The organism is Actinomyces bouchesdurhonensis (assembly GCF_900128465.1).
Taxonomy (GTDB): Bacteria; Actinomycetota; Actinomycetes; order Actinomycetales; family Actinomycetaceae; genus Pauljensenia; species Pauljensenia bouchesdurhonensis.
Map to the genome: position 1 here is coordinate 170,329 of NZ_LT635862.1, position 49,946 is coordinate 220,274.

General features: G+C 61.7%; 38 protein-coding genes, 1 tRNA gene, 1 rRNA gene and 7 pseudogenes (1 of these 47 running past the window's edge). 35 read left to right on the forward strand and 12 right to left on the reverse strand.

Annotation, left to right across the window (positions count from 1 at the left end):
• From mfd to BQ7477_RS00825, 9 genes are all read left to right on the forward strand, one after another.
• On the forward strand, positions 1-2,674 hold a 2,674-nt coding region (gene mfd, locus BQ7477_RS00785; RefSeq protein ID WP_073982445.1), incomplete at its 5' end, for a transcription-repair coupling factor.
• Positions 2,675-2,734: 60 nt separating this feature from the next.
• Positions 2,735-3,343 (forward strand): hypothetical protein, encoded by a 609-nt coding sequence (locus BQ7477_RS00790; RefSeq protein ID WP_073982446.1) that lies wholly within the window; start codon positions 2,735-2,737, stop codon positions 3,341-3,343.
• Positions 3,344-3,522: 179 nt separating this feature from the next.
• The gene (eno, locus tag BQ7477_RS00795; RefSeq protein WP_200783437.1) at positions 3,523-4,803 is read left to right on the forward strand and encodes a phosphopyruvate hydratase; all 1,281 of its coding nucleotides are present in this window, start codon (positions 3,523-3,525) and stop codon (positions 4,801-4,803) included.
• A 109-nt stretch (positions 4,804-4,912) separates the two neighbouring features.
• On the forward strand, positions 4,913-5,647 hold the full coding sequence (locus BQ7477_RS00800) for an FtsB family cell division protein (protein ID WP_073982448.1): 735 nt from the start codon (positions 4,913-4,915) through the stop codon (positions 5,645-5,647).
• Positions 5,644-6,153, forward strand: a complete 510-nt coding sequence (locus tag BQ7477_RS00805) for a DUF501 domain-containing protein (protein WP_073982449.1) — start codon at positions 5,644-5,646, stop codon at positions 6,151-6,153. The genes BQ7477_RS00800 and BQ7477_RS00805 overlap by 4 nt, the downstream gene beginning before the upstream one ends.
• A gap of 61 nt (positions 6,154-6,214) precedes the next feature.
• Positions 6,215-7,192, forward strand: coding sequence for a Ppx/GppA phosphatase family protein (locus tag BQ7477_RS00810; protein ID WP_073982450.1), 978 nt, complete (start codon positions 6,215-6,217; stop codon positions 7,190-7,192).
• A gap of 38 nt (positions 7,193-7,230) precedes the next feature.
• A tRNA-Leu gene (locus BQ7477_RS00815) sits at positions 7,231-7,304 on the forward strand.
• A 153-nt stretch (positions 7,305-7,457) separates the two neighbouring features.
• Positions 7,458-8,435, forward strand: coding sequence for a Bax inhibitor-1/YccA family protein (locus BQ7477_RS00820; RefSeq protein ID WP_073982451.1), 978 nt, complete (start codon positions 7,458-7,460; stop codon positions 8,433-8,435).
• A gap of 33 nt (positions 8,436-8,468) precedes the next feature.
• Entirely contained in the window at positions 8,469-8,867 is a 399-nt protein-coding gene (locus tag BQ7477_RS00825; protein ID WP_073982452.1) for an FKBP-type peptidyl-prolyl cis-trans isomerase, read from the forward strand.
• Between the two features lie 64 nt (positions 8,868-8,931).
• Here BQ7477_RS00825 and msrA read toward each other — a convergent pair whose 3' ends face one another.
• Entirely contained in the window at positions 8,932-9,558 is a 627-nt protein-coding gene (msrA, locus tag BQ7477_RS00830) for a peptide-methionine (S)-S-oxide reductase MsrA (protein WP_073982453.1), read from the reverse strand.
• Positions 9,559-9,708: 150 nt separating this feature from the next.
• Between msrA and BQ7477_RS00835 the strand changes: the two genes are divergently transcribed.
• Positions 9,709-11,163, forward strand: a complete 1,455-nt coding sequence (locus tag BQ7477_RS00835; protein WP_390883799.1) for an AI-2E family transporter — start codon at positions 9,709-9,711, stop codon at positions 11,161-11,163.
• Positions 11,164-11,232: 69 nt separating this feature from the next.
• On the opposite strand, the gene greA is transcribed toward BQ7477_RS00835, so the two are convergent.
• On the reverse strand, positions 11,233-11,712 hold the full coding sequence (gene greA / locus BQ7477_RS00840; protein ID WP_073982454.1) for a transcription elongation factor GreA: 480 nt from the start codon (positions 11,710-11,712) through the stop codon (positions 11,233-11,235).
• A gap of 110 nt (positions 11,713-11,822) precedes the next feature.
• Positions 11,823-12,506, reverse strand: a complete 684-nt coding sequence (gene trhA, locus BQ7477_RS00845; protein ID WP_073982455.1) for a PAQR family membrane homeostasis protein TrhA — start codon at positions 12,504-12,506, stop codon at positions 11,823-11,825.
• Positions 12,507-12,679: 173 nt separating this feature from the next.
• Between trhA and BQ7477_RS00850 the strand changes: the two genes are divergently transcribed.
• The gene (locus tag BQ7477_RS00850) at positions 12,680-13,441 is read left to right on the forward strand and encodes an isoprenyl transferase (protein ID WP_073982456.1); all 762 of its coding nucleotides are present in this window, start codon (positions 12,680-12,682) and stop codon (positions 13,439-13,441) included.
• 81 nt (positions 13,442-13,522) lie between these two features.
• Here BQ7477_RS00850 and BQ7477_RS00855 read toward each other — a convergent pair whose 3' ends face one another.
• The 3 genes from BQ7477_RS00855 to xseA are packed head-to-tail and all read right to left on the reverse strand — an operon-like array spanning position 13,523 to position 16,096.
• Positions 13,523-14,458, reverse strand: a complete 936-nt coding sequence (locus tag BQ7477_RS00855) for a carbohydrate kinase family protein (protein ID WP_073982457.1) — start codon at positions 14,456-14,458, stop codon at positions 13,523-13,525.
• A 42-nt stretch (positions 14,459-14,500) separates the two neighbouring features.
• Entirely contained in the window at positions 14,501-14,731 is a 231-nt protein-coding gene (locus BQ7477_RS00860; protein ID WP_073982458.1) for an exodeoxyribonuclease VII small subunit, read from the reverse strand.
• 57 nt (positions 14,732-14,788) lie between these two features.
• Positions 14,789-16,096, reverse strand: a complete 1,308-nt coding sequence (gene xseA, locus BQ7477_RS00865) for an exodeoxyribonuclease VII large subunit (RefSeq protein ID WP_073982488.1) — start codon at positions 16,094-16,096, stop codon at positions 14,789-14,791.
• Positions 16,097-16,256: 160 nt separating this feature from the next.
• Between xseA and BQ7477_RS00870 the strand changes: the two are divergent.
• From BQ7477_RS00870 to BQ7477_RS11950, 10 genes and pseudogenes are all read left to right on the forward strand, one after another.
• Positions 16,257-17,159 (forward strand): annotated as a pseudogene (locus tag BQ7477_RS00870) (4-hydroxy-3-methylbut-2-enyl diphosphate reductase); the annotation flags it as partial.
• Positions 17,160-17,232: 73 nt separating this feature from the next.
• The gene (gene ychF / locus BQ7477_RS00875) at positions 17,233-18,315 is read left to right on the forward strand and encodes a redox-regulated ATPase YchF (protein ID WP_073982459.1); all 1,083 of its coding nucleotides are present in this window, start codon (positions 17,233-17,235) and stop codon (positions 18,313-18,315) included.
• Positions 18,316-18,451: 136 nt separating this feature from the next.
• Positions 18,452-19,267: a type II restriction endonuclease gene (locus BQ7477_RS00880; RefSeq protein WP_200783438.1), complete on the forward strand. Its 816-nt coding sequence runs from the start codon at positions 18,452-18,454 to the stop codon at positions 19,265-19,267.
• Positions 19,236-20,096 carry a Dam family site-specific DNA-(adenine-N6)-methyltransferase gene (locus tag BQ7477_RS00885; protein ID WP_200783439.1) on the forward strand — a complete coding sequence of 287 codons (861 nt, stop codon included), beginning with the start codon at positions 19,236-19,238 and terminating at the stop codon, positions 20,094-20,096. Before BQ7477_RS00880 ends, BQ7477_RS00885 begins: the two co-directional genes overlap by 32 nt.
• Before the next feature lie 239 nt (positions 20,097-20,335).
• A complete protein-coding gene (locus BQ7477_RS00890) occupies positions 20,336-21,349 on the forward strand; it encodes an IS30 family transposase (RefSeq protein ID WP_073982462.1) in 1,014 nt (337 codons plus the stop codon).
• 226 nt (positions 21,350-21,575) lie between these two features.
• Positions 21,576-23,051: a hypothetical protein gene (locus BQ7477_RS00895; protein WP_073982463.1), complete on the forward strand. Its 1,476-nt coding sequence runs from the start codon at positions 21,576-21,578 to the stop codon at positions 23,049-23,051.
• A 193-nt stretch (positions 23,052-23,244) separates the two neighbouring features.
• Complete coding sequence (locus tag BQ7477_RS00900; RefSeq protein WP_073982464.1) at positions 23,245-23,439, forward strand: type II toxin-antitoxin system VapB family antitoxin; 195 nt, start codon at positions 23,245-23,247, stop codon at positions 23,437-23,439.
• On the forward strand, positions 23,436-23,807 hold the full coding sequence (locus BQ7477_RS00905) for a type II toxin-antitoxin system VapC family toxin (protein ID WP_073982465.1): 372 nt from the start codon (positions 23,436-23,438) through the stop codon (positions 23,805-23,807). Before BQ7477_RS00900 ends, BQ7477_RS00905 begins: the two co-directional genes overlap by 4 nt.
• A 673-nt stretch (positions 23,808-24,480) precedes the next feature.
• Positions 24,481-24,702: pseudogene (locus BQ7477_RS12900) on the forward strand (IS3 family transposase); the annotation flags it as partial.
• Positions 24,671-24,943, forward strand: coding sequence for an IS3 family transposase (locus BQ7477_RS11950; protein WP_234968603.1), 273 nt, complete (start codon positions 24,671-24,673; stop codon positions 24,941-24,943). The pseudogene BQ7477_RS12900 and the gene BQ7477_RS11950, both read left to right, overlap by 32 nt.
• 327 nt (positions 24,944-25,270) lie before the next feature.
• On the opposite strand, the pseudogene metK reads toward BQ7477_RS11950, so the two are convergent.
• Positions 25,271-26,374 (reverse strand): annotated as a pseudogene (gene metK / locus BQ7477_RS00920) (methionine adenosyltransferase); the annotation flags it as partial.
• Between the two features lie 84 nt (positions 26,375-26,458).
• Positions 26,459-27,033, reverse strand: a pseudogene (locus BQ7477_RS00925) (P27 family phage terminase small subunit).
• 61 nt (positions 27,034-27,094) lie between these two features.
• Between BQ7477_RS00925 and BQ7477_RS00930 the strand changes: the two are divergent.
• Complete coding sequence (locus BQ7477_RS00930) at positions 27,095-27,907, forward strand: hypothetical protein (RefSeq protein ID WP_073982467.1); 813 nt, start codon at positions 27,095-27,097, stop codon at positions 27,905-27,907.
• 1,383 nt (positions 27,908-29,290) lie between these two features.
• Here BQ7477_RS00930 and BQ7477_RS12165 read toward each other — a convergent pair.
• A pseudogene (locus BQ7477_RS12165) lies at positions 29,291-29,392 on the reverse strand (terminase); the annotation flags it as partial.
• A 61-nt stretch (positions 29,393-29,453) separates the two neighbouring features.
• Between BQ7477_RS12165 and BQ7477_RS00945 the strand changes: the two are divergent.
• Together BQ7477_RS00945 and BQ7477_RS12905 are read left to right on the forward strand one after the other, a co-directional pair.
• Positions 29,454-30,266: a hypothetical protein gene (locus BQ7477_RS00945; RefSeq protein ID WP_073982467.1), complete on the forward strand. Its 813-nt coding sequence runs from the start codon at positions 29,454-29,456 to the stop codon at positions 30,264-30,266.
• A 179-nt stretch (positions 30,267-30,445) separates the two neighbouring features.
• Positions 30,446-31,005: pseudogene (locus BQ7477_RS12905) on the forward strand (transposase family protein); the annotation flags it as partial.
• Positions 31,006-31,064: 59 nt separating this feature from the next.
• Here BQ7477_RS12905 and BQ7477_RS00955 read toward each other — a convergent pair.
• A pseudogene (locus BQ7477_RS00955) lies at positions 31,065-31,982 on the reverse strand (IS1249 family transposase); the annotation flags it as partial.
• A 687-nt stretch (positions 31,983-32,669) separates the two neighbouring features.
• Here BQ7477_RS00955 and BQ7477_RS00960 point away from each other — a divergent pair.
• The 10 genes from BQ7477_RS00960 to BQ7477_RS01005 all read left to right on the forward strand — a co-directional run bounded on the left by BQ7477_RS00960 (position 32,670) and on the right by BQ7477_RS01005 (position 48,677).
• A complete protein-coding gene (locus BQ7477_RS00960) occupies positions 32,670-33,008 on the forward strand; it encodes a HigA family addiction module antitoxin (protein WP_420884424.1) in 339 nt (112 codons plus the stop codon).
• Between the two features lie 428 nt (positions 33,009-33,436).
• Positions 33,437-33,631, forward strand: coding sequence for a type II toxin-antitoxin system VapB family antitoxin (locus BQ7477_RS00965; protein ID WP_073982468.1), 195 nt, complete (start codon positions 33,437-33,439; stop codon positions 33,629-33,631).
• Positions 33,628-33,999 carry a type II toxin-antitoxin system VapC family toxin gene (locus BQ7477_RS00970; RefSeq protein WP_073982469.1) on the forward strand — a complete coding sequence of 124 codons (372 nt, stop codon included), beginning with the start codon at positions 33,628-33,630 and terminating at the stop codon, positions 33,997-33,999. Before BQ7477_RS00965 ends, BQ7477_RS00970 begins: the two co-directional genes overlap by 4 nt.
• Positions 34,000-34,164: 165 nt before the next feature.
• Positions 34,165-35,550 carry an AAA family ATPase gene (locus BQ7477_RS00975; protein WP_073982470.1) on the forward strand — a complete coding sequence of 462 codons (1,386 nt, stop codon included), beginning with the start codon at positions 34,165-34,167 and terminating at the stop codon, positions 35,548-35,550.
• Positions 35,547-36,602: a 5-methylcytosine-specific restriction endonuclease system specificity protein McrC gene (gene mcrC / locus BQ7477_RS00980; RefSeq protein ID WP_073982471.1), complete on the forward strand. Its 1,056-nt coding sequence runs from the start codon at positions 35,547-35,549 to the stop codon at positions 36,600-36,602. The genes BQ7477_RS00975 and mcrC overlap by 4 nt, the downstream gene beginning before the upstream one ends.
• A gap of 104 nt (positions 36,603-36,706) precedes the next feature.
• Positions 36,707-38,632, forward strand: a complete 1,926-nt coding sequence (locus BQ7477_RS00985) for a type I restriction-modification system subunit M (RefSeq protein ID WP_073982472.1) — start codon at positions 36,707-36,709, stop codon at positions 38,630-38,632.
• Positions 38,632-39,777 carry a restriction endonuclease subunit S gene (locus BQ7477_RS12170; RefSeq protein ID WP_073982473.1) on the forward strand — a complete coding sequence of 382 codons (1,146 nt, stop codon included), beginning with the start codon at positions 38,632-38,634 and terminating at the stop codon, positions 39,775-39,777. Before BQ7477_RS00985 ends, BQ7477_RS12170 begins: the two co-directional genes overlap by 1 nt.
• Complete coding sequence (locus tag BQ7477_RS00995; RefSeq protein ID WP_073982474.1) at positions 39,774-42,875, forward strand: type I restriction endonuclease subunit R; 3,102 nt, start codon at positions 39,774-39,776, stop codon at positions 42,873-42,875. Before BQ7477_RS12170 ends, BQ7477_RS00995 begins: the two co-directional genes overlap by 4 nt.
• A gap of 503 nt (positions 42,876-43,378) precedes the next feature.
• Entirely contained in the window at positions 43,379-46,675 is a 3,297-nt protein-coding gene (locus BQ7477_RS12660) for a DUF11 domain-containing protein (RefSeq protein ID WP_129582450.1), read from the forward strand.
• A 208-nt stretch (positions 46,676-46,883) separates the two neighbouring features.
• A complete protein-coding gene (locus tag BQ7477_RS01005; protein WP_129582451.1) occupies positions 46,884-48,677 on the forward strand; it encodes an Eco57I restriction-modification methylase domain-containing protein in 1,794 nt (597 codons plus the stop codon).
• Positions 48,678-48,738: 61 nt separating this feature from the next.
• Here the strand turns inward: BQ7477_RS01005 and BQ7477_RS01010 are convergent, their stop codons facing one another.
• Together BQ7477_RS01010 and rmuC are read right to left on the reverse strand one after the other, a co-directional pair.
• Entirely contained in the window at positions 48,739-49,470 is a 732-nt protein-coding gene (locus BQ7477_RS01010; RefSeq protein ID WP_073982477.1) for a hypothetical protein, read from the reverse strand.
• Between the two features lie 185 nt (positions 49,471-49,655).
• Positions 49,656-49,904, reverse strand: coding sequence for a DNA recombination protein RmuC (rmuC, locus tag BQ7477_RS01015; protein ID WP_234968605.1), 249 nt, complete (start codon positions 49,902-49,904; stop codon positions 49,656-49,658).
• On the opposite strand from rmuC, the gene BQ7477_RS01020 reads away from it, so the two are divergent.
• A 16S ribosomal RNA gene (locus BQ7477_RS01020) occupies positions 49,896-49,946 on the forward strand; it runs 1,179 nt beyond the window's last position. The genes rmuC and BQ7477_RS01020 overlap by 9 nt on opposite strands.

The following is a 49,946-nucleotide window of genomic DNA, read 5'->3' on the forward strand; positions in this document are numbered from 1 at the left end:
CGCCCGCGCCGCCGACCTGGTCGCCACCACCGAGGAGTTTCTCGCCGCCGCGTGGAGCGCCGCCGCCGGGGGAGCCGACACTCCCCTCGAGGCCTCCAAGGCCTCGTTCCTCGACCTGAGCGAGCTGTGGGGGAGCGGGAATCACCCCTGGTGGGAACTCACCGACCTGCCGCCCGCCGACCTCGCCTCCGCCATCGACGAGGCCGGGGCTAGGTCCGCGGGTCAGGGCGACCCAGCGCCCGTCGTCGTCTCGCCCACCCTCATGCGCGTGGGAGCACGCGACGTGCACCCCTACCGCGGGGACTTCACCCGCGCAGCCGCCGACCTCACCGACCTGGCGCGTGACGGCTGGAGCATCGTCGTCACCACCGAAGGCCCCGGCCCCGGAAGGCGCATCCGCTCCATCCTCACCGACGCCTCGTGCCCGACCGCGCTCGCGGACAGCGTGGAAGCGCGCCCCAACCCCGGCCTCGTCACCATCACGACCGCGCAGGCCGGCGTCGGATTCGTGGCGCCTCACCTGAAACTCGCGATCCTCACCGAAGGCGACCTCACCGGGCGCGTCGGCGCCACGACACGCGACATGCGGCGCATGCCCTCACGCAGACGCAAGGGCGTCGACCCGCTGACCCTGCACCCGGGGGACTACGTGGTCCACGACCAGCATGGCATTGGCCGCTTCGTCGAACTGGTCTCACGCACCATCGGGCGCGGCGAGGCTGTTTCCACCCGCGACTACCTCGTCATCGAATACGCTCCCTCCAAACGCGGCCAACCCGCCGACCGGCTCTTCGTGCCCACCGACGCACTCGACCAGATCTCGAAGTACACGGGGTCCGACGAACCCTCCCTGACGAAGATGGGCGGCGCCGACTGGGCCAAAACCAAGGCACGCGCGAAGAAGGCCGTGAACGAGGTCGCTAAGGAACTTATCCGCCTGTACGCCGTGCGCCAGCAAACCAAGGGGCACGCCTTCGGGCCAGACACGCCATGGCAGCGCGAACTCGAGGACGCCTTCCCCTACGTGGAGACCCCCGACCAACTCGTCACCATCGACGAAGTCAAGGCCGACATGGAAAAGCCCATTCCCATGGACCGCCTGCTCACCGGCGACGTCGGATACGGCAAGACCGAAATCGCTGTGCGCGCCGCTTTCAAGGCCATCCAGGACGGCTACCAGGTCGCTGTCCTCGTACCCACGACGCTTCTGGTCACCCAGCATGCCGAGACCTTCGCAGAACGATACGCCGGTTTCCCCGTGCGTATCGGTACGCTTTCACGCTTTTCGACCACGAAGGAGACCGAGGAGGTCAAGGCGGGGTTGGCCTCAGGCGAGGTCGACCTGGTCATCGGCACGCATTCCCTACTCACCGGCACCGTCTCCTTCAAGAAGCTCGGCCTCGTCATCATCGACGAGGAACAACGCTTCGGCGTCGAACACAAGGAAACCCTGAAGGCGCTGCGCACCGACGTCGACGTCTTGTCGATGTCGGCCACCCCCATTCCGCGCACCCTCGAAATGGCGATCTCCGGCATCCGCGAGATGTCGATCCTCCAGACCCCGCCCGAGGAACGCCAGCCCGTCCTCACCTTCGTCGGCGCCTACACGGACGCCCAGGTCAGCGCAGCGATCCGCCGCGAACTCTTGCGCGACGGCCAGGTGTTCTACGTGCACAACCGCGTCGATTCGATCTCGTCGGTCGCGGCTCATATCAGCGAGCTGGTTCCCGAGGCCCGCGTGCGCATCGCCCACGGCAAGATGAACGAGCATCAGCTTGAAGCCGTCATCCAGGACTTCTGGAACCACGAGTTCGATGTCCTGGTATGCACGACCATCGTCGAAACCGGCCTGGACATTTCCAACGCGAACACGCTGATCGTCGACCGCGCCGACACTTTCGGTCTCTCCCAGCTCCACCAGCTGCGCGGACGCGTCGGGCGAGGCCGTGAACGCGCCTACGCGTACTTCTTCTACCCGGGCGACAAGGCCCTAACCGAGACCGCTCACGAGCGCCTGAAGACAATCGCCTCAAACACGGAGCTGGGTGCGGGCCTGGCTGTCGCCCAACGTGACCTCGAGATCCGAGGCGCTGGCAACCTCCTAGGAGGGGCACAGTCCGGCCATGTCGAAGGCGTCGGATTTGACCTGTATGTGCGAATGGTGTCCGACGCGGTTGCCGCCTACAGGGGCGAGACGCCCACCGAGAAGACCGACGTGCGCATGGACCTACAGGTAGACGCTCACATTCCAGAGGGGTACGTGCGCGGCGAACGCCTGCGCCTCGAGGTATACGCGAAGATTGCGGCCACGACCACCCCCGAGCAGGAGAAGGACGTGCGCGATGAGCTGGTCGACCGCTACGGTCCGATTCCGCCTCAGGTTGACCTGCTCTTCGCGGTTGCCCGCCTGCGTGAGATAGTGCGCCGCGCCGGGATCGCCGAGGTCGCTACCCAGGGCAAGTACTTGCGCGTCTCGCCCGTCGAACTGCGCGATTCGCAGGTCATGCGCCTGAAGCGCCTGCATCCGGGGACCGTCATTAAGGCGGCCGTCCGCCAGGTTCTTGTGCCCCTGCCGCTCACCTTGCGCATCGGTGGCGCCCCGTTGACCGATGGCCCCCTCCTGGAGTGGGTGGAAACACTGGTGACCAAGATTCTTGTCCCTTTTGGCGAGTAGTGCCTGTGGTGGAATACACTGGTCTTATTGCGTCGCAACACATCTGAGGAAGGAACGCTTGTGCGCTACACACGCCAGCTGGCCGCCGCCGCCTTGATCGTTGCTGCAGGACTGGGAATGGGGGCCTGCTCCGCCCATCCCGGTGCCGCCGTGGTCACCTCGTCGGGCGTTACGTATTCGAACGCGGAAGTTGAGGAAGCTGCCCAGCAGCTCTTTGACATGAAGGCGTCGAAGAGTACGGATATTGGCTACGCGATCCGCAAGGACCTTGCGAATCATGACCTGCTCGTGGCTGCTGGTTCAACTGCGGGCGTGAGCGTGACGGACACGCAGGTTGACACCTTCGTGCAGCAGGTGGTGCAGCGTAGTGGCGGCGTTGTGCCCGCCCAGATGGGGCGTGTCACTCGTGTCCTTCTGGAAAACACCGTGCTCACGCAGCTGATCAACATGAAGCTTCAACAGGATCCGACGCTGGAGGGTCCGGTGGACGCTGTTGTGGCCCAATACCAGGAAGCGTCCTCCGTCACTATCAACCCGCGCTTCCCGCAGCCTTCCGTCGGTGGGATGGAGGAACCTCAGACGCCTCTGTTTGGTGATGCGGTCGCCGCTCAGAAGCAGCCCGACGCGGCCTCTATGCTGGGAGGCGCGACGGGAACCAACACGCAGTGACGCACATGTGAGCATTCGCTCACAGTGGGTGGGGACTAATGTCGCTTGTCTGGCGTCACACACAGGAGCGTTCCGCTCCGAACCATAAGACGTCGCCTCATCGGGGGTGACCACACAAGGCGGTCCGTATTACCGTTGTACTGACCGCTTCCACGCAACAACATCGATTGGAGAATGACGTGGCAGTTATTGAAGGCATTGGTGCACGCGAGATCCTCGACTCGCGCGGTAACCCGACCGTTGAGGTCGAGGTCGTCCTCGAGGACGGCACCGCTGCGCGCGCGTCCGTTCCCTCAGGCGCGTCCACCGGCGCGTTCGAGGCCGTCGAGCGTCGCGATGGCGACAAGGGCCGCTACCTTGGCAAGGGCGTCCAGGATGCCGTTGACGCCGTCGTCGAGCAGATCGCCCCCGAACTGATCGGCGAAGAAGCTGACGATCAGCGCTACATCGACCAGGCCATGATCGACCTGGACGGCACCCCCAACAAGGGAAAGCTCGGCGCGAACGCTATCCTCGGCGTCTCTCTCGCCGTGGCAAAGGCCGCCGCGAAGTACGCGGACCTGCCCCTGTACAAGTACCTGGGCGGCCCCAACGCGCACGTCCTGCCCGTCCCCATGATGAACATCCTCAACGGTGGCTCCCACGCGGACTCCAACGTTGACATTCAGGAGTTCATGATCGCCCCCCTCGGCGCTCCCTCCTTCCGCGAGGCGCTGCGCTGGGGCGCCGAGGTCTACCACACCCTTAAGGGTGTCGTGAAGGACCGTGGCCTTTCTACGGGTCTGGGCGACGAGGGCGGTTTCGCTCCCAACCTGGACTCCAACGCTGAGGCTCTTGACCTGATCGTCTCCGCGATCGAGAAGGCCGGCTTCAAGCCCGGCGAGGACGTCGCCCTGGCTCTCGACGTCGCCTCCTCTGAGTTCTTCAAGGATGGCCTCTACCAGTTCGAGGGCGAAGGCCGCTCGACCGACTACATGGTGGAGTACTACGAGAAGCTCATCTCGAACTACCCGCTGGTTTCCATTGAGGATCCGCTGGATGAGGACGAGTGGGATGCCTGGAAGGCCCTGACCGCTGAGATCGGTGGCCGCGTGCAGCTGGTCGGCGACGACCTGTTCGTCACCAACCCCGCTCGCCTGAAGAAGGGTATTGAGCTGGGTGCCGCGAACGCGCTGCTCGTCAAGGTGAACCAGATCGGTTCGCTGACTGAGACGCTCGACGCTGTTGAGGAAGCACACCGCAATGGCTACCGTACGATGACCTCGCACCGCTCCGGCGAGACCGAGGACACCACGATCGCTGACCTGGCTGTCGCCACGAACTCCGGCCAGATCAAGACCGGTGCCCCCGCTCGCTCCGAGCGCGTCGCCAAGTACAACCAGCTGCTGCGCATCGAAGAGCAGCTGGGTGAGGCCGCCGTCTACGCCGGTCGTTCGTCTTTCCCTCGCTTCAACAAGTGAGCCTAGGCAACTAGCCGCATAGCTCCGCGCGGACCCGTCAGGGTCCGCGCGGAGTGTTATGTCGGCGTGGAGCCGCGCCAACTGCGCGCTCATAGGGCACGATAGAAGAATGGCTAGTCGTCGTCCTTCCTCCCGCCCAACTCCTCGTCGTCGTTCCTCCGGTGCGGAGGGGGCGCGTACGACGCGCGAAATTAACGCGGAGAAGTCTCGTCAGCGCCGAGCGGCGAAAGCTGCGAAGAAGGACGAGGCCACGGTGCGGGGAGTGCACACATCGCGTTCCGCGGATCGTGTGAAGGCCACCGCTTCTTCGGCGACGGGCCACGGCCACGCGCGGGTCCGCGAAGCGGCGAACAAGAGACGAGAGAACGGCACGGCGCTGTCGATCGGAGGCCTGGACATCTCGACACGTCTGGTCGTGGTCTTGACGGTCGCGGCGATCCTCGCGGTCATGTTGGTGCCCAACGTTTACCAGTGGTGGCAGCAAGAGCGTGAACTCGCCCAGATCAAAGCGCAGGTGGCTGAGCAGCAGCGCAAGAACGCGGATATGCAGCGTCAACTGGACCTGTGGAACGACCCGGACTATATCTCGACTCAGGCCCGTGAACGCCTGGGGTATGTGCGCCCGGGTGAGACCCAATACACGGTCGTTGATCCGGGGCCGCAATATCAGGACTCCGCCATGGCGGCCGCCGCGACGCCGAGTGGACCCGCGCGGCCCTGGGTGCAGCAGCTCGCTATCCTAGTGGGTAAGGCGGATCAGCCGCCCCATGCGACGCCTATCCCGTCGGCTGAGACCAGCCAGTCGGACCAGGACAGTAGCACCGGCCAAGAAAGCGGAGAATGAGCCTCGTTAAGACCACAGACGCCACCGAAGAGGACCTCGTTGTCCTGCGCGACCAGCTGGGGCGCGTGCCCCGAGGCGTGGTTGGTATTGCCGCGCGCTGCGTGTGTGGGCGCCCCACGGTCGTCGTCACTGCGCCGCGCCTGCCCGATGGGACTCCTTTTCCCACTACTTTCTACCTGACGCATCCAGCGGCGGTGAAGGGCGCCTCCACGCTGGAGGCCGAACACGTCATGGATACCATGAACGCGCAGCTCGCCGCGGACGAGGAGCTGCGCGCCGCCTACGTGCGCGCTCACCAGGCCTACATCGATGCGCGCCTGGCCCTTGGTGATGTGCCCGAGATCGCGGGGGTGAGCGCGGGCGGCATGCCATTGCGTGTCAAGTGCCTGCACGCCCTCGTCGGCCACTCCCTGGCTGCGGGTCCGGGCGTGAATCCCATTGGAGATCGCGCGCTTGCGATGCTTGCGGAGCGCGGCCTGTTTTCGACCGCCCGCTGCTCGTGCTGAGCCTCTCCCGCCCGTGCCCGCCCCGACCTCGTCCGGGATTTTACTCACCAGAAACGAAGCGATGACCCGCGTAGCTGCTATTGACTGTGGAACCAATTCGATCCGACTGCTTGTCGCCGACGTAAGTGTCGGCGAGGACGGCAGGCCCCGCCTCGCCGATCTGACGCGCCAGATGCGCATCGTGCGCCTGGGCCAGGGCGTGGATGCACGCGGCTACCTGGACCGGGGCGCGATCGCGCGGACCGTGGAAGCCACCGTTGAATATCAGCGGATGATCGACAAGCTCGGCGCGACGCGCACGCGCTTTGTCGCAACTTCGGCGACGCGCGATGCGTCTAACAGTGCGGAGTTTATTCGTCAGATTAAGGCCGTGATCGGCGTCGAACCCGAGGTCGTCGTCGGCACGCAGGAGGCGTCCCTGTCCTTTACTGGAGCGGTCGGTGGCCTGGGAGAGTCCGTGCGCTCCCCACTGCTGGTCGTGGACATCGGCGGCGGTTCGACCGAGCTGGTGCTGGGTTCGACGGTCGTCAAGCAGGCGATCTCGATTGACATGGGTGCGGTGCGCGTGACGGAGAAGTTTTTCTCACACCTGGACCCCGCGCAGGGCGTTCCGCAGGCGGAGCAGGGGCGAGCGATCGCGTGGATTGACGAGCAGTTGGACGGCGCGGAGAAGGCGGTGGATCTGGCGCGGGTGCGCTCCCTCGTGGGCGTCGCCGGCACGGTGACGACGCTGACCGCCAAGGCCCTGGGCCTCAGTTCCTATCAGCCTGAACGCATCCACGGGGCGCGCCTGAGCGCCGCTCAGATCGAGGAGGCCGTGCGCTTCATGGTTGACCAGCCGATCCCCGTCAAGGCTTCCCTGGGGTTCATGCCCGAGGGGCGCGAGGACGTCATCGCCGCCGGGGCGCTCATCTGGAGCCGCATCGTGACGCGCGTCCTCGATCGTGCGCGGCGCGCCGGGCACCCCATCGAGGAGGTCCTCACGTCCGAGCATGACATCCTCGACGGCATCGCGATGGCGATGGTCGACCGGGCTTGAAGCGGGCGCCGGCCTCCCGTAGGCTGGACTTGCGCCTCGCCCCCGTGGCCCAATTGGCAGAGGCAACCGACTTAAAATCGGTGTGTTGTGGGTTCGAGTCCCACCGGGGGTACTGTCCGCGCGGCGCGTTCGAGGCCGTGGCCGGGATCGCCCGAGTGTTTCCCGGGTGGATCCTTAATTTCGTTGCGCGCATAACGGTACGTTTCCCTTGAAGGGGTACCTCGTGCGACACTAGAGGCAACGCATCACTGACCAAGGAGGAATTATGGCCAACCCGGTGATGAATTCGATCGTTAAAGACTGGTCGACCCAGCAGACGACACCCGCCGGATACCCCGCGATGCCCGGCTATCAGCCTGCGTCTCAGCAGGCACCCAACCCCTACGGGGGTCAGTCGAATCCCTACGCGACCCAGCAGGGCCAGGCGTATGGCGAGCAGGGCGCCTACGGTATGCCCCAGCAGGGCCAGGCGTATGGCCAGCAGGGCGCCTACGGGGATCAGATGGCCTCCTATGAGGCGATGATGAACGCCCCGGCCGCCGACGCGGTGGACCGTGGCACAATGACCTTCGATGATGTCGTGGTCAAGTCCATCATGTGCTTCGGCCTGCTTCTTGTGGGTGCGACGGTCGGGTGGATGACGGGCATCGTTGCGATGGGTGTCGCGTTGGTGCTGTTCTTCGCCTCGTGCGCCGTGACGCTGGGCCTGGCGCTCTTCATCCAGTTCTCAAAGAAGATTCGCCCGGGAGCAATCGTCACCTACTCCCTTATTGAAGGCTTCAGCCTCGGCGTGATCTCCTGTACCTTTGAGTCCTTCTTCCCGGGTATCGTGATCAGCGCGGTTGTCGCGACGCTCGTCGTCATCGGCACGACCTTGGCTGCCTTCAAGATAGGTTTCGTGCGTAACTCGTCGACGCTGACCCGCGTCGCGGGGATCGGTTCCGTTGCCTTCTTCTTCTACTACCTCGTCACCTTTGTGCTGTCAGTCACCGGCATGGTTGACATGCGGGCCGTGAACGACACCCCTGTCTTCGGTATCCCGCTGGGCGTCATCATTGGCCTGCTCGCCGTCTTCATCGGCGTCCTGTGCCTCGTGCGCGACTTCGATGCGGTCAAGGTGGGTGTCGCGAGCAACGTTCCTGTGAAGTACGCGTGGCTGTGCACTTTCGCGATCATGACCGACGTCATCTGGATCTACCTCGAGATCCTCAAGATCCTGTCGTACTTCATGCGCCGCGACTGACGTGCCGCTCCACCGACCCTAAGGAAAGACACCGTGGAAAACATTTCTGTTGTCGGCGACTTTGGCCGCAAACCCGCCCTCTCCTTCGACGGCACCCCCTCTGACGAGCTCGTCGTCGAGGTCCTGCGCGCTGGCGACGGCCAGGAGGTCGAGGCCGGCGACACGATCACCTGCCACTACTACGGCGCGGTCTTCGGCTCGGCGACCGACTTCGATAACTCCTTCGACCGTGGCGGCGCCCTGTCCTTCCAGATTGGCGTCGGCATGGTCATCCCCGGTTGGGATGAGGGCCTCGTGGGTAAGCGCGTGGGCGACCGCGTGCTCCTGTCCATCCCACCCGAGCTGGGCTACGGCGCGCGTGGCGTCCCCCAGGCCGGTATCCCAGGCGGCGCAACCCTCGTGTTCGTCACGGACATCCTGGGCGTGAACTGATCGCAGTTGACAAACGGGGCGGGCCAGCACGTGTGTGTTGGCCCGCCCCGCGCGTCTTGGTCGTCTACTTATCGCGCAGCGTAGGGCAAGCAATGCCCGTGCGCGCGTGACACTCGTAGCCGCCCGGATTCTTGAACAGGTACCGCTGGTGGTACTCCTCTGCTAACCAGAAACGGGCGTCAGAGTTGGGGGCGGGAGCGGGCGCTATCCGCGTCTGGATAGGCCCGAAACCGCGGTCGGTCAGCACCTTCTGGTAAGCGTCTCGCAGCGCAAGCGCGTCCTCGAACTGGGCAGGCGTCGTCGTCCAGATGACGGAGCGGTACTGGTCGCCGATGTCGTTGCCTTGGCCGCCTACCTGAGTGGGGTCATGGACTTCAAAAAATAAGCGAATCAGGTCGACCGCATTCGTCCGTGCGGTGTCGAAGAGGACCCGCACGGTTTCGGCGTGGCCGCTCGCGTGCGCGCAGACCTGCTCATACGTCGGATCGGGGGTGTGTCCACCCATGTACCCAACGGTCGTCGAGACGACGCCGGGAGCGTTCCACATGGCTTTTTCGACGCCCCAGAAGCATCCACCCGCCAGGAAGATAACCTCCTGGCCGACCCCGGCCTCGTCCATGCGTGAAGACCCTTCCGACGCGCGCATCGAGGAACGAACGTCCGATGGCGCAACCGAAAACAATGATGTCATGAACCTCATTTCATCACTGCCGCTCCACCTGCGCGCGCTAAGCGCGTGAAGGACGGAAAACACCGCGTTCACGGGTACTCTTATGGCGTGAGAAAAGGAGGACCCGTGGCCGACGCATCCCAAAAAACCCGCTGGAAGCTATCCGACCTGATGGGACGACTCAGCGCCGTTCTGCCCGTAAGGGATACTAACCCGGGTGAGGGGGGACCCGCCCCCGCGCCCGTTCTTTTGTCGGTGCGAGAAGATAACACGGATGAGAGCGACGCCGCCGCGATGGTGCCGCGCACCTTGCGCGTCGCCGCCGCCTTCTCGTGGCGTACGCTGGTCGTTGTCGGGCTGGTTGCGGTCCTCCTCTGGGGGGCTTCCAAGCTCACCATCGTCATCATGCCTGTTGCGATCGCGCTTACGATCACGGTGCTCCTTGAACCCCTCGTGTCGTGGATGCGCCGCACACTGCGCTTCCCCTCCTCCCTGGCGGCCACCGTCGGCCTGCTCGTCTTCTTCGCTGTCGTCGCTGGTGCGCTCAGCCAGGCGGCCGCCGAGCTCATTCAGCAAGTCCCGCAGCTGGCCACTCAGGCTGCCGACGGTTTCCGCGCCCTGCTCGATGCGATCACGCACAACGAGTACCTGAAGAACGGTCCCCTCAAGCTTGACACGACCGTCCTGAGTCAGGCCGCCGAGCAGCTGCGCAGCGAGCTGGTGACGTGGCTGAACACGAACAAGGAAACGCTGGCGACCGGTGCCCTGAACATCACCTCCTCGGTGGGGACGCTGGCGACCTCCGGCTTGACGATGCTGTTCTGTCTTTTCTTCTTCTTGAAGGAGGGCCGATCTATCTGGCTGTGGTGTGTGCGCCTGCTTCCGGCCCCCGCTCGCGTTCCCGTCCACGAGAGCGCGATTCGCGGGTGGTCAACCTTCGGGTCTTACGTGCGCACGCAGATCCAGGTCGCAGCAATCGACGCTGTGGGTATCGCGTTGGGCGCGTTCTTCCTCGGAGTGCCTTTGGCTATCCCGATTGGCGTCATTACGTTCTTCGCGGCGTTTGTGCCGATTCTGGGCGCTATGACGTCGGGTGTCATCGCCGTTTTGGTTGCGGCGGTCAACGGTGGCCTGACGAAGGCGCTCATCATGTTGCTCATCATTTTGGTGGTTCAGCAGGTCGAGTCCAACATTTTGCAGCCTTTCATGATGTCCAATGCGGTGTCGTTGCACCCGGTGGCTGTCATGCTGGTAATCACTGCCGGATCCGCGATTGCGGGTATCGCCGGCGCTGTTTTCTCTGTGCCGATCGCGGCGTTCATTAACGCCACAGTCATGTATCTGCACGGTTACGATCCGATGCCGGAGCTGGCCACTGATCAGGATCGTCCGGGTGGCCCTCCGGGAGTGTTGGAGGAGCAGATCGCCGCGACCTACGTGGGTAAGCCGGATACTCGCACGTCTTCGGTGCGCGCGGCCACGATGGGGGACGAGGCCGAGGCTTCCTCTGAGGCGACGGGCGAGGGTCTTACCGTGGCTGAGGCGGTTGCCCCCTCGGGAGTGGGTGTCCCGGGTGAGGGGAAGCAGATGAAGGAGGGTGCGACTACTCACGCGGAGGAGGTGTGAGCGGGCGCTGTCGACGAAGTGCGGGCGGGTCCCACCTGTTGTGGTGGGACCCGCCCGCGTGTGTGTCGCTCAGCCTTTGAAGGGCTTGGCGTCGATGATTTCGACGTCGATCATGCGGCCGGTGGGTGCCTCGAAGGAGAGGGTGTCGCCGGCTTTGTGACCGATGACGGCGGCACCGAGGGGTGCCTGTGCGGAGAACACTTGGATACCCAGGTCGCCGCCTGCGTCGCGCGAGCCGAGTAGGAAGGTTTGTTCGCGTCCGGCGACGCGGGCGGTGACGACCATGCCGGGTTCGACGATGCCGTCGTCGGCGGGTGTCTCACCGACCTCGGCGTGTTCGAGCATCTCCTGGAGGGCTTGGATGCGGGTCTCGTTCATGGACTGTTCGTTGCGTGCGGCGTGGTAGCCGCCGTTCTCGCGCAGGTCGCCTTCCTGGCGGGCGGCGTCGATGAGTCGGGCGATTTCTACGCGCTTGACCTCGACGCGTTCCTTCAGTTCGTTTGCGAGCAGGTCGTACTGGGCCTGCGTGAGCCACTGAGTGTCGGCCATGGTTCCTCCGTTGACGTGTGTCAGTACATTGAGCGCCGACACTGTGGTGTCGGCGCGCATGGTGTCGAGTGTAGCAAGATTGGGGGCGCTGTGATCGCGCCGGTGGCGCGTCAGCCTCCCAGGACCGCCAGGTAGACGGCGACGCAGTGGCAGGCCCATGCGGCGACGGTGAAGGCGTGGAAGATTTCGTGGAAGCCGAACCAAGTGGGGGAGGGGTCCGGTTTCTTCATGCCGTAGACGACGGCTCCGAGTGTGTAGAGGATACCGCCGGCGACGATGAGCCAGACGATGGCGGGTCCTCCTCCGACCCACAGTTGGGGTAGGTACCAGACGGCGACCCAGCCCAGGGCGACGTAGACGAGGGTGGTGAGCCAGCGTGGCGCGGTGGGCCAGAAGAGGTTGAGGAGGATGCCGACGAGGGCGCCTCCCCAGACGACGGACAGGAGGATTGTGGCGTCGGTGCGGCTCAGGAGTGCGATGGTCAGAGGCGTGTAGGTGCCGGCAATGAGGAGGAAGATGTTGGAGTGATCCAGGCGTTTCCACATGGTCTCCCAGCGGGGGGCCCAGTAGAAACGATGGTATGTGGCGGAGACGCCGAAGAGGATGAGTGAGCAGGCCAGGTAGACGGCTGAGCCGAGTTTGGTTGCGGTTGTTGGGGCCAGGCATACGAGGACGATGGATGCGGCCAGGGAGAGGGGGGTCGCTGCTAGGTGCAGCCACCCTCGTAGTTTGGGCTTGATGCTGACGAGTTGCCCCGAGACCCATTCCCGGGGTTTAAGCGATGCAATCGGCATGTGTTCCCCTCCATTCTTCTTACGCCACCGTAGGTTACTACGCCGTAGGTTTATTGGAGCGGCATGTTCTCGTACTGCGAGAGCATTTCTGTTTCCCTGTGACCAACAGCGCGATACTCTTAACCTCATAAGAGTACGCTGCGTTATCGGGCCGAGCACCGAGGAGGGACGACATGGGCCAGTGGAACATGCTTTACGACATGTATGAGCGTCGCCTCAAAGCTGAACTGTCCAACGCGGCAGTGCCCAAGCACATCGGCGTCATCTTGGACGGGAACCGTCGTTGGGCGAAGTCGCTGGGGGCTACCGCCTCACAGGGGCATCGGGCGGGCGCAGGCAAGATTTCAGAATTCCTCCAGTGGTCAGATGACGCGGGTGTTTCAATCGTCACCCTGTGGTTGTTGTCAACCGACAATCTCTCGCGAGACGCAGACGAACTGGGTGAACTCCTGCGTATCATCTGCGAGGCCGTGTCGCTCCTGGCCGACCAGAGGCGCTGGAAACTGGCGATCGTCGGCGACCTGTCGCTGCTACCCGAGAAGGTAGCCGATGACCTGCGTTCCTCTGTCGCGCGCACGGCGGGCGTGGAGGGCATGACCGTGAATATCGCGGTCGGCTACGGCGGACGGCACGAGATCACCGAGGCCGTCCGCGCCATGATGCGCGAAGCGTCAGCCCAGGGAAAGACCCTCGACGAGCTGGCTGACTCCTTTACCGACGCGGATATTACCGCCCACGTGTACACGAAGGACCAACCCGACCCCGACCTCGTCATCCGCACCTCGGGGGAGCAGCGCCTCTCCGGGTTCATGCTGTGGCAGTCCGTGCACTCCGAGTACTATTTCTGCGAGGTCTACTGGCCCGACTTCCGTCGCGTGGACTTCCTGCGTGCCCTACGCTCCTACGCCCAGCGCGAGCGCCGCATGGGCAAGTAGTCACCCCCGGTATCCAACACTGAACGAAGCCGTCGCCCCTTCGCTGGACCCGGCCTCGTTCGCGCATCTGACTAAGCCAGCTCAGGCGAGCTCATGCGCCCAGGGCGGGTTCGCGCCCTTGCGTGAGACAGTCACATCGGACACGGCGCTCGCACGATCGATGACGGCGCGGACCTGCTCCTCCGGCAGGGCACGCAGCGCTTCGCGAGCGCCAGCGCCCCGCAGTCCCATGCCCCACAAGGCGTCGATCATGCCACCCATGAAGGAGTCACCCGCGCCGACCGTGTCGACGACGGCAACATCGCCGGGCGTCTTCGTGAAGCGCACGCCCGATGAAGTGGCGACGAGGGAACCGTGCTTGCCGCAGGTAACCACAATGAGCGAGGGCCCCAGGCGCAGCCAACGCTCCACGACATCGTCGACGGGGGCGCCGCCCGTCAGCCACTCGATGTCCTCGTCCGAAACTTTGACGACGTCGGACAAAGCGATGAAGCGTTCGATTGAGACCAGAGTCGCCTCAGGATCGCCCATGATCGAGGGACGGGCGTTAGGGTCGAAGCACACGAGCGCGTGTTCACGCCCGCGAGTCAGCGCGTCAAGCACCGCCGACGCGCCCGGTTCGATGATCGCCGAGATGGAACCCGCCTCGATGATCTGCGCGGTGTCAGGGACATCGATGGGGCCGGTGGGCGCCCACTCCAAGTCGAAGATGTAGGAGGCAGCACCGTGCTCGTCCAGGCGAGCCAACGCGGTCGACGTGTGCGTAGCGCCGCGTGATGCATCCGTGATGTGCACGCCTGAGTCCGAGAGATGAAAATCAATAAGGCGACCACGTTCGTCCCGACCGATCCACGTCGCCAGTTCGACCGGGCGACCCAGGCGCCCGAGCGTCAGTGCGACGTTCGCGGGAGAACCACCGGGGATTTCAATGGGGGAGTCCGGCTGGTCGTGTGTGATCACAACGTCGATGAGTGCCTCGCCAATAGCAAGCACGTGGGGGTGGGACATCTGCGTCATGATTACTCCTTGCCGATCCAAGCCAGTGGGACTGACATCACCCTAGCGCTCGTCCGGTGACTGCGTCTGGGTACGCCCTGTGAGACGAGACTGTGCTCCATCGAGGATCTGTGAGCAGCGCTCCGCCAGTGCCTCCCCGCGTTCCCAGAGTGTCAGAGTGGCCTCCAATGGGGCCTGACCTCCCTCAAGGGACTGGACGATGCGCACGAGTTCGTCGCGCGCTTCCTCGTATCCCAGGGACTGAGGGTCGGGCAGCTGATCATTCACAGTCATTGTGTACTTCCTTACGTTGGTTCTCGAATGGGGCGATAGTGGGGCAGAGGTCCCGGGTCACGAGTCGGTCGGCGGGGCGGGGCTGGTAGCGCCCACGACCTGGGCAACCATACGTCCCGAGGCAAGGACGCCCTCGATCAGGTCACCCTTCTTGATCTGCGTCGAAGAGGTGATGAGCGTCCCCGAGGGAGTCTTCAGCAAGGCGTAGCCGCGGTCCAGTGTTGCCTGCGGCGACAGGGCCGTGAGCGTCGCACGCGCACGGGTCAGGATCTGGCGTTCGGAGGACAGGCGCCGCTCAACCGCCGCACGCAACCCAGTGACATGCCGTTCGAGGGCGGCGCGATGCCCGTCAACAATGGCACCAGGGTCCTGCAGTACCGGGCGCGACGTGATGAGAGTCAGGTGTGAACGTTCCGCCATGAGGCGCCCGGCCACAGCCCCGTGCATGCGGGTACGGGCCTGGGTGAGTCCTTCGCGCTCGCGGGCGCGATCAGGGACGATGCGTCGCGCCGCGTCCGTGGGGGTCGATGCCCGGTAGTCCGCGACGAGGTCCAACAGCGGAGAATCCCCTTCGTGGCCGATCGCGGAGACAACGGGCGTGCGTGCAGCTGCGACGGCGCGCACGAGGCGCTCATCCGAGAAAGGCAGGAGGTCTTCGACAGCGCCGCCGCCGCGCGCGATGACGATAACGTCCACGCCCCGCAACGCGTCGAGTTCGAGGAGTGCGCGGCCCACCTCGGGCACGCAGTGGTCTCCTTGGACCGCGACCTCACGGATCTCAAAGCGGGCGGTCGGCCAGCGCTCTGAGGCATTGACAACCACGTCGTCTTTCGCTTTCGCGCCCCGACCGCAGATCAGGCCGATCGTGCGCGGCAGGAACGGCAGGGGCTTCTTTCGGGAATCTGCAAACAGGCCTTCGGCTGCCAGGCGGGCGCGTAGCGCTTCGATCTGGGCCAGCAGGTCGCCCACGCCCTGCAGGTGAATCTCCGCGGCCTGTAGGTTCAGGCGGCCCGATCGCTCCCAGAACACCGGCTTGACGCGTGTGACGACGTGCGCGCTCTCGCTGAGGGCGGAACCGTCCATGACGGAAGCCCACGCCGTCACCGTCATCGACGTGTCCGTCTGAAGGTCACGTAGCGTCAAAAAGTGCATTGTCGCGCCGGGACGCACCTTGTATTCGACGACCTGACCTTCCACCCACAGGGGACTCATTTTGTCCACGTAGCGCTTGATGTTCTCCGTCAGCCTGCGCAGCGGCCAGGGGTTGTCACGCGTCGTGTCGGCGGCCTTCGCGGCCTGCGGGCGCGCTGGTGTGCCCCCGGAGGGGGCATCGGTGGAAGAAGAGAAAGCAGAGGGCGAGGTCACCCACACAGGATGCCACAGGCCGCCCGCATGTGTGGTCTCGTCTCCGAGCGCGTGGGGAGCTGGCAGCGAGGCCACGCGCAGGCCTCGTCCATGAAATGCGTCCCGTGTGATTCCCACGCCCCCGCGCACGCCCGAGCGTCCCGGACGATAGGGTTGATGCATGAACGAAAACGTCGACCTGCGAGCCAGCGCCGAATCTCCCCTGCCCGAAGCACACAGTGGCGGCAGTGGGCGCATCCTCCTGGCAGCCCCCCGCGGATACTGCGCCGGTGTGGACCGCGCCGTCGACGTCGTCGAAAAAGCCCTGGATCTCTACGGCGCGCCCGTCTACGTGCGCAAGGAAATCGTCCATAACAAGTTCGTCGTCGAATCGCTGACCAAACGCGGCGCAATCTTCGTGCAGGACACCGACGAGGTCCCCGAAGGGGCTCGCGTCGTCTTTTCCGCGCACGGCGTCTCACCTGCGGTTCATGAGGCCGCAGCAACCCGCCAGCTCGCCACGATCGACGCGACGTGCCCGCTCGTGACCAAGGTGCACCGCGAGGCCGTGCGATTCGCGAAGGAGGACTACGACATTATTCTCGTGGGGCATCAGGGCCACGAGGAGGTCGAGGGAACCTTCGGTGAGGCTCCCGACCACATCCAGGTCGTGGGCAGCCCCGACGAGGTCGAGGGAGTCGTCGTGCGCGACCCCTCGCGTGTCGTGTGGATCTCCCAGACCACCCTGTCCGTCGATGAGACTCGTGAGACCGTGGACCGTCTGCGTCAGCGCTTCCCGCAGCTCATTGACCCGCCCTCGGATGACATCTGCTACGCCACCCAGAACCGTCAGGGCGCCGTGAAAAGCATCGCCGGACAGGTGGACGTCATGATCGTTGTCGGTTCCGCGAACTCTTCCAATTCGGTGCGCCTCGTTGAGGTGGCGCTCGAGGCCGGGGCGGGCAGCGCGCACCGCGTGGACAAGGCCGCAGAACTCGACGAGTCCTGGTTCGAGGGCGCCCGCACCGTCGGACTCACTTCGGGGGCGTCCGTGCCCGAGATCCTCGTGCGTGACGTCATCGAATNGCGCCCCGCGCGTCGGCGTGACGTGGCGCGTGGGGTCCGCGTCGCCGGGTCTGCTCGGATAGGATGGGGGCGTGTCTCTTACTATCGGTATCGCTGGACTGCCCAACGTCGGCAAGTCCACCCTGTTCAACGCCCTGACCCGCGCGACCGTGCTCGCCGCGAACTATCCCTTCGCGACAATCGAACCCAACGTCGGCGTCGTGCCCCTGCCCGACCCGCGCCTGAACAAGCTCGCGGAAATCTTCGGCTCCCAGCGCATCATTCCCGCCACCGTGTCCTTCGTGGACATCGCCGGCATCGTGCGCGGCGCGTCCGAGGGCGAGGGCCTGGGCAATCAGTTCCTCGCCAACATTCGCGAGGCCGATGCGATCTGCCAGGTCACGCGCGCCTTCTCGGACCCCGACGTCGTGCACGTCGACGGCAAGGTGGACCCGGCCTCCGACATCGAGACCATTAAAACCGAGCTGATCCTCGCCGACATGCAGACGATCGAGAAGCAGATTCCGCGCCTCGAGAAGGAGGTGCGCGGCAAGAAGACCGAGCCGATCGTCCTCGAGACCGCGCGAGCGGCGTTGGAGCTGCTGGAACGCGGCGAGCTGCTGTCCGGCCCCGAGGGCGCGAAGCTGGATCAGGATGCGCTGCGTTCCTTCCAGCTCATGACGTCGAAGCCCTTCATTTTCGTGTTCAACATGGACGCCGCGGAGATGGACAACGAGGAGATGAAGGACGAACTGCGCTCCCTCGTCGCGCCTGCTGAGGCCATCTTCCTGGACGCCCAGTTCGAGGCCGAGCTGGTCGAACTGGACGACGAGGACGCCCGCGAGATGCTCGCCGAGTCGGGCCAGGATGAGTCCGGCCTGGACAAGCTGGCCCGCGTCGGCTTCGACACCCTGGGCCTGCAGACCTACCTGACCGCCGGTGAGAAGGAGGCGCGCGCATGGACGATCCACAAGGGCGACACCGCCCCCAAGGCCGCCGGGGTCATCCACACGGACTTCGAGAAGGGCTTCATTAAGGCCGAGGTCGTCTCTTACGACGACCTGGTCGAGGCCGGCTCCATGGCCGCCGCGAAGGCCGCCGGCAAGGTCCGCATGGAAGGCAAGGATTACGTGATGCACGACGGTGACGTCGTGGAGTTCAGGTTTAATGTTTAATCATTTCTGAACGAGGCAGGGGCCGGGACCGTCAAATTGTCCATCGGCTCAATACGTGTGAGGGGTGCCAGTGGGTACGCGACGAGCGGATTTCGAGAGGGATTTGAAGGACTTTGTATCCACCTTCCGAGAAGGCGTGAGTACGTCCGACGGGGAATGGACCATTAAGGGGTTCATTGATGTCTTCAAGAATGTCTACACGATCTCCGGTGATACGAAGATCGTGTCCAAGATTCTGGAGATACACCTGTTTCCGCTGCTGCTAAAGTTCGCGGATGATAAGGGCTATTCGTTAGTTCTTGCTGATCACCAGAACTACTATCCAGACATGACGTTCATCGCGCGTGATGATGAGTCAAGGAAGTTCGCGGTTGACCTCAAAACAACGTACAGACTGCCCAACAATCCGGAGAACTGCAACGGTTTCACACTGGGGTCTCACGGTCAGTACTTCATTGACCGGACTTCCCGAAAGAACATCCAGTTTCCGTACAGTGAGTATGACGGTCACTTCTGTCTGGGCATTGTGTATGATCGGGCAGCTAAAGGTGATCTCGATGAGACTCGACAATATGCGATTGAAGACCTGGAATCCATTACATCCGTCATTTCCAACATGCAGTTCTTTGTCGCCGAAAAATGGAAGATTGCGAGCGACCGATCAGGTTCCGGTAACACTGCCAATATTGGTAGCATCCGTCATATTGAAGACCTCCTCGCTGGACGTGGCGTCTTTAGTGAGCTAGGGGAACAGTGGTTCGATGACTACTGGATGAACTACGGCAAGATCACTGTCCCGACCGCGGACGGCGGCACCAGGAAGATCACCGGAATCGAGGCTTTCGTCAACTATCGTGGCGGAGACGTGAGTAAGATTGTCAAGCGTCAGGGAGGGAAGAGGATTCGTGTCACAGAGGATAGTGGTTCCTCCCATCAAGTCGCAGGGTATTAAGACGAAACTCATTCCTTTCATCTCGACACTCGTTCCTTCCTCTCAGTCGGGGCGTTGGATCGAGCCGTTTATGGGGACCGGTGTCGTTGGTTTCAATCTTGCAGACGGGCCGGCCCTGATGAGCGATACTAATCCTCATCTCGTTCGCTTTTATGACGCGATCAAGTCTGGCGACATCACCGGAGGGATAGTCCGCGAATTCTTGTCGGTCGAGGGTGATAGGCTTCAGCGTAGTGATGGAGCCTACTACTACGAGGTGCGTGCTCGGTTTAATGCCGATGCTAATCCGCTTGACTTCCTGTTTCTAACGCGAGCTTGTTTCAATGGTGTGATGCGTTTTAATCGATCCGGCCATTTCAATGTTCCTTTCTGTAAGAAGCCAGCCAGGTTTTCACAGGCGTACGTTACGAAAATCGTGAATCAAGTCGACGCTGTTTCGCAGGTGGTTCGGTCCGGGCATTTCGATTTTCGTGTGTCGAACTTTCGTCGGATTCTTGATGAGGCCCGCAGCGGCGATCTTATTTACTGTGACCCGCCCTATATCGCCCGGCATGCGGATTATTTTAACTCGTGGAGCGAAGACGATGAGCGCGCCTTGGCAGATGGGCTCCGTATGACGTCGGCTTCCTTTATTCTCAGTACGTGGTCGCACAATGACTATCGCATGAACGACTATATCGATAGTTTCTGGGGCGATTTCCCTAGGATCACCCGCGAGCACTTCTATCACGTGGGGGCTCGCGAGAGCAACCGTCGCGGAATCACCGAGGCGCTCGTGTTTAGTTCTGATTTGGATCCGCGGGAATTCGTTCCGTCGTCAGCGGGATGACCTGGCTGATAGTGTGCGGGGGGCGATGGTGTCGGTGACGCTAGCGTGCTCACGTCACCGAAGGACTCAACCCCATCGTAAACAAGTAATATCGCGGAGCTGGTGTCCCTCATCCGCTTCGGCGCGCCCGCACGTGAACCCTTGAACGTGCGCGTCAACTCCTTGATACGCGCGTCAATCGGCGGTGTCATAGGGTGTAAGCAATTTCCTGTAGTGGTGATGCTGTTTGGAGGCTGATCATGGGGTGTCGTCGGATGCTTGGTGCCTGGGATCGCGCGGCGATCATGGCGGGGGTGAATGTGGGCTTGTCCCAGACGCGTATCGCTCACTTGATTGGGCGTAGCCCCTCGGTGGTGTGCCGTGAGATCGCCCGCCATACGGGCCCTGACGGGCAGTATCGGGCCGAGGAGGCCGACAAGGCGGCCCGCGCGGCCAGGCGTCGCCCGAAGAAGCGCCTGTTGGATTGTGACGAGGTCCTTCGCCGCCGTGTGATTGCTGATTTGTCCCAGGGGCACACTCCCCGCCAGATCAGCGGGCGCTTGCGTGAGGAGGCGTGTGGCACACTGCCCTCCATGGATACTTCTCCCGACGCCCAGGGTCACACGATCAGCCACGAGGCGATCTACACGTGGATCTACGCCCACCCCAAGAAGACGCTCATCGAGCACGGCATTTGCTTGCCCTCGCGCCGGTGGATGCGCAAGAAACCCCCAGCAAGCGGGCGCAAACCCCCCATCGTTGGGATGCGGCTGATTGACGAGCGCCCTGACATTTCTGATCGGAAAATCCCGGGTAACTGGGAAGGTGACCTGATTATCGGCCAAGACGGGGCCAGCGCGTGCGCGACCCTGGTTGAGCGCACGACCCGCTACCTGATCATCGTCGCCCTGCCCCTGGGTCGGAAAGCCGACCAGGTCTGTGACGCGCTCACCCGCCGCATCCAGGGCCTGCCCGAAGGGGCGATGCGCACACTGACCTGGGACCAAGGCCGGGAAATGGCCCGCCACCAGCGCCTCACCCACGACACCGGCGTGGACGTGTTCTTCGCTCACCCCCACAGCCCCTGGGAGAGAGGAACCAACGAAAACACCAACCGACTCATCCGCCGCTACCTGCCCAAAGGAACCCCCATCACCAGCCACCAACCCTACCTCGACGCCATCGCCTACGAACTGAACAACTGCCCCAGAGCCACCCTCGGCTACCGCACCCCAACAGAAGCATTCAACGAACTCATTGCTACCACCCATTGACACCGCCATCCCTAGACATGCGCCTGTGCAGCGCTGCTCACGCGCAGATAATCGGATCCGCGTGCCAGTTATCGGACCCGCGTGCGTATCAATGGTTCTGTCAGCGCGGTGCGGGGTGTCCTCGGAGTAATTTCGCACGCAATTCAATCATCCTGCCATTCACCGGTGCCGACGAACAATGTGTTGTATAGTCGGCAACTACTTAACATTTGTGAAAGGACTCATCATGGCTGATCAGTCTTATTGGCAGGGTGGCCAGCCGGGTGGGCATGGCCAGTTCCCCCTTCAGATGCCCCCGCCTCCGCCTGTGAATCAATGTCAGGGAGGTATGCCTCCGCTGCTCGTCCAGCCTGTTGCGCCTGTCAGGAAGGGCCGCAGACCGATCGGCGTGCTAGCAATGATTGTTGTCGCGGCACTGGTCGTCGTTGGCGGTGGAGCGTATGCAATTACTCGCGTCCTCTTTCCGTCGGGCGGCTACGCGAACCCCGATGACTTGGCTGCGAGTATTGAGACCGCTGTTGAAACGAACTCGCTGATGTCACTGGCGAACGCCCTGCCTCCCTCAGAAGTCTCGATTTTGACGGCCGCGCAGCAGGTTGACGAGGGTGACGGCCAGTTTAACAGGTTGAAGATGACGAGTCCGGAGGCGCTCGAGGACTATATTAACGAGATCGATGACGGTATTACCTCTATCGATTCTGTGGTCGATCAGAAGTCCGACTCGGTGGCTATCATCACGCTGAGAAACTGGCGGGGTACGATGTCTGTCAGGCCGGGGATAGTGGATGTGGTTCGTGAGCACTTCGTGGAAGCGAAGGGGACGAACCTGAGCGCGTCTGAGCAGGAGCTCTTCGAGAGCATGAGGGAAACATTCATGCATGACGACTTTTATGCCGATATGCTCGCCGATTTCAGAGATCGTGGGTTGCGCCTCGTGGCTGTCAACGAGGGGGGCCGGTGGTATGTGTCTCCGTCGATGACGATGGTTGAGCAGACGTTGGGTAGTGATCGTAGGGCCGCGCCTCGCTATGATGCCGACTTCACCGACGTTGAGGGGGCGTCCTCTCCGGAGGAGGCTGTCTCTGGCATGGTGGATGCGCTGTGTAACGGGGCCAGCATGTCCGACAAGGACTTCTACCGTTTCCTGGATCTGCCCGAGCGTCGCATCGCCGCGGTATACGCAGATGCCGATTCATCCCCGCTGTTCGCGGTACGGGGTGTGGGTATGAACGAGTTCATGAATAATGTTCAGATTGACTGGGGTCTGAGTTCCACGAAGGTCAGTGGCGGCGCTATTGTCAGCGTTGGGACGACGTCGATCACGGCGGGCGACTTCTCGGTCTCGTTCAATGGTGACACGGTGACGTACACGGTTCCAAAGTCCGACCGTGGGTCGCGAAGCTCGAGCAGGAAGAGCCAGACCGTGCGCTTTACTGAAGGCTTGGTTAATCCGGAGCGCCTGGGAATTTTCACGGTGAGGGACTCCACTGGGTGGCATGTGTCCGCTGCCCGCACCTCCGGCAACCTATCAATGCTGAAGGTAGCGGATGGCGCGCTCGATCAGGCCATCGATGGGGCCGGTGAGTTCCTAGGCTACTACGATAGCGACATGTCTCGAGATGAGATACGTGACATCATCTCTCTAAGAGGGGAAGAAGTCATCGTCGTTATCGTCTGGAACTTCATGAAGAACGCCGACTGATGCGCCGCGCACGCCGACGTACCGGGGGCGGGAATCTGAGAGGGTTCCCACCCCCGTTCGTGTCCGAGGCCGTGGCCGGGTCGCGCGAGGGCGTGGCCCGGCTTAGCTGTGGCCGGTGCTCGAGTAGAGGGGTGCATCATTAGTTGAATCAAATGATGCTGCTTGCGGTGCTATTCTGAATGTGGAGGTAGCCATGAGAACCACTGTGACACTCGATGATGAGCTGCTTGCGCGCGCCGAGGAACTCACCGGGATCAGGGAACGATCCGCGTTGATCAGGGACGCGGTCGAACTTCTCGTTCGTATTGAGACCGGGCGGCAGCTCGCTGCGCTCGGCGGCAGCGATCAGGCGGCGGAAGCTGCGCCTCGGAGTCGGCAGCGCGCATGAGAGTCCTCGTTGACACGAACATCTGGATCGATCACCTGCGGAAAACTGAGCCGGTGCTGGTCGATCTGCTCGAGCGCGACCTGGTGTGCGTGCACCAGAGCGTCATCACCGAGCTCGCGTTGGGGAATCTTAAGGACCGGCCGGTCTTCCTGAAAGCGCTCGAGCGCCTCATGATCGTTCGCAACGTCGACGACCACGGCGTGCGGCACTTCGTCGAGGAGCGGCACCTATGGGGCAGGGGACTCAGTGCTGTCGACGCGGCGCTCCTGGCGAGCGTCGTCGTGAGCCCCGGCGTGTCGCTGTGGACGCGCGATAAGCGCCTACGTCAGGCCGCACGTGACGTGGGTGTGTTGGCGGAGCTTGACTGAGGAGTGCGCACTGACGAGGCCGTGACCGGGTCGCGCGGGGGCGCGGCCCGGCTCTTTGTTCGGCGAGGTCACGGAAGGGCGTGCCGCCCATCACTCGATGATAGTGTGTCACCGTGACGGCGGATAGCCGGTACTTATGGCCGCGCTTGGCAAGGAGGCAACAATGCAGGCATCTGCTCTCGGGGATGACGGCGTGCAGACCGTGCGCTATTGGCTGTACGCGCCGGGCCACGGCGCATCCGAGTGGGACGACTTTTACGCGAGCGGCGTCAAGCCGTGCGTGAGGGTCGTCCTGATCCACGCGAGCTGGAAGCCGAGAACACGGCACCCAGCCGGCGGGTGCGCGAGCTGGAGAAGGAGAGGGAGTTCTTGGGAAAAGCCAGCGCCTTCTTCGCGTCTGGGCACCACAACACCAGCGCTTTGAGCTGATGGATGCGCCCAAGGCTTCCTACTCGATCACCTTGATGGCCAACGTTCTAGGGGGTGCGCGCGGGCTATGACGCGTGGAAGAGCTGAGCCGCCCAGCGGGGTCGGCGTGCATCGGCGCGTCGGCGTTTGGATGAGGCGGTGGCCTGGGAGCACGAGGTCTCGGGCGGCACGTATGGGGTTCCTCGCATCCGCCATGCTCTGGCGCGCTCGGGCGTGGATGTGGGTGTGCGGGTTCGCCGCATCGATGCGCCGCCAGGGCCTGTTAGGCCTGAACACGCACCCGCGCCCGTCCAGGCGCGGCGGGCGGGGTCCTGTGGCCCATGAGGATCACTGCGTGCGCCAGTGGGATCAAGGTGCCCTGGATCGGGTGTGGATCACGGATTTGACCTACCTGTGGTGCGCCCAAGGCTGGGTCTACCTGTGTGCCGTGCGTGATGCGCACTCGCGCCGAGTCCTGGGATACGCCATGGGCGAGCAGCAAAGCACCGACCTGGTCATCACCGCGCTCGACATGGCCGCCACCGAGCAGGTCTTCGGGCACCTCAAGGACGAATTTCTTCCGCGGCCAGGACTGGCAAACCTTCGAGAGCTTCAAAGCCGACCTCAACGCCTACATCACCTACTGGAACACAACAAGACGCCAAGTAAAGCTCAAGGGCCTGACCCCGGCAGAATACCGAGATCAGGCCCTCCAACAAGCCGCATAACGGCTACTATTAAATGCGTCCAAGTTTCGGGGCGCAGTTCACCGGCCCCTGGCGCGATCGGAGAGGTCGAACGCGAAACCGCCGCCTGGGTCCACTGGTACAACACCCGCCGCCCCACCTCGCCCTGGGCGGCATCACACCACAACAAGAAGAAAACCAACACACAACGACACGAAAGGAAGCGGCCTCAACAAGCCTCCACAAAACCCAGGACTTGGCAGTGTTAACCCTTCAATACGCAGCAAAACCCTATTGGTGGCGTGGTGGGCAGCCCGCCTAGACCACCACCTATCGGGTTCGCGTGCGCATCAAAGGGTCTAGGCCGCCACCTATCGGGTTCGCGTGCCCGTAGACCGCGAGATCCCGGTAACGGGGTGTCGCAGGTTGAGGACGTCGATGATCCTCGCCGGCCGCAGCACGAACACGTCACGTGCGGCGGCGGTCAAGATGTGGTCGGCGTACTCGCCGGTGCCGAGCGTGTCCACCTCGAACGCGACCGGATCAGCCTTCCCAATCGCATACGAGATGCCCACCTCGCACTCAGCGGCCAGCCCGGCGTCAACGATCGTACGAGCGGTCAGGCGAGCCATGTAGGCCGCTGACCGGTCGACCTTGGATGGGTCCTTGCCGGAGAACGTGCCCCCCACCATGAGACCCGAGCCCGCCGTAGGTGTCGACCATGAGCTTCCGGCCCGTCAGCCCGGTATCGGCTCGCGGCCCGCCCTCAACGAACTGACCCGACGGATTCACAAGAATTTCGGTGTGCTCGTCTATGGGTAGGTAGGTCCTGGCAGGCCGGGGCCACAATCAGCGAGCGCACCTCACGCTCCAACACGGCCAGATCCTTGCCCGCCTCATGCTGCACCGAGACCCGACGGTCTCGACGGCGGCGGGGGTACCGGTGTCGTCATAACGCACACTCACCTGGGCCTTGCCGTCCGGGTTGATCCCGCAGATCGTCCCCTCGACCTGGGCAGTATCGAGACGCTCGCAGGTGCGATGTGCCAGGACGAGCGGGAGCGGGAGGCGTTCAGGGGTCTCGGCGGTGGCGTAACCGTAGACCGTGCCCTGATCGCCAGCCCCCTGCAACGCGAACGCCGAACTATCACCACCGCGTGCCTCCAGCGAGGTGGTGACCCCGGCGTTGATGTCGCTCGATTGGCGGCGCGTCCACACGTAGATCAGGATCCCGAGCGGACTGTATCCGGCACGCGCGAGGGCGGGGCGCACAGACTCCCGGATACGCGGGCGGTGGTTGGTGGTGATTTCGCAGGTGACGATGATCCGCCGACCGGCTGCCATCACCTCCACCGCCACCCGTGCGGCCTTGTCGTCGTAGAGGATGTCGTCGAGGAACTGGTCGGCGATCTGATCGGCCAACTTGTCCGGATGACGAGCACACACAGACTCGACAGTACAAATCGAACACATAAGCACACTCGCTTCCACGAATCGGAGGGGAACAAGAAAGCGTCCACCCCACTAGAGGGTGGACGCGAAGATCATGAGGGGCGGTTAGTAGTGGGCGTTGAGCAGCTGCTCCATCACCTCTTCGCCGGGCGTGGTGCCCGCGTCGTCGGTGGTGCAGGTGGCGCGCACGATCTCGTAAATCTCGTACCAATACACATTCGCCTGCTTTCCGAAACTCTGGGACATGGCGACGAACGGGCTGGCGATGGCAGCACCGGTGGTGGGGTGTTTGCCGAGCAGGCCGAACTTGGAGATCGCCTGCTCGCACTGCACATACCGGGCAAACGCCTGCGCATACGCCTCAATCAGGCGAGGCGCCACGAAATGTGGGAACAGCCACGTTGATCGAGCCACTGCCACGTTTCCCGATAGACGAGGTCAGTGCCAAGCGGTTTGCCGTCACGCTGAATCTCCGACAGATAGTCCGATGGTTTGGGCATCGTCTCCCCGGCACGCACCGCACCGTCGCCAATGTCATTACCTGCGAAGTCAAAGGGTTCGTTGAGCGGGTCTTCCAGGGGTGTGGCGGGGCGTCCGGCGGCGAGTTTCTCGCCCAGCGGGCCGGGCTTCGCGCCTGCACGCACGCGGCGTCCGCCCCTGTTGGTGCCATCTTTGACCATGGGGCGCCTCCCCGCCGTAAAATCGTCATGATATCGGTACTGAAGTCCATGGGAGGTGTGAGTGGTTGAGTCTTTAAAACTATTCGTTCGGACCTACGTGTATTGGGTAGGGCTCATCCTCGGCTTCGCGGTAGTGCCCGGTTCTCTGCTCTTCACTGCTGAAGTCGCCCCGGTGAACACTCCTTTGTGGCTTGCACCTTTCGCCGGGCTGCTGCTTTTTGTCATTGATCGGCCATCAACATGGGGGCCACCGCTCTGGCGAGCATTACTGATCCGAGTATTGGGTGCAGGATTTGCAGCCACCATGCTCATCGCGTTTGATGCAGTTGCTTCCACCCACTATGGATCTCAACACTGGAGTGAGACGCTCCTATCTTTCGGTCTCGGTTGGATTGTCTTCACGGTAGTAGCAGGACACATGCTCATGAGCAGATCCGCCCGATTTGGCACACCTGCTCACACGATCAGGGACGCGATCCGTACCTACACGACATGGATAGGAATCTGCTTCGGGATTTTCTATATCCCCGCCGCGGGACTCTCCGCAGCTGGCACTCTTTTGATGGTTTTTCCGCTTTATGGAACCTTCCTCACCGGCCTGGTTCTTTTGATAGTTGACCCGCCACGACGATGGCCGCAACCGCGAGTGAAGGCACTGTGGATACGACTCTTGTCAAGCGGGGCAGCAGCATTACTACTTGTTGTCACGAACTCGTTCTATTACAGTACTCGCACACACGAGATTTTCGTCGTGGACCCGCAGGAAAACCTGGTCTTCTTCGTGGGTGCTTGGGCACTTTATTCCGCAGTGGCTGGGGCCAGGTATCTTACGCCTGGCCCCAGTCACGAAGCGGATGACAAACTCAGTAGATGAATTCAGCTAGGGCTTGACATGCTGCCCTCTTGGTTTCTTCGCTAGGCTCAACGCTCGAGTAGCGGCTCTTCAGAGTTGAGTGTGGGTGAGTGGGTGTTGAGCGGGGGTTGCGGGTAGAGGTCGAGGTCCCAGGTGATGAGCGGACTTCTACCCCCGCGTTCTTCAAAGGACGTCGGGCGGTGTCTCACCCTACCTGCTGCTGTGTGTCGCTTTATCGTTGTGATCGGTGTGATCTGCTCGTCGGTTTGGAGGGCTTCCATCTGATGAGCGTGGCTCGCACCCCAGGGGCNCCTTCATCGGCTTGGACCCAGATGCCCAGCACATGCTTGACGCCCTCCATGTCCACTCCTANGGCGGCGCGCGCCTGCGCGACGTGCCCATGCTGGCCTCCGGCGGTCTTGCGGTCACGCCCCTGAGCCCGAACGGTTCGGAGAGCCCCGAGGAGATCGAGGAATTCGACTGGTTCGAGGAGGAGAACGAGCAGGGGTACGCGCCCGATTCTCAGGAGAATCGTCGGCCCGCCCTCTCGTTCGCGCAGCTGCGGGACCTCGCCGCCCAGGTCGCGTCCCCGGAGCCGTCCGCGGGTTCCCGAGACGAGGTGGAGACCGTTCCTATGCGCATCGGCCTGGCTTTCGGCCAGGTGTGCGGCATCGTGGACCAGTGGGCGAGGGGCGTGCCCGTGCGTGATGTCCTTGTTGCCAATGGGGGCGTTGCGGGGCAGTTCGACGGCCGCGACGTCTCCTTGGTGNCCCGCGCGCCCCCACGCCCCCCGCGTCGCCGGGCCAAACCACACCAGCTGAGACCGCGGCCTCCGCGCGCCTGACAGTGCGATAAGCTGACCCGCACGGGCGAGTATTCGTCGATTGTCGAGCCAACGCGGAGGTTGTTGTATGGATCCCATCGAACGAGTGAGCGACGCCGTTGCCGCCCTGGCGGGGCGCGACATGACGCGCGAGGATTGCCACCAGTTCATCTTGGAGGCCGCGCAGATGATGGAGCCGGTCAAACCGATCATCATTGGCGGGTCTGAGCAGGAGGAGACCCACATTCGGTGGCGCACCCCTGATCGTTCCCTGCGTCTATCGGTCCGAGGGACGACCCTCCACTCGTCCTTTGGCGACACCAGGCTCATCGAAAACGATGAATACTACAACCTGGAGTCGGAGGAACCCGAGTACAAGCCCTACCGGTGGATGATTGCGCTCGGACCCGAGATTCAGGAAATCGACATCAGGTCGAAGCCGTGCACCATGTGCTCGTGCTGGGACCAGTTCGACGCGGAGTTCGACCGTTCCATGTCCGACCTGGTCGATGGGCTGGGCATGATGCCGCCGCAGTGGCGCCCGCAGATCCGCTACCAGTGGGATCTGCGCGTCTGTGGCCTCGGTGTNCGGGGCGTCCGGCGGCGAGTTTCTCGCCCAGCGGGCCGGGCTTCGCGCCTGCACGCACGCGGCGTCCGCCCCTGTTGGTGCCATCTTTGACCATGGGGCGCCTCCCCGCCGTAAAATCGTCATGATATCGGTACTGAAGTCCATGGGAGGTGTGAGTGGTTGAGTCTTTAAAACTATTCGTTCGGACCTACGTGTATTGGGTAGGGCTCATCCTCGGCTTCGCGGTAGTGCCCGGTTCTCTGCTCTTCACTGCTGAAGTCGCCCCGGTGAACACTCCTTTGTGGCTTGCACCTTTCGCCGGGCTGCTGCTTTTTGTCATTGATCGGCCATCAACATGGGGGCCACCGCTCTGGCGAGCATTACTGATCCGAGTATTGGGTGCAGGATTTGCAGCCACCATGCTCATCGCGTTTGATGCAGTTGCTTCCACCCACTATGGATCTCAACACTGGAGTGAGACGCTCCTATCTTTCGGTCTCGGTTGGATTGTCTTCACGGTAGTAGCAGGACACATGCTCATGAGCAGATCCGCCCGATTTGGCACACCTGCTCACACGATCAGGGACGCGATCCGTACCTACACGACATGGATAGGAATCTGCTTCGGGATTTTCTATATCCCCGCCGCGGGACTCTCCGCAGCTGGCACTCTTTTGATGGTTTTTCCGCTTTATGGAACCTTCCTCACCGGCCTGGTTCTTTTGATAGTTGACCCGCCACGACGATGGCCGCAACCGCGAGTGAAGGCACTGTGGATACGACTCTTGTCAAGCGGGGCAGCAGCATTACTACTTGTTGTCACGAACTCGTTCTATTACAGTACTCGCACACACGAGATTTTCGTCGTGGACCCGCAGGAAAACCTGGTCTTCTTCGTGGGTGCTTGGGCACTTTATTCCGCAGTGGCTGGGGCCAGGTATCTTACGCCTGGCCCCAGTCACGAAGCGGATGACAAACTCAGTAGATGAATTCAGCTAGGGCTTGACATGCTGCCCTCTTGGTTTCTTCGCTAGGCTCAACGCTCGAGTAGCGGCTCTTCAGAGTTGAGTGTGGGTGAGTGGGTGTTGAGCGGGGGTTGCGGGTAGAGGTCGAGGTCCCAGGTGATGAGCGGACTTCTACCCCCGCGTTCTTCAAAGGACGTCGGGCGGTGTCTCACCCTACCTGCTGCTGTGTGTCGCTTTATCGTTGTGATCGGTGTGATCTGCTCGTCGGTTTGGAGGGCTTCCATCTGATGAGCGTGGCTCGCACCCCAGGGGCTCTGGTGCTCGGTGTTGAGTCGTGCAACCAGCTGGCGGGGTGCCCGGGTTGTGGGCTGAATCGCACAAGGCCACGGGCGCATGGTCGTGGAGGTGATTGACGCGCCCTGGGCCGGGGTCCCGACAAGGATCCGGTGGTTTAAGCGGCGCTGGATATGCCGAGAACGCACCTGCGAGACGGTGACATTCCTGGAACATGACGAGCGGATGTGCGCACCCAGGGCGCGTTTGGGTGTGCGGGCGATCCGCTGGGCGATCCGACAGTTGCGCTTCGAGGACCACCTGTGGCCTGGCCCGACAACTGGCAACCACGTGGAACACCGTGTGGTCCCATATCAAGCCGTGTCTGCAAGCCGCATCTGATGACCCTGCCCGTTTCGCGGGGGTGCGGGTGCTGGGGGTCGATGAGCATGTGTGGCACCACCAGGACCGACGCCGCCGGGGCCCCCGTGANGGCATGGTCGCCAGGATCCTCGCTGCTGGTTGCGGGTGGGGAGAGTGGGTGTAGCACCACCAAAACACGGCTTTCATGCGTCGGGTCAGGCGCATGCCGCGGTGGTCGCGCAGCATCTGGCGTAATTGGGCGTTCGTGCTTTCGATCTGGTTGGTCATCGCGGGCATCGGGTGGGTCCAGGTGGGGTCCAGGTAGGTGAACAGGAGCCCCTGGGAGATGAGCTTGTTGAGGCTGTTACGAGCCCGAACGAGACGTTCGTGGGTGTATTCCCACCCTCCGTCAGGTCTGCGTGTTGTCTCCTCCGGGAAGCCTTTCCAGCGCGTGCACCACCCCTGGTAGGCGTCTATCCATTCCTGGGCGCCATCAATGTCTCTGACGTGGGTGAGCTGGCGCCCCAAAGCATATAAGTGTTGTGAGGCTTCCAGTTTGGGGCGCGTTGTGGTGGCTTGGCGGATACGGCAATACGCGTGGAAGGTACAGCGTTGAACGCGCGTGGTAGGCCAGATGTTCTTGCACGCCCTCGCAAAGCCGCTGCCCCCGTCGGTGACGACCAGGGCTGGGGGCGCGATCCGGCTCATAAGCGCGCTCCAGGCCCGGGAATTCTCACTCCTGGCCGCGTACCAGCCCAGCACGCAATCGGGTGTTTGGGCGATGAGGACCACGGCGCCTCGGCCCAGGTGGATGCCGTCAACGAAGATGACCTCATGAACCTCATCGATGATCGGGCTGAAAGGCCATAGCTGCCACAACGGCTCACAACGCCTACGAAACGAGCGGCCCCCACCAGGCAAATCCACCTGACGGCGACGGCCAAGGAGCCAGGCCAAGAACTCATCAAGATGCTTGGCCGTGGAATTAATGCGGCTGACCTGGCTGATATTGCACGGGGTGCAGCGCCATCGCTGCGCCCCTGAAGCTGAGTGCCCATACCTGGTCATCGTTCGCCCGCACGCCGGGCATTTGGGGGTATTCATACCCCCACGATGAAACAACCAACTTCAATGTGGCTTTTCCCGCACCAGCAAGCCGAAAAGTCGCTACAAAACCAACACGTTTTGTCCATCCTCCAAGTTGGCTGCCACCAACTTCAATACCGATTTTTCCGCACTAACAAGCCGAAAAGTCGCCATAAAACCAACACGTTTTGTCCTTTAACCCAAATCGCTCGCCTGGGCCGGACCCAACGCAAGTGGAAGGACGCACTCGACGCCTACTTCGATACCGGCGGAGCCATCAACAGCCCCACAGAAGCCATCAACGGACATTATCGAGCTGGGCAGACGCACCGCCAGAGGCTACCGCAACCCCACCAACGACCAACTCCGAATGCTCCTCATCGCAGGAGGCCTAGATGCCTCCACCCACACTCAACTCTGAAGAGCCACATTGAGTGAGGGAGGGGGCCTCCGACGAGGCCGTGGCCGGGTCGCGCGAGCGTGGCCCGTCGCTTGCCTATGGCGAGAGCAGTAGGCCTCGCTGTGTGTCGAAGCGTGGAATACCAAGGGATCCTCGCCGTGATGGCGAGGATCCCCGTAGTAGAGTGCGCCGGTCCAAGCCCGACGCGGTTAGTAGGATAGTAGCACTGGGTCGTAGAGAACCACAGGGGGTGCCGTTCAGCGGCGTTATCTCTCTGAACGCAGTCCTGATGCGTGGCGGCCTGAATGATGCTGGTCCAGAAGGGGTTGAGATCGTTGACTACCACTAAAATTGCTCCGATTCACCCGGGCGAGGTTCTCATGGAGGACTTCATTGAGTGCTTCGGAATTACGCAGCACAAGCTTGCCGTTGCTATCGGTGTTCCGCCCCGTCGTATCAATGAAATCGTCCACGGGAAGCGGGGAATCACGGCGGACTCCGCAATGCGTCTCTCCCGCTACTTTGGTACGACCCCGGGGTTCTGGATGAACCTGCAGATGCGCTATGAGCTCGACCGTGCCGAAGATGCGCTGGGGGATGTGCTGAGCGGAATCGTTCCCCTTGTGACGGTGGAAGTCGCCTAGATTTCCTCGACCTTACGAGGCAGTGGCCGGGTCGCGCGGGAGCGTGGCCCGGCTTTGTTGTTGGTGCGGTGTTGTCGCCGGTCTTCTGTCCCAAACCGCAGTCCACTTCGCTGAAAATCACCGAAAATGGCCTGATTTGGGCGAAGTGGACTGCAGTTTGAGCAAGGTCGGTTGCACGTGTTCTCGGGCGGCCCTCTTTCGTGCCTGTGTGGGGCCGTTGGGTCGAATGGACATCGACGGCCTTCGACAATATGGGCCACCGAGCTTTATCCCGCTCTGCCGGGTGGTGATTCGTCCTTCCTGGGCCGGTTGGCTTTGTGTATCGGGGTGAGTTTCCATGCGAGAGGTGGTTGATGGTGTTGCCGGGTGAACCAATGTATGCATCAAATGGTGACTTATATGATGCTAGCATTGTTGTGGAGGTAGCCATGAGAACCACTGTGACACTCGATGATGAGCTGCTTGCGCGCGCCGAGGAACTCACCGGGATCAGGGAACGATCCGCGTTGATCAGGGATGCGGTAGAGCTCCTGGTTCGCATTGAGACCGGGCGGCAGCTCGCTGCGCTCGGCGGCAGCGATCCGGCGGCCGAGTCCGTGCCTCGGAGTCGGCAGCGCGCATGAGAGTCCTCGTCGACACGAACATCTGGATCGATCACCTGCGGAAAACTGAGCCGGTTCTGGTCGACCTGCTCGAGCGCGACCAGGTGTGCGTGCACCAGAGCGTCATCACTGAACTCGCGTTGGGGAACCTCAAGAATCGATCGATCTTCCTGAAGGCGCTTGAGCGCTTGATGATCGTGCGCAACGTTGATGATCAGGGCGTGCGGCATCTCGTCGAGGAGCGGCGGCTGTGGGGCAGGGGGCTCAGTGCTGTCGACGCGGGGCTCCTGGCGAGCGTCGTCGTGAGTCCCGGCGTGTCGCTGTGGACGCGCGATAAGCGCCTGCGTCAGGCCGCGCGTGACGTGGGTGTGTTGGCCGACATTGAGTGAGGGAGGGGGCCTCTGACGAGGCCGTGGCCGGGTCGCGCGCGGGCGTGGTTCTGCGTTGCTGTTTGGAGCGGTCTCGCAGGGGCGTGCCGCCCATCACTCGATGATAGTGTGTCACCGTGACGACGGATGGCCAGTGCCTATGGCCGCGCTTCTAAAGGAGGCTCAATGCAGGGTGTTGCCCTCGGGGATGACGGCGTGCAGACCGTGCGCTACTGGCTGTACGCGCCGGGCAAGAAAGCGCGTAAGTGGGAGTACTTTTACGAGCGCGGCATCATGGGGCTCGCGTGGGGAGAGGTCGGTGACCTGAGGGCGTACGCTAGCAGAAAGGAACTCGGGGAGCGGATGGTCCAGATCGCCCCTGAGAAGCGCGAGCAGACGAATGATCGTCTTGCCCTGTGGCAGTTCGCGAATGAGATGAAGCCGGGTGACGTCGTCTTTGCTAAACGCGGCATCACGGAGATCGTCGGGCGAGGTGTCGTCACGGGCGACTATGTCTACGATGCGGACGCAGACCACTATCCGAACATCCGCGAGGTTCGCTGGACTCACAAGGGAAACTGGGGCCTCGACAGGCCATGGTCAGTGAGGAAGACCCTCACTGAGATCACCGACGACACCGACCGACTGGCTCAAATTAATGCTTTTTTCGAGGACGAGGAGGACGCGTTCGACGGCGAGGAGATGGCGGTGCCCTTGACTGAGTATTCCGTCGAGAAGTTTCTCGGCGACGTCTACATGGGCCGCGAGCGATACGACGCGATCGTGGGCTTACTGCGCGCCAAGAAGAACATCATCCTGCAGGGCGCGCCTGGCGTCGGCAAGACTTTCGTCGCCAAGCGCCTGGCCTACTCGATGATGGGTGTGAAGGACACCTCGCGCGTCAAGCTGGTCCAGTTTCACCAGAGCTACTCCTACGAAGACTTCATCGAAGGGTACCGCCCCTCCGGCGTGGGATTCGAGCTGGTCAAGGGCGCCTTCTACTCGTTCTGTAAAAAGGCCGCCGACGATCAGGAGAACGACTACTTCTTCATCATTGACGAGATCAACCGCGGCAATCTTTCCAAGATTTTCGGCGAGCTGTTCATGCTCATCGAAAACAATAAGCGCGGGGATAAGCTTCAGCTGCTTTACTCCCACGAGCTGTTCAGCGTGCCGGCAAACGTCCACATCATCGGCATGATGAACACGGCGGACCGCAGCCTCGCGATGCTCGACTACGCGCTGCGCCGGCGTTTTGCCTTCGTGGAGCTGCGTCCAGCCTTCGACTCTGAGGGCTTCCGCCGGCATGCTGCCGCGCTTGATAGCGCACAGTTCGAGGCCGTGGTGCGCGAGGTGGTGTCGCTGAACAAGGAGATTGCTGAGGACGAGTCGCTCGGTGATGGCTTCTGCATCGGACACAGCTATTTCTGCATAGATCCCAAGGAGTACACGGACGCGGCCTTGGCCTCGATCGTGGAGTACGAGCTCATCCCGATGCTCAAGGAGTACTGGTTCGACGAACCCGGCAAGGTCCTCGAATGGACCGACAGGCTGCGTAGGTCGCTGCGGTGATCCGCGTCCGCAACCTCTTCCACATGCTGGCCTACGCCTTCTCGGCGCTCACCGAGCAGGGCTACCGGGCCGTGGCCACGGAGGACTTCGACAACGCGGCCGAGCTGTGCGCCGCCATCCTCGAGCGAGGCGTGTCCCTCCAACTCAAACGAGGCCTCGGGCAGGAGTACGTGAACCGGACCGAGGCGCGCTCTTCCCTGCGCGGCACAATCAAGGTCACCGAGTCCGTGAAATCGCAGGCGATTTGGCGCCGTCAGCTGGTGTGCTCCTACGACGAGTTCAGCGTCGACACGACAATGAACCGAGTCATCAAGGCGACGGTCGCGCTGCTCGTGCGCTCGGACATCTCACGGGCGCGCAAGAAGAGCCTGAAGAAGCTCATGGTGTTCTTCGCGGACGTGCGCGACATCGACCTGCACCGGGTTGACTGGAACATGCGCTTTGACCGCAACAATCGCACGTACCGGATGCTGATGGCGGTGTGCTGGCTCGTCGTCAAGGGCCTCCTCCAAACCCAGAGCGACGGCGCCACTCGAATGATGGATTTCTTCGACGAGCAGCGCATGAGCCGCCTGTATGAGAAGTTTATCCTCGAGTATTACCGTAGGGAACACCTGCGGCTGCGTGCCAGTGCCTCGTTCGTCGAGTGGGCGCTCGACGATGGCATGATGGACGGCCTGCCCGCCATGCGAAGCGACATTACGTTGAGTGCTGGTGGCCGCGTGCTCATCATCGACGCGAAGTACTATGCGGCCACGATGCAGCGCAACTTTGACAAGAGAACCGTGCATTCGGGGAATCTCTACCAGATTTTCGCGTACGTGAAGAACAAGCAGGCGGTGCTGGAGCACGCGGGGGAGAGCACTGAGGTCTCGGGCATGCTCCTGTACGCCGCGACCGACGAGGAGGTGCAGCCCGACGTCACGTATCGCATGAGCGGCAACCAGATCGGCGTGAGGACGCTCGACCTGGACCGGCCTTTTGAGGAGATCCGCGCGCAGTTGGACGGCATCGCTGACATGCTCACGTCCCCGTCAGCTTCGGCGTCGTGAGGTAGACTTCGGTGGGCGCTCTCTTGCTGGAATGCCAGCGGGCGGGACGTCCTCATTTTTCTTATGGATCGCAGTAGGCGCAGGCGCGGGGGAGCAAGACGGTCATGGTAAACGAGGCATCGCGCGCGGCGGCATCCACCACCGCTCGGATCGTGTGGGACACGGCTGACAAGTTCCTGCGTAACGTCGTCGAACCTCAGGAGTACGGCGACTACATCCTGCCGTTCACGGTCCTGCGCCGCCTCGAGTGCCTGTTGGAGGACACGAAGGACGACGTCATCGAGTTCGTCAAGGCGCAGGGCGACATGCCGTCGTACCTGATCGATATCGCCGTGAGCAATCGTTTCGGCTTGAGCTTCTTCAACACCTCGCCGTTCAACCTGGCGCGTATCGCGTCGGTGGATGACAACGTGGATAGGGCGCTGCTCAGCTACGTCAACGGTTTCTCGCACAACATCGCGGACATTTGGACAGCGTTCGAGTTCCCGAAGCTGGTCGCTAAGCTCAGCGCGGCGAATCGCCTGCTGGAGGTGGTCAAGCACTTTTCGACGCTGTCGCTGGGGTCGACGAGCGTTGAGGATTCGACGATGGGCGACATTTTCGAGGACGTCATGTACCGGGCCTTCGACAAGAAGGGGAAGGCCGCGGGCGCGTTCTACACGCCGCGTGACGCGATTAAGCTGATGGTTGACGTGCTCTTCGCGGCGGACGCCGAGTCGCTGGCGGGACAGGACGTGCTGCGTTCGATTTATGATCCGACGGCGGGTTCGGGCGGCATGCTGCTGGTCGCCCAGGAGGCGCTGCGGGAGCTGAACCCGGGCGTGAAGGTCACGGTTTATGGCCAGGAGATGATGGATTCCGCCTACGCGCTGGGTAAGGCTGACCTGCTCATTCAGGGCGGGCGCCCGGATGCGATCCTGAAGGGGGATACGCTCCTGGAGGACCTGCATGCGGATAAGACCTTCGACTACGTCCTGTCTAATCCGCCGTTTGGCGGGGACTGGGAGGTGGAGCAGGCGTCGGTGAGGGAGCAGGCGCAGGTGCCGGGGTCTCGTTTCAGTCACGGGCTGCCGAGCAAGTCGGACGGGCAGATGCTGTTCCTGTGCCATTGCGCGTCGAAGTTGAGCCCGTCGGGTGGTCGCGCGGCCGTGGTGTCGAACGCGTCGCCGCTGTTTAACTCGGATACGGGTCCGAATTCGATCCGCCAGTGGCTATTCGACGAGGATCTGATCGACGCGATTATTGCGCTGCCGACGCAGATGTTCTATGGCACGGGTATCGCGACGTACGTGTGGATCCTGGATAACGACAAGCCGCTGAAGCGTCGCGGCAAAATTCAGCTGCTCGACGCGTCGTCCCTGTGGGAGCCGATGCGCAAGGGCATGGGCGATAAGCGGCGCGAGATGAGCGAGGCGAACCGCGAGGCCGTGGTCCACGCCTACCAGCGTTTCGAGGATTCGGAGATTTCGCGGATCCTGACGCCGCAGGATTTCATGTTCCGGGACGTGCCCGTGTTCAAGCAGGCGCGGTTGGCTGCGCGTTTTTCGGACGAGGCCGTGGACGCGTTGCGCTCTCGCCGCGACTTCAGCGAGGCGCTGGTTCGCGTGCTACGAGGCCTGGATGGGGCCGTGTGGAACGAGCTGCCCGAGCGGATACGGGCCGGCGCGAAGGCTGAGGGGATCAAGGCGCCGGTGGGGCTCATCGACGCCGTCATGAAGGCGATGGCCGTCCCGGACGAGAACGCGCCCCTGGCGGTGGACCGCAAGGGGGCTCGGGTCCTGGCGGACGGGTGGCGGATTGTGGAGCGCGTGCCGGCGAGCCAGGACCTGGACGAGCACATGGCCGCCGAGGTTCTGCCCTTCGCTCCCGGCGCCACGTGGGACGAGTCCAAGGCGAAGGACGGCAACGAGATCCCCTTCACCCGCATCTTCTACGTGCCCGAGGAGCCGCGCCCGCTGGCCGAGATCGACGCGGACGTGCAGCGAATCATGGGCGAGCTAGCGCAGATGTTCCAGGAGGTGAAGGATTGATGAAAATTCCATTTTGGGCGGTTGCTGATCTCGTCACTCAAACAGCTGTGACGAATGACTTCCAAGTTTCGCTAGAGGATATTGTTCCCGGTACTGGAACTTTAGTCTCGGGTTCTCTTTCCCAATACTCCGCTGAAGGGACGACATTTGAAAAGGGTGATGTCTTATTTGGCAAGTTGCGCCCCTACTTGGCTAAGTACTGGCTTGCCGATCGAGAAGGTGTTGCTGGGGGAGACATACATGTTTATCGTCCTCGAAAAGGGGTTGATTCGCGCTACCTTGCCTACATTGTTGGAAGCCGTAATTTTATCCGATATGCAGTTGCTGCTTCCAAGGGGGTTAAGATGCCGCGCATCGAATGGATGAGTCTTCGTCAGTATGGTGTCAACAGGTATGACGAGAGAACGCAGCATGAGATTGCTGATTATCTTGATTGTGAAATCGGCGAGATTGACGCGATGCTCGCCAAACTCGAAGCCTTGGATGAATCGCTCAATTTGCGCAGAGCTTCCGTGGTTGAGTGGGAAACTATTGCGCGATCAAGAGGGGTGACGAGATTAAAGTTCTGCGCGGACATTTCTCTGGGAAAGACATTCCAAGGAGTGCGAAAGAGCGATCACGAAACATTAGTTAACTACGTACGTGCCGCATCCATTCAGTCCCACGGTTTGGAGCTTGACGATCAACGGATGTGGATGACCCGCGAGGAGCAGCGAAAGTATGATCTCAAAAAAGGTGATGTCCTCGTAGTAGAGGGTGGAGCTGGATTTGGGCGGAGTGTTTATCTTGCGCAGGATATGCCCGGCTGGGGCTTCCAGAATCATGTGATCCGCGCGAGACCAGATCAGCACCATGATGGACGATTTCTAAATTACTGCGTGAAGGGACACTACTCCAGTGGATTAATTGGTCTTCTCGCAGACGGCGCCACGATTCCGGGTCTATCATCCGATAAAGCTAAGAATCTTCCTATTCCTGATATGTCGTTGGAGGAACAACAGCGCATCGCCGACCACCTGGACGAGGTGACCGGCCGGATCGACGCCATGCTCGCCACGATCGACGAACTCAAGGCCCTCCTCGTCGAGCGCCGGGCCGCCCTCATCACCGACGTCGTCACCGGACGAAAGAAGGTCCCCGCATGAGCCACGCGCAAATCCTCGAATACGAATTCGAATCCACCATCTGCTCCGAACTGGGCGAGCGCGGCTGGCTCTACCAGGACGAAGGCGACAGCCGCGCCGCGGGCTGGGACCTGCGCCTGGCCCTCGTCCCCGGCGACGTCCTCCACTGGCTGTCCACCCAGTACCCGCACGAATACGAGAAGGCGATCCCCGCGGACCTCACGGACGGGCAGCGAGACAAAGCCGAGCGCGGCCTCCTCACCCACCTGACCAAGGAACTGAGCAAGGCGACCCGCGTCGACGCAACCGGGAAACCCGTGGGCGGCCTCCTCGGCGTCCTGCGCACCGGCTTCACCTACGCCCAAGTCGGCCGCCCCTCCGCCAAGTTCGGCCCCATGATGGAATTCCCTCCCGCGAACCCCGAGCTGGTCGAGGTCGCCGAAGCCTCGGACGCCGTGCGCCTGCGCGTCATGCGTCAAGTCCGCTTCGACGCCACCACCAAGGAAACCATCGACGTCGTCCTGTGCGCCAACGGCATCCCCGTCGTCACGATGGAACTCAAGACCGACAACACCCAGTCCGTCCACCACGCGATCCGCCAATACAAGGACGACCGCAAGCCCGGCCCAAAGCGTCCCCTCCTGGCCCCCGGGCGCGCCCTCGTCCACTTCGCCGTCTCGAACGACCACGTCTTCATGACCACCAAACTCGCCGGCGAAAACACCGTCTTCCTGCCCTTCAACCAGGGAAACAACGGGCACGAAGGCAACCCGCCCTCGGCGAGCGGATCAGCCACCAACTACCTGTGGCGCGACATCCTCGCCCGCCCCACCTTCATGCGCATCCTCAAGGACTACGCGCTCTACGAGCCCGGCCGACGCGGCAAGAAAGACGACGGGCGCCTGGTCTTCCCGCGCTTCCACCAGCTGCGCGCCGTCGAACGCATCATCGGCGACATTGAAGCGACGGGGCCCGGCGGGCGCTACCTGATCTGGCACTCTGCGGGCTCCGGCAAAACCAAAACCATCGCCTGGCTCAGCCACCGCCTCATCCGCCACGTCGACTCCCAGGCGAACTCCACCTTCGACTCCGTCATCGTCGTCACCGACCGCACCGTCCTCGACGAAAACATCCGAGGCGACATGGGCCTCGTCCACTCCTCCAACGGACTGGTCGTCTCCGTCGGCGCAAAATCGGGCGCGAAATCCCCTCAGCTGAAGAAAGCCCTCATCGAAGGCGACCACATCATCACCTGCACGCTTCAGACCTTCCCCGAGGTCATGAAGCTCATCGAAGACACCTCCGAACTGCGCGGACGCAACTGGGCGGTCGTCGCCGACGAAGCCCACTCCTCCCAGTCCGGGTCCAGCGCGAGGGGCCTCAAAGCCCTCCTCGCCGACATCGACGTGGAAGACCCCGAGAACGTGAGCGCCGACGAACTGCTCGCCGCCAAGGACTCGGCCATCGCCGCCTCCAGCAACATCACCTTTATCGCGCTCACCGCCACGCCCAAAGCCAAGACGCTGCGCCTGTTCGGCACCCAGGACGAGGACGGCAACTGGCGAGCCTTCGACACCTACACGATGGCCCAAGCCATCGAAGAAGGCTTCATCCTGGACGTGCTCACCAACTACTCGACGTACGACATGTTCCTGCGCGTCAAGAACGAGCTCGACAACTCCGAGGAAGAACCCCTGGTCGACACGGGCCACGCCGTCACCGCGATTGTGCAGTTCGCCCGCCTGCACCCCACCGCCATCGCGCAGAAAGTGCGGGTCGTCGTCGAACACTTCCAGCGTAACGTCAAACCCCTGCTCGCCGGCAATGCCCGCGCGATGGTCGTCACCAGCTCACGCCGCGAGGCCTACCGCTGGTTCGAGGCAATGAACTCTTACATCGACACGCAGGGCTACACAGACATTCGTCCCCTCGTCGCCTTCTCCGGATCCCTGGAATCCGACGACGGCGAAACCGTCACCGAGGCCTCGCTCAACGGGCGCGGCGACACGGCCCGAGCGTTCCGTGAGGAGGACTACAAGGTCCTCATCGTCGCCAACAAGTTCCAGACCGGCTTCGACGAGCCGCGCCTCGTCGCCATGTACGTGGACAAGAAACTATCCGGCATCGCCGCCGTCCAGACCCTCTCGCGCCTCAACCGCACCTACCCCGGCAAGACCGCGCCCATGGTCGTGGACTTCCAGAACACGCCGGCCAGCATCGAGGACGACTTCAAGATGTACTACTCGGACGCGCACGTGGCCGGGGAAGTCGACCCGAACTCGCTCATCACGATCGCCGAACGCCTGGACACGGCCGGCATCTACACGATGGTGGAGATGGAAGCAGTCGCCGACGCGTACCTGAGCGATGCCGGCGGCGAAGCCATCGCGCGGGCCCTGGGGCCCATCAAGGAGCGGTGGCAGGCCGCGTGGAAGCGCGCGCGTTTGAGCAAGGACAACGAACTCAAGGATTCCCTGCGCAGCTTCCGCGCGGACACGATCAGCTACCGCAACGCCTGGCAGTTCCTCAGCCAAATCGTCGACTACCAGGACCCGGACCTGCACAAGCGCGCCATCGTGGCCACCCTCCTGTCGCGCAACCTGCACATGGACGGCAACCAGTACGACGACTCCTACCTCGAGGGCGTGCAGCTCTCCGGCGTGCAGCTCGTCCCCTCCGCCATCAACGAGGACCACTCCCTGAGCGAGGGCAGCGTCGAGCCGATGGTGCTTCCCGGCTTCGACGGCGAGTTCCGCGGCGGGCAGACTCCGACGAAGGGCCCCCTCGCGGAGGTCATCGACCGCGTCAACGACATGTTCCGGGCCCGGAACGTCGACGTGACCGAGGGCAGCGTCGCCGGGTTCATCACGACCTTCTGGGGTTTCCTGGGTGAGAACGATGCCGCGGAGGCGATGGCGAAGAAGAACAGTCTGAGCCAGCTCAAAGCGTCGGCTGACTTCAAGAACGCCGTCGGCGTCGCCATGGTTCGCACCTGCCAGGAAAACCAGGAGATTCAGTCGTACATGACGGATCAGTCCTTCCTGGACAGCATCGTCGAGATCACGGCGGATGCGCTCCAGGCCCACTACAGTCGCGGCGGCGAGAGCGCCGAGGCGTAGCAGGGACCTCAGAATGAGAGTGTAAGTACCCGCTGGCGTCGATCGGAGTTACGCGCATCGCGGGTTTCTTTGCTCTTCCTTGATTGATGCTGCTGGCCTGCGCTTGTTGAGCGAATGTGTGCTGGTGGGGTTTGCGAATCGTACTGCTGTGAGTTTGAGCACAATTGATTGATGCTGGCGGGATGGGCTGGAAATTTTCACGGTGGAAACGGTGCCATGTCGTCGTTTTGGCTTGTTCGTGGGTGTGGGAGTGGTGATTACCTCCTTCTGGTCATGGTTGGTCAGAAAGTGTGGAGTGGTGAAGGGGGGAGTGTGTGAGGACGGTTATCGGAATGCGCGAAAGTGGGCGTGCCAACTTCTGGTAACCGTTTGAAAGTAATTTAAGGCAAGCCTAAGCGTCATAGGTTGTCGAGAAACTGTTTGGTGTCTGGGTTAGTGTTGTCGGACAAAATTTAGTCTCCTGTCTCAATGTTGACAGTGCTTACCCCGTTGGAGGAAATGTTGTGAGTCGTTTTATTCGCCCAAGGCGCGCGCTGGCGTCGGCTGTCGTGCGCGCATGTACTGTTGCGATAGTTGGAGTGCTGGCCGTTGTTGGCATTGTTGTACAGGGGCCTATCGCCGTCGCTGATACTGAGGAGACGGGCGGCGGTGCATCCTCTGGCCTGCTTGGCGCGGGCCATTCAATGGACTTAATCGTCCAGATCATCGGATACGCGGCGACAGGTGTCGCATCCGAACCTTTTACCTACACCGTGAAGGTGAGCAATCTGGGTCCCGACTCTGGCGATGGGGCAACTCTTGACGTCGATCTGGGAACGGGCGTTAGCGGAGCGAGCGCGACGTGCGCCTCGAGTGCTGGCGGCGCCCAATGCCCGGCGGATCTGAGCGTGACAGACGGAGCAGCCACTTCAGGTGGAGGCAAACTTACTGCCACAATCCCGGTCTTGCCCGCAGGTGGCGCGGTGGAGATTCGAGTGGGCGGCACCTACCCCTACTATTCATCCCTCACCACCACGGCGACGGTGACACCCGCCGCAGGTGACACTGATACGGATATGTCCACGAACACTGTCACCCAGCAGACCGCCACGCCCCTCGACATGGTGCCCGTCGTATCGAAGGTGCAGGACAAGGAGAGGGTCGCTTCGGGTGAGGTACGCACGTATACGGTGCGTTACGAGAATCGGGGTTCTACACCAATACCGAATGTGAGACTGAGTGATGAATACACGGGCAGTAAGGAATCCTCTACCCTTATCTACTCGGTGTCGTGCGGTGCGGGTACAATCAATATTGCCTGCCCCTCATGGGCCGATGGAGTCACAAAAACGACAATGGCTGTGAATGAGCATTCACAACTGTATCTGTTCAAGACAGATGAAAGTGAACCGTTGACCTTGCCGGCGCATTCCGCACTCGAATTGATCATTCCCGTGACAGAGACAGTACCGGGATGCGCGATCGGCGGCGCATATGAGGTGTACAACGGCGCCCAAATGGTTCAGTTTCCCAATCTACTTAACGGAGAAGAGATTGTGAAGGGGACAATTACCGTTCCAACGTGTGACATGGTACCAGTGGTGTCAAAGGTGCAGGACAAGGAGACGGTTGCCTCCGGTGAGGAGCGCACGTACACCGTGCGTTATGAAAATCGAGGTGTCGATCCCATTCCGGATGTGCACTTGTCGGATTCCTTCAAGAGAGGAAGCAGTTACTCAACGGTGGAGTATTCGCTATCGTGTGGTCCGGGGACAACCAACATTGATTGCCCCACGTGGGCTGATGGAACAACAATAACGAAAGAGGGAACACCTAATTATCCATCGTTCACTCTATTTGAACGTACGGTGACATTGCCGGGGCATTCCGCGCTCGAATTGGTCGTTCCTGTGACCGAGACAGTACCTGGCTGTGTAATTGGCGGAAAACGCGAAATGTATAACGTAACATACATGAGTCAGCGAGCGTATCGCGTCACAGGACGGGCATACGTGGCCGGAACCATCACTGCTCCGGCCTGTGATATGACACCTGTGGTATCAGTGACAGAAGATAAAGAGACAGTGGCATCTGGAGAGGTACGCACGTATACGGTGCGTTACGAGAATCAGGGTGGCATGCCGATTCCAGATGTGGAGTTGACGGACGTTTACGGGTTGAGTAATGGTTTCTCAGAAGTAGAGTATTCGATGTCGTGCGGAGCCGGGACGACAAATATTGAGTGCCCCGCGTGGGCTAATAAAACGACAACGAAGATGACAGGTCAGAGTCCAGGTTCAACGCCTGCTCTGTCTGTCGGTAGAGTCACGTTACCGGCACATTCTGTGCTCGAACTAATCGTTCCCGTCAAGGAAACTCTCCCTTCCTGTATGATCGATAATGTTCTTAAAGTCTACTATGAGTCCAGAATGAGTCAGTCGGCATATACCCTTGGTGCAGACGCGTCGGTGCGGGGGTATGTCACGTGCGTTGATGTGTCCACTTCTACGAATGTGGCTGTTAACGGTGTGGCGCAGGCTCCTGACGCCTCGGGCAAAGTTGACGTGAAACAGGGCGACGCCGTTGACCTGACAGTGAAGGTCACGAATTCAGCGTCCGTAGCCGCGAACGTCCCGGTGTCGATCACGTTGCCGAACATGATCGACATTCCCTCCATCGATGCAGTCCGATGTGACGCGGACATGAAATCAACGTGTCCCAGCGACCTAGCATATGATCCGTCAACGCGCACGATCAGCGGCACGATCCCAGAGATTCGGGGGACGGGGCAACTGACCATCTCAGTCGCGGCAACGGCTAACGCGGTTGGGCGAGACGTCCTCTCATTCATTGCTTCTGCCACCGCTCCCACCGAGCATGATATTAAGCCCGAACCCGGAACTCTTAACCCCTCATCCGTCACCTTCGGGTTTATCCCCGAACCGATCGCCGTTCCCGTCGTCCCCACCAACCCATCGGCAGTTTGCGCGCCCGGTGGCGGTGCACAGTGGAATAAGCCGACAGACGACGAACGCTTCACGTGGACTCTCACCGCTGATCGCCACCTGGTTGTCACCACGCGACCCGCCTTCATCCTCGACAACGGGGACGGGACACGCTCACGCACCCACGATTACGGGACACCCGAAGAAGCGGGTGTCATTAACTGCGTGCCGCTGCCCGCCACGCCCACAGTCACTGACCCATGCGGCGCAGGTAACGCCTCGTGGAATCAGCCTGGCGATTCGGCAGCCATAACCTGGCGGGTGGAGGGCAACGGCCATCTCATCGCCACAACCGCTGCAGGCACAAACTTCGAGGACGGGACGAACAGTCACGACTACGGCACAGTCGTAGAAACCAACGTGGAGCCGTGCCCCAGCCCGAGTCCGACCCCGACTCCTGACCCGTCTAGTCCGGGTCCGGTGCCGACGACGCCTGTTCCTGATCCCACGACGCCTGCGCCCACGCCGTCGGCAACAGTACCCACCCCTGACCCGTCTAGTCCGGGTCCGGTGCCGACGACGCCTGTTCCTGATCCCATGACACCCGCGCCCACGCCGTCGGTAACAGTGCCCGCCCCTGACCCGTCCGCTCCGGGTCCGGTACCGACGACGCCTGCTCCTGATCCCACGACACCTGCACCCACGCCGTCGGTAACGGTGCCCACCTCCGATTCTGGTGAGGTACCACCACCTGCGCAGCTCAATAGGGATCTGGCGCACACAGGCGCGGATACTACGTCGCTCATGGGTGTTGCGGGGGTGCTCATTGTTGCGGGAATCATGGCGCTGACGCGCGCGCGACGCAACATGTCCTGATCTGACTGCGGGGGCCCGACGCTAGCGCGTCGGGCCCCCGGGCCAGGACGCGTTGATTGCCTCCAGTGTCACCTGCCCGCAATCCCCAATTGCGGCGCGCTCACCCACACCCGCCTCGGAAGAACCGAACAACCATGAATCGAGACGGCGGTAGATCATTCTATCCTGACTCGAGCTGAAGTGAAACGAATCGTGTACAATCATAAACATGAGTGAGCGTATTGGGAGTGAAGTGGCGGTCAATGGGCTGGTTGATAGTCAACGAGCTGCTGAACTGCTGGGTATATCTGTTAATACGTTCAAAGTGTGGGCCAGTCGATCACGCTCGGCTAAGACAGGCATTGCGGCGGACATGCCAAAATCTGTCGCAACGATGCACGGCCGCGTGTATTTGCTCGAGGACATCGTAGAATTCGGACGCAAACTCGCAATGAGTGCACGCGCGCCGCGCACAGCTGAGCGAGAAGCGGGGCGTTACTTCACGCCTGATGCAGCCGCCGACTATATGACGCGCTGGGCAATACGCTCAGAAGACGACGTTATCCTCGAGCCGAGCGTGGGTGACGGGCAATTCGCCTTAGCTGCACAACGTTACGGACAGTGCCGCGGGTGGCGAAAACTCGTTGTGCATGCGTGTGAATTGGACCCCGATGTCGCCGCGAAGGCAGTTGCTGCTGGCGCCGTTGAACCTATCAACTTGCATGTTGGCGACTTTTTAGGAGATGCGGCGTTGCCGAACGTAGACGTCGTGATCGGTAACCCGCCATTCGTGCGCATCCGAGAGCTGGACGCGACCCTCAAAGCAAACGCTCTCGCCGCATCGCAGCGTGCGATGGGCGCACAGATGGATAAGTCAGGCAGCGTATGGATGCCTTTCGTTGCGAAAGCAACTGCGCTATTGAAAGACGGGGGAAGGCTTGCGTTCGTATTGCCTCTAGACTTCACATATGTACGCTATGCGCGACCGCTGTGGGAATACCTATCAAAAATGTTCGGCACCTTGAGCGTCCTGCGCGTGAGACAACGAGTGTTCACCGACATTCTTCAGAACGTTCTCATCCTCTTCGCGGATCGTAAAGGCGAATCCACTGATACCGTTAGGTTCATTGTCCGGGACACTCTCAATTGTGACTGCGATGTTGACCATGCTTCGAACGTCAAGATTCCGATCGCCGACGTGATCGCAGGAGAACGCGTATTTCAGCGCGCGCTTCTCTCGCGCGACACTCTCGATGTCATGCGCGAATTGATGTCGCATTCAGGAGCCGCGCATCATCGAGTCAAGTTCAGCATAGGTTACGTGTCGGGGAACAAGAAATTCTTTCATCCAGGTGCGCAACAACAGGAGTCCTACGGACTTCCCGATACGTCCTTGATCCCCACCGTTGCATCTTCTCGCCAGCTCCTCGGTGCAGGCGTGGGCACAAGCTCCATTCCCGTGACTGCTAAGCTCTGGACGCCAGAGGCGGAGCTGACGGGGTCAGAGAAACGGTACGTTGCATACGGTGAGCGGCAGGGGGTCGATATGGCATACAAGTGTCGTATTCGGACTCCGTGGTATCGTGTCCCAGGCGTGCGGCGTCCAGACGTGCTGTTGACTGCGTTTAGTGATCGGCCTCGCCTGTACCTAAACGATGCGGGCTGGGTAGCGTCAAATAGTGTTCTGTGCGGCAATTTGCGCCCAGGAGTATCAGCATTGCGTCTGTTGGCATCGTGGTACACGCCGCTCACCCTACTCACCAGTGAACTCCAGATTCATTCCCTCGGCGGCGGTGTGATGATTGCTGTACCTCGCGAGGCTGACTCTGTACTGATCCTTAACGAAGAATCTAGTGGAGAATTGAAATACTCTGATCTGGACGAAGCCCTACGTTCAAACGACGTATGGGCAGCTTATAGGACCGGAGAATCGTCCATCGTCAATCTGGTGGGCGCAGAAGGATTGGAGTTAGTGTACGCCGGAGTCAATGAGCTTGAAACGTGGCGTAAATCCCAGCTATGAGTGCGGCGTGTGTTTGCCCGGTGCATGAATGTCAGGCTGGCCGCACACCCCAGCTCATTGCCTAGCCTAAAACTGGCTCTTCGAAGATGCCTTGAACCCACAGATTACGGTTATTGAATGTATTGACCAGACGCGGGACAAAGCTGAGAATAGACATGTCAAGGTCAGGAACAGCCTGACGGACGAGTTCATCGAACAAATGAGGTTCGTCCCTCTGAAAGTCAACGACGGAGTATGCGAAGTGATCGTACGAACCGAGCTGATGCTTGTAGAGGCGATCGTCCCGACTTCCGATTCCTGCGTACATTCGCGCAAAACGTGAATGATCTGGGTTTTCCGCATTCGTCCATGTCCCGTCCTTTCTCTCCCACGGCACGACTGCGAGAGGGTGAAGATAGGCATAACCGGTGACACACATAGGAAAACGTTCCTGTAAAGAAATAGCTTCGCCGATGATGTCTTGATAGTACGTGAGAACATTCTTTCCAACGGAACTCATTTGGCTGCGAACACCAATCAAAAGAAGAGGTCCGTTAATTGGATGAATGACGGCAACATCTACGTCTTTGGATTTGAATGAGCCAAAGATTTTTGCCTCTTGAATGACCTGGATGCCTGCATTCTTTGCCTGAGAGGTTAGGTGGCTTTCGAGGTCTGAAGCAATAAACCGATGAAATGTTTGAATGAAGTTCTGGCTGCGAACCGCCGCTGCCGGATCTGCTTCAAACAGGGCCTTCATCTTCAAGAGTGTCATGTTGAAACGTTCGCGACGCTCGTTGTTGGTCCACGGCATCGGGATGACCTTCTTTCAGGAGATAGACCATTACGGGACCATCGTACTCCAGCTGTCGAGTTATGCCCCGGCATAACGACGGTTCATTTGCGCTATTGGACAGACGGTTCGTGGCGAGTCTGCGATGCGTGACTGGTGCATTCCCCGTGGACTGGCCCGTGTGACCCGTCGAATCGATACGCGGGTCACCTGCGCTGGTCGCCTCCAGTTAACTCCGGCCTGGTGAAGGCGCGGACCTGGGCGGCGTCCGGGTCTATCTCGGTGGCCGTCATAGGTTTCTTCGATGCCTGCGCGAGAGCACTAACGGAGCGCGCCCTGGACAAGAGACGGCTCTCCATCGAGGCAACAGCCTTGTTATAGAAGTCCACGCTCCTGACCAAGCTCTTGCCCAGGCTATCCAAGTGACCCGCCACGACGCCGAGCCGCTCATACAGGTCGCGGCCCAGGGCGATGACCTGGTCAGCCTGCTCGTTGAT

Bases quoted from the DNA above. Each gene is read 5' to 3' on its own strand.
- BQ7477_RS00800 (WP_073982448.1), top strand. From the start codon at position 4,913: ATGGCTAGTCGTCGTCCTTCCTCCCGCCCAACTCCTCGTCGTCGTTCC.
- BQ7477_RS00805 (WP_073982449.1), top strand. From the start codon at position 5,644: ATGAGCCTCGTTAAGACCACAGACGCCACCGAAGAGGACCTCGTTGTC.
- BQ7477_RS00810 (WP_073982450.1), top strand. From the start codon at position 6,215: ATGACCCGCGTAGCTGCTATTGACTGTGGAACCAATTCGATCCGACTG.
- BQ7477_RS00820 (WP_073982451.1), top strand. From the start codon at position 7,458: ATGGCCAACCCGGTGATGAATTCGATCGTTAAAGACTGGTCGACCCAG.
- msrA (WP_073982453.1), bottom strand. From the start codon at position 9,558: ATGACATCATTGTTTTCGGTTGCGCCATCGGACGTTCGTTCCTCGATG.
- BQ7477_RS00835 (WP_390883799.1), top strand. From the start codon at position 9,709: ATGGGACGACTCAGCGCCGTTCTGCCCGTAAGGGATACTAACCCGGGT.
- greA (WP_073982454.1), bottom strand. From the start codon at position 11,712: ATGGCCGACACTCAGTGGCTCACGCAGGCCCAGTACGACCTGCTCGCA.
- trhA (WP_073982455.1), bottom strand. From the start codon at position 12,506: ATGCCGATTGCATCGCTTAAACCCCGGGAATGGGTCTCGGGGCAACTC.
- BQ7477_RS00850 (WP_073982456.1), top strand. From the start codon at position 12,680: ATGGGCCAGTGGAACATGCTTTACGACATGTATGAGCGTCGCCTCAAA.
- BQ7477_RS00855 (WP_073982457.1), bottom strand. From the start codon at position 14,458: ATGACGCAGATGTCCCACCCCCACGTGCTTGCTATTGGCGAGGCACTC.
- BQ7477_RS00860 (WP_073982458.1), bottom strand. From the start codon at position 14,731: ATGACTGTGAATGATCAGCTGCCCGACCCTCAGTCCCTGGGATACGAG.
- BQ7477_RS00890 (WP_073982462.1), top strand. From the start codon at position 20,336: ATGGGGTGTCGTCGGATGCTTGGTGCCTGGGATCGCGCGGCGATCATG.
- BQ7477_RS00895 (WP_073982463.1), top strand. From the start codon at position 21,576: ATGGCTGATCAGTCTTATTGGCAGGGTGGCCAGCCGGGTGGGCATGGC.
- BQ7477_RS00900 (WP_073982464.1), top strand. From the start codon at position 23,245: ATGAGAACCACTGTGACACTCGATGATGAGCTGCTTGCGCGCGCCGAG.
- BQ7477_RS00905 (WP_073982465.1), top strand. From the start codon at position 23,436: ATGAGAGTCCTCGTTGACACGAACATCTGGATCGATCACCTGCGGAAA.
- BQ7477_RS11950 (WP_234968603.1), top strand. From the start codon at position 24,671: ATGCGCACTCGCGCCGAGTCCTGGGATACGCCATGGGCGAGCAGCAAA.
- BQ7477_RS00960 (WP_420884424.1), top strand. From the start codon at position 32,670: ATGATGCTGGTCCAGAAGGGGTTGAGATCGTTGACTACCACTAAAATT.
- BQ7477_RS00965 (WP_073982468.1), top strand. From the start codon at position 33,437: ATGAGAACCACTGTGACACTCGATGATGAGCTGCTTGCGCGCGCCGAG.
- BQ7477_RS00970 (WP_073982469.1), top strand. From the start codon at position 33,628: ATGAGAGTCCTCGTCGACACGAACATCTGGATCGATCACCTGCGGAAA.
- BQ7477_RS00975 (WP_073982470.1), top strand. From the start codon at position 34,165: ATGCAGGGTGTTGCCCTCGGGGATGACGGCGTGCAGACCGTGCGCTAC.
- BQ7477_RS00985 (WP_073982472.1), top strand. From the start codon at position 36,707: ATGGTAAACGAGGCATCGCGCGCGGCGGCATCCACCACCGCTCGGATC.
- BQ7477_RS12170 (WP_073982473.1), top strand. From the start codon at position 38,632: ATGAAAATTCCATTTTGGGCGGTTGCTGATCTCGTCACTCAAACAGCT.
- BQ7477_RS00995 (WP_073982474.1), top strand. From the start codon at position 39,774: ATGAGCCACGCGCAAATCCTCGAATACGAATTCGAATCCACCATCTGC.
- BQ7477_RS01005 (WP_129582451.1), top strand. From the start codon at position 46,884: ATGAGTGAGCGTATTGGGAGTGAAGTGGCGGTCAATGGGCTGGTTGAT.
- BQ7477_RS01010 (WP_073982477.1), bottom strand. From the start codon at position 49,470: ATGCCGTGGACCAACAACGAGCGTCGCGAACGTTTCAACATGACACTC.